The sequence below is a fragment of the Bradyrhizobium cytisi genome (assembly GCF_008123515.1).
Taxonomy (GTDB): domain Bacteria; phylum Pseudomonadota; class Alphaproteobacteria; order Rhizobiales; family Xanthobacteraceae; genus Bradyrhizobium; species Bradyrhizobium cytisi.
Window position 1 is genome coordinate 55761 of the sequence record NZ_VSSR01000045.1, and the last position, 56500, is coordinate 112260.

Annotated in this window: 53 protein-coding genes and 1 pseudogene (2 of these 54 only partly in view); 12 read left to right on the forward strand and 42 right to left on the reverse strand. The window is 64.9% G+C overall.

The genetic code is table 11. The features are described 5' to 3' along the window. The 4 genes in view from tolB to tolQ are tightly spaced (at most 43 nt apart) and all read right to left on the reverse strand, a layout consistent with a single transcriptional unit that may run on beyond the window. Nucleotides 1–395, reverse strand: the beginning of a protein-coding gene (gene tolB, locus FXB38_RS27145) for a Tol-Pal system beta propeller repeat protein TolB (RefSeq protein ID WP_187435174.1). Its footprint begins 973 nt before the window's first position; only the first 395 of its 1368 coding nucleotides appear in the window; the start codon lies at nucleotides 393–395; its stop codon lies beyond the left edge, outside the window. Between the two features lie 23 nt (nucleotides 396–418). Further along, the gene (locus tag FXB38_RS27150) at nucleotides 419–1378 is read right to left on the reverse strand and encodes a protein TolA (protein ID WP_148754005.1); all 960 of its coding nucleotides are present in this window, start codon (nucleotides 1376–1378) and stop codon (nucleotides 419–421) included. A 4-nt stretch (nucleotides 1379–1382) separates the two neighbouring features. After that, nucleotides 1383–1835, reverse strand: a complete 453-nt coding sequence (gene tolR, locus FXB38_RS27155; RefSeq protein ID WP_148754006.1) for a protein TolR — start codon at nucleotides 1833–1835, stop codon at nucleotides 1383–1385. A gap of 43 nt (nucleotides 1836–1878) precedes the next feature. Next, nucleotides 1879–2595 (reverse strand): protein TolQ, encoded by a 717-nt coding sequence (gene tolQ, locus FXB38_RS27160; protein ID WP_027532430.1) that lies wholly within the window; start codon nucleotides 2593–2595, stop codon nucleotides 1879–1881. Between the two features lie 399 nt (nucleotides 2596–2994). Here tolQ and FXB38_RS27165 point away from each other — a divergent pair, with 399 nt between their 5' ends. Then, a complete protein-coding gene (locus FXB38_RS27165; RefSeq protein ID WP_148754007.1) occupies nucleotides 2995–3513 on the forward strand; it encodes a DUF2231 domain-containing protein in 519 nt (172 codons plus the stop codon). A gap of 40 nt (nucleotides 3514–3553) precedes the next feature. Here the strand turns inward: FXB38_RS27165 and FXB38_RS27170 are convergent, their stop codons facing one another. Further along, a complete protein-coding gene (locus FXB38_RS27170) occupies nucleotides 3554–4264 on the reverse strand; it encodes an SDR family NAD(P)-dependent oxidoreductase (protein WP_148754008.1) in 711 nt (236 codons plus the stop codon). Between the two features lie 471 nt (nucleotides 4265–4735). On the opposite strand from FXB38_RS27170, the gene FXB38_RS27175 reads away from it, so the two are divergent. Beyond that, entirely contained in the window at nucleotides 4736–5899 is a 1164-nt protein-coding gene (locus tag FXB38_RS27175; protein WP_148754009.1) for an acyl-CoA desaturase, read from the forward strand. A gap of 395 nt (nucleotides 5900–6294) precedes the next feature. Here the strand turns inward: FXB38_RS27175 and FXB38_RS27180 are convergent, their stop codons facing one another. The 4 genes from FXB38_RS27180 to FXB38_RS27195 form a co-directional block, all read right to left on the reverse strand. After that, a complete protein-coding gene (locus tag FXB38_RS27180; RefSeq protein ID WP_148754010.1) occupies nucleotides 6295–6789 on the reverse strand; it encodes a DUF2852 domain-containing protein in 495 nt (164 codons plus the stop codon). Nucleotides 6790–6908: 119 nt separating this feature from the next. Next, on the reverse strand, nucleotides 6909–7661 hold the full coding sequence (locus tag FXB38_RS27185) for a TetR/AcrR family transcriptional regulator (RefSeq protein WP_148754011.1): 753 nt from the start codon (nucleotides 7659–7661) through the stop codon (nucleotides 6909–6911). A 127-nt stretch (nucleotides 7662–7788) separates the two neighbouring features. Continuing rightward, nucleotides 7789–8154, reverse strand: a complete 366-nt coding sequence (locus FXB38_RS27190; protein ID WP_148754012.1) for a YciI family protein — start codon at nucleotides 8152–8154, stop codon at nucleotides 7789–7791. 59 nt (nucleotides 8155–8213) lie between these two features. Continuing rightward, nucleotides 8214–8618: a YciI family protein gene (locus tag FXB38_RS27195; protein WP_148754013.1), complete on the reverse strand. Its 405-nt coding sequence runs from the start codon at nucleotides 8616–8618 to the stop codon at nucleotides 8214–8216. A 203-nt stretch (nucleotides 8619–8821) separates the two neighbouring features. Between FXB38_RS27195 and FXB38_RS27200 the strand changes: the two genes are divergently transcribed. The 4 genes from FXB38_RS27200 (at nucleotide 8822) to FXB38_RS44900 (ending at nucleotide 11632) form a co-directional block, all read left to right on the forward strand. Then, nucleotides 8822–9610, forward strand: a complete 789-nt coding sequence (locus FXB38_RS27200; RefSeq protein ID WP_148754014.1) for an SDR family NAD(P)-dependent oxidoreductase — start codon at nucleotides 8822–8824, stop codon at nucleotides 9608–9610. 172 nt (nucleotides 9611–9782) lie between these two features. Further along, entirely contained in the window at nucleotides 9783–10220 is a 438-nt protein-coding gene (locus FXB38_RS27205; RefSeq protein WP_148754015.1) for a hypothetical protein, read from the forward strand. A gap of 117 nt (nucleotides 10221–10337) precedes the next feature. Further along, nucleotides 10338–10850 carry a hypothetical protein gene (locus FXB38_RS27210; protein WP_246230175.1) on the forward strand — a complete coding sequence of 171 codons (513 nt, stop codon included), beginning with the start codon at nucleotides 10338–10340 and terminating at the stop codon, nucleotides 10848–10850. Nucleotides 10851–11476: 626 nt separating this feature from the next. Further along, nucleotides 11477–11632, forward strand: coding sequence for a hypothetical protein (locus FXB38_RS44900; RefSeq protein WP_347340241.1), 156 nt, complete (start codon nucleotides 11477–11479; stop codon nucleotides 11630–11632). Between the two features lie 74 nt (nucleotides 11633–11706). On the opposite strand, the gene FXB38_RS27220 is transcribed toward FXB38_RS44900, so the two are convergent. The 4 genes from FXB38_RS27220 to FXB38_RS27235 all read right to left on the reverse strand — a co-directional run bounded on the left by FXB38_RS27220 (nucleotide 11707) and on the right by FXB38_RS27235 (nucleotide 14501). Next, nucleotides 11707–12120, reverse strand: a complete 414-nt coding sequence (locus tag FXB38_RS27220) for a VOC family protein (protein WP_148754017.1) — start codon at nucleotides 12118–12120, stop codon at nucleotides 11707–11709. A 76-nt stretch (nucleotides 12121–12196) separates the two neighbouring features. Then, on the reverse strand, nucleotides 12197–12733 hold the full coding sequence (locus FXB38_RS27225; RefSeq protein WP_148754018.1) for an SRPBCC family protein: 537 nt from the start codon (nucleotides 12731–12733) through the stop codon (nucleotides 12197–12199). Between the two features lie 101 nt (nucleotides 12734–12834). Further along, nucleotides 12835–14136 carry an RNA polymerase sigma factor gene (locus tag FXB38_RS27230; RefSeq protein WP_148754019.1) on the reverse strand — a complete coding sequence of 434 codons (1302 nt, stop codon included), beginning with the start codon at nucleotides 14134–14136 and terminating at the stop codon, nucleotides 12835–12837. Then, nucleotides 14133–14501 (reverse strand): YciI family protein, encoded by a 369-nt coding sequence (locus tag FXB38_RS27235; RefSeq protein WP_014492384.1) that lies wholly within the window; start codon nucleotides 14499–14501, stop codon nucleotides 14133–14135. The genes FXB38_RS27230 and FXB38_RS27235 overlap by 4 nt, the downstream gene beginning before the upstream one ends. Before the next feature lie 144 nt (nucleotides 14502–14645). Between FXB38_RS27235 and FXB38_RS27240 the strand changes: the two genes are divergently transcribed. Together FXB38_RS27240 and FXB38_RS27245 are read left to right on the forward strand one after the other, a co-directional pair. Continuing rightward, complete coding sequence (locus FXB38_RS27240; RefSeq protein ID WP_148754020.1) at nucleotides 14646–15611, forward strand: 2-hydroxyacid dehydrogenase; 966 nt, start codon at nucleotides 14646–14648, stop codon at nucleotides 15609–15611. A 109-nt stretch (nucleotides 15612–15720) separates the two neighbouring features. Then, nucleotides 15721–17688, forward strand: a complete 1968-nt coding sequence (locus FXB38_RS27245; protein ID WP_187435175.1) for a methyl-accepting chemotaxis protein — start codon at nucleotides 15721–15723, stop codon at nucleotides 17686–17688. Between the two features lie 5 nt (nucleotides 17689–17693). Here the strand turns inward: FXB38_RS27245 and FXB38_RS27250 are convergent, their stop codons facing one another. Further along, a complete protein-coding gene (locus FXB38_RS27250) occupies nucleotides 17694–18362 on the reverse strand; it encodes a TetR/AcrR family transcriptional regulator (protein WP_148754021.1) in 669 nt (222 codons plus the stop codon). A 106-nt stretch (nucleotides 18363–18468) separates the two neighbouring features. Here FXB38_RS27250 and FXB38_RS27255 point away from each other — a divergent pair, with 106 nt between their 5' ends. Continuing rightward, on the forward strand, nucleotides 18469–19113 hold the full coding sequence (locus tag FXB38_RS27255; RefSeq protein WP_148754022.1) for a glutathione binding-like protein: 645 nt from the start codon (nucleotides 18469–18471) through the stop codon (nucleotides 19111–19113). A gap of 86 nt (nucleotides 19114–19199) precedes the next feature. Here the strand turns inward: FXB38_RS27255 and FXB38_RS27260 are convergent, their stop codons facing one another. The 13 genes and pseudogenes from FXB38_RS27260 to FXB38_RS27315 form a co-directional block, all read right to left on the reverse strand. After that, complete coding sequence (locus FXB38_RS27260; RefSeq protein WP_148754023.1) at nucleotides 19200–19967, reverse strand: substrate-binding periplasmic protein; 768 nt, start codon at nucleotides 19965–19967, stop codon at nucleotides 19200–19202. 38 nt (nucleotides 19968–20005) lie between these two features. Beyond that, nucleotides 20006–20353: a c-type cytochrome gene (locus FXB38_RS27265; protein ID WP_148754024.1), complete on the reverse strand. Its 348-nt coding sequence runs from the start codon at nucleotides 20351–20353 to the stop codon at nucleotides 20006–20008. Nucleotides 20354–20446: 93 nt separating this feature from the next. Continuing rightward, nucleotides 20447–22162, reverse strand: a complete 1716-nt coding sequence (locus FXB38_RS27270) for a pyrroloquinoline quinone-dependent dehydrogenase (RefSeq protein ID WP_148754025.1) — start codon at nucleotides 22160–22162, stop codon at nucleotides 20447–20449. Nucleotides 22163–22610: 448 nt separating this feature from the next. Then, the gene (locus FXB38_RS27275; RefSeq protein WP_148754026.1) at nucleotides 22611–24269 is read right to left on the reverse strand and encodes a hydantoinase B/oxoprolinase family protein; all 1659 of its coding nucleotides are present in this window, start codon (nucleotides 24267–24269) and stop codon (nucleotides 22611–22613) included. 2 nt (nucleotides 24270–24271) lie between these two features. Next, on the reverse strand, nucleotides 24272–26356 hold the full coding sequence (locus tag FXB38_RS27280) for a hydantoinase/oxoprolinase family protein (protein WP_148754027.1): 2085 nt from the start codon (nucleotides 26354–26356) through the stop codon (nucleotides 24272–24274). 141 nt (nucleotides 26357–26497) lie between these two features. Continuing rightward, complete coding sequence (locus FXB38_RS27285) at nucleotides 26498–27319, reverse strand: NAD-dependent protein deacetylase (protein ID WP_148754028.1); 822 nt, start codon at nucleotides 27317–27319, stop codon at nucleotides 26498–26500. Between the two features lie 37 nt (nucleotides 27320–27356). After that, a complete protein-coding gene (locus tag FXB38_RS44020) occupies nucleotides 27357–27977 on the reverse strand; it encodes a helix-turn-helix transcriptional regulator (protein ID WP_246230177.1) in 621 nt (206 codons plus the stop codon). 38 nt (nucleotides 27978–28015) lie between these two features. Continuing rightward, nucleotides 28016–28663, reverse strand: a complete 648-nt coding sequence (locus FXB38_RS44025) for a hypothetical protein (RefSeq protein WP_246230179.1) — start codon at nucleotides 28661–28663, stop codon at nucleotides 28016–28018. Between the two features lie 33 nt (nucleotides 28664–28696). Further along, nucleotides 28697–29095, reverse strand: a complete 399-nt coding sequence (locus tag FXB38_RS27295) for a hypothetical protein (RefSeq protein ID WP_430640192.1) — start codon at nucleotides 29093–29095, stop codon at nucleotides 28697–28699. 240 nt (nucleotides 29096–29335) lie between these two features. Beyond that, complete coding sequence (locus FXB38_RS44660; RefSeq protein ID WP_283812772.1) at nucleotides 29336–33286, reverse strand: autotransporter family protein; 3951 nt, start codon at nucleotides 33284–33286, stop codon at nucleotides 29336–29338. A 190-nt stretch (nucleotides 33287–33476) separates the two neighbouring features. Continuing rightward, nucleotides 33477–34589: a hypothetical protein gene (locus FXB38_RS27305; RefSeq protein ID WP_187435176.1), complete on the reverse strand. Its 1113-nt coding sequence runs from the start codon at nucleotides 34587–34589 to the stop codon at nucleotides 33477–33479. Nucleotides 34590–34816: 227 nt separating this feature from the next. Further along, complete coding sequence (locus FXB38_RS27310; protein WP_148754030.1) at nucleotides 34817–35668, reverse strand: SDR family oxidoreductase; 852 nt, start codon at nucleotides 35666–35668, stop codon at nucleotides 34817–34819. A 76-nt stretch (nucleotides 35669–35744) separates the two neighbouring features. Beyond that, nucleotides 35745–37057, reverse strand: a pseudogene (locus FXB38_RS27315) (solute carrier family 23 protein). Nucleotides 37058–37180: 123 nt separating this feature from the next. Here FXB38_RS27315 and FXB38_RS27320 point away from each other — a divergent pair. Further along, nucleotides 37181–38509 carry a dicarboxylate/amino acid:cation symporter gene (locus FXB38_RS27320; protein ID WP_148754031.1) on the forward strand — a complete coding sequence of 443 codons (1329 nt, stop codon included), beginning with the start codon at nucleotides 37181–37183 and terminating at the stop codon, nucleotides 38507–38509. A 251-nt stretch (nucleotides 38510–38760) separates the two neighbouring features. Here FXB38_RS27320 and FXB38_RS27325 read toward each other — a convergent pair whose 3' ends face one another. The 4 genes from FXB38_RS27325 to FXB38_RS27340 all read right to left on the reverse strand — a co-directional run bounded on the left by FXB38_RS27325 (nucleotide 38761) and on the right by FXB38_RS27340 (nucleotide 43621). Beyond that, nucleotides 38761–40374, reverse strand: a complete 1614-nt coding sequence (locus FXB38_RS27325) for an ABC-F family ATP-binding cassette domain-containing protein (RefSeq protein WP_148754032.1) — start codon at nucleotides 40372–40374, stop codon at nucleotides 38761–38763. A gap of 131 nt (nucleotides 40375–40505) precedes the next feature. Then, on the reverse strand, nucleotides 40506–41753 hold the full coding sequence (locus tag FXB38_RS27330) for a metal-dependent hydrolase family protein (protein WP_148754033.1): 1248 nt from the start codon (nucleotides 41751–41753) through the stop codon (nucleotides 40506–40508). Between the two features lie 12 nt (nucleotides 41754–41765). Further along, nucleotides 41766–42266, reverse strand: a complete 501-nt coding sequence (locus tag FXB38_RS27335; protein WP_148754034.1) for a GAF domain-containing protein — start codon at nucleotides 42264–42266, stop codon at nucleotides 41766–41768. Then, on the reverse strand, nucleotides 42263–43621 hold the full coding sequence (locus FXB38_RS27340) for an MFS transporter (protein ID WP_148754035.1): 1359 nt from the start codon (nucleotides 43619–43621) through the stop codon (nucleotides 42263–42265). Before FXB38_RS27340 ends, FXB38_RS27335 begins: the two co-directional genes overlap by 4 nt. 128 nt (nucleotides 43622–43749) lie before the next feature. Between FXB38_RS27340 and FXB38_RS27345 the strand changes: the two genes are divergently transcribed. Further along, the gene (locus tag FXB38_RS27345) at nucleotides 43750–44667 is read left to right on the forward strand and encodes a LysR family transcriptional regulator (RefSeq protein WP_148754036.1); all 918 of its coding nucleotides are present in this window, start codon (nucleotides 43750–43752) and stop codon (nucleotides 44665–44667) included. Between the two features lie 5 nt (nucleotides 44668–44672). Here FXB38_RS27345 and FXB38_RS27350 read toward each other — a convergent pair whose 3' ends face one another. Genes FXB38_RS27350 through FXB38_RS27390 form a run of 9 tightly spaced genes read right to left on the reverse strand, consistent with a single transcriptional unit; the run spans nucleotide 44673 to nucleotide 52816 of the window. Continuing rightward, a complete protein-coding gene (locus FXB38_RS27350) occupies nucleotides 44673–45020 on the reverse strand; it encodes a RidA family protein (protein ID WP_148754037.1) in 348 nt (115 codons plus the stop codon). 13 nt (nucleotides 45021–45033) lie between these two features. Then, on the reverse strand, nucleotides 45034–46155 hold the full coding sequence (locus FXB38_RS27355; RefSeq protein ID WP_148754038.1) for an NAD(P)/FAD-dependent oxidoreductase: 1122 nt from the start codon (nucleotides 46153–46155) through the stop codon (nucleotides 45034–45036). Next, entirely contained in the window at nucleotides 46152–47570 is a 1419-nt protein-coding gene (locus tag FXB38_RS27360; RefSeq protein ID WP_148754039.1) for an FAD/NAD(P)-dependent oxidoreductase, read from the reverse strand. Before FXB38_RS27360 ends, FXB38_RS27355 begins: the two co-directional genes overlap by 4 nt. Continuing rightward, nucleotides 47567–47863: a (2Fe-2S)-binding protein gene (locus tag FXB38_RS27365; RefSeq protein WP_018641635.1), complete on the reverse strand. Its 297-nt coding sequence runs from the start codon at nucleotides 47861–47863 to the stop codon at nucleotides 47567–47569. Before FXB38_RS27365 ends, FXB38_RS27360 begins: the two co-directional genes overlap by 4 nt. 27 nt (nucleotides 47864–47890) lie before the next feature. Continuing rightward, nucleotides 47891–49027, reverse strand: a complete 1137-nt coding sequence (locus tag FXB38_RS27370; RefSeq protein ID WP_148754040.1) for an NAD(P)/FAD-dependent oxidoreductase — start codon at nucleotides 49025–49027, stop codon at nucleotides 47891–47893. A gap of 8 nt (nucleotides 49028–49035) precedes the next feature. Next, the gene (locus tag FXB38_RS27375; protein WP_148754041.1) at nucleotides 49036–49842 is read right to left on the reverse strand and encodes an ABC transporter permease; all 807 of its coding nucleotides are present in this window, start codon (nucleotides 49840–49842) and stop codon (nucleotides 49036–49038) included. Then, nucleotides 49839–50714 (reverse strand): ABC transporter permease, encoded by an 876-nt coding sequence (locus tag FXB38_RS27380; RefSeq protein WP_148754042.1) that lies wholly within the window; start codon nucleotides 50712–50714, stop codon nucleotides 49839–49841. Before FXB38_RS27380 ends, FXB38_RS27375 begins: the two co-directional genes overlap by 4 nt. After that, nucleotides 50711–51751, reverse strand: a complete 1041-nt coding sequence (locus FXB38_RS27385) for an ABC transporter ATP-binding protein (RefSeq protein WP_148754043.1) — start codon at nucleotides 51749–51751, stop codon at nucleotides 50711–50713. Before FXB38_RS27385 ends, FXB38_RS27380 begins: the two co-directional genes overlap by 4 nt. A gap of 27 nt (nucleotides 51752–51778) precedes the next feature. Further along, on the reverse strand, nucleotides 51779–52816 hold the full coding sequence (locus FXB38_RS27390) for an ABC transporter substrate-binding protein (RefSeq protein WP_148754044.1): 1038 nt from the start codon (nucleotides 52814–52816) through the stop codon (nucleotides 51779–51781). Between the two features lie 134 nt (nucleotides 52817–52950). Between FXB38_RS27390 and FXB38_RS27395 the strand changes: the two genes are divergently transcribed. Beyond that, nucleotides 52951–53850: a LysR substrate-binding domain-containing protein gene (locus FXB38_RS27395; protein ID WP_148754045.1), complete on the forward strand. Its 900-nt coding sequence runs from the start codon at nucleotides 52951–52953 to the stop codon at nucleotides 53848–53850. Here FXB38_RS27395 and FXB38_RS27400 read toward each other — a convergent pair. Beyond that, nucleotides 53847–55220, reverse strand: a complete 1374-nt coding sequence (locus FXB38_RS27400; RefSeq protein ID WP_148754046.1) for an amidohydrolase family protein — start codon at nucleotides 55218–55220, stop codon at nucleotides 53847–53849. The genes FXB38_RS27395 and FXB38_RS27400 overlap by 4 nt on opposite strands. Beyond that, a protein-coding gene (locus FXB38_RS27405; RefSeq protein ID WP_148754047.1) for an ABC transporter substrate-binding protein crosses the window boundary here: on the reverse strand, nucleotides 55217–56500 show its 3' portion. Its footprint extends 300 nt past the window's final position; 1284 of the gene's 1584 nt are visible here — the last part of the coding sequence; the start codon falls outside the window, past its right edge — the gene reads right to left on this strand; it ends in the stop codon at nucleotides 55217–55219. The genes FXB38_RS27400 and FXB38_RS27405 overlap by 4 nt, the downstream gene beginning before the upstream one ends.

Genomic DNA, 56500 nt, shown 5'->3' on the forward strand with positions numbered 1-56500 from the left:
CGGAATTCGGCCTTGAGCCGGCCGTCCGGCTGCCGCGTCATGCGGCCGGTGACGAGAGCCTGCGCGTTGAGGGTCTTCCAGTTCTGGAATTGCGGCGCGACGTCGATGTTGCTGATGCGCTCGATGAAGGCGGCCTGGTCGATCGGAGCGAACAGGCCCGAGCGCTTCAGATTGTTGGTGATGACCTGCGTGACGCCGTTGCTGACATCGCCGTCGGCTGGCGAGCCCGCCACGAAACCGGTGATCGCGATCGGGATCGGACGAAACTCCGTGGGATCGATGCGGAGCCGCCCCTGCGGAGCTTGGGCGAAGGCACGTCCGCCCCCGAGCATCGCAAGCCCCGATCCGGTCAGGGTCATGAAGCGGCGGCGGTTGATCGGTCGGACGTCATTCATCGGAAAATTCTTTTGTTCGGATATCACAGCGTATCGTTGAGGGTGAAAGTCGTCTCGATCTTCTTCCAGGTTTCGTACTGCTGCTTCGGCAAGAACGAATAGACCTGACACTGCACGATGGCACGCTTCGCGCTTTCGGCAATGGCCTGGGCAATCGACCGCGACGGTCCCCTCACCGCAACGATGATCGGCTCTGACGCCAGCGTTCCGTCGATCTTCATGGGAATGTCGATGTCAGCCGCATACTGATCTGCGTCCTGCCCGTTGTACGTGGAGTTGAAGCAACGTCTGACCGCCGTCATGAACGCGCCCCGCCAGGTCGCGACGTTGTTGTTGGCGGTTCCGGTTGTCGACCCAAGGGAAGCCGACGCGTTCAGCGCTGTCCCCGTGAGCTCGTGCCGCGTCGAATCGCGCTTGTCGAGGTCGCGAGCAATCTGTGCAGGATCGAACGTGCGTTCCTTGGGCTTTGGCTGCTGCTGCGGCTGCACGGCCGCGACCTTGGGTTGCGGCGGCTTGGGCGGCGGCTTTTTTGTCTCCAGTTTCTTCTGGAGCTCGGCGATCGGATCTTCCTTGGCCGGATCAGGCTTCTTTTCTTCCGGCTTCGGCTCTTCCTTTGGTTTGGCCTCGGCAACGGGTTTCGGCGGCTCGGGCTTCTTCTCGACCGGCTTCTCGACGGGTTTTGGCGGCGGCTCCGGCGTCGAATTGGTCTTGATCAGCTCTTTCTTCTCGGTGACCTTGCCGACGGCGTCTTCCTCGGGCTTGGCCTCGGCGATCTTCTCGACCTTGGGCTTCGGCTCTTCCTTCTTGCCGGTCTTCTGCCCATTGGTGATTTGCGCCAGCTGATCGCTAGAGATGATGTCGATCGGAAGCGACTCTTCCGCCGGTGCGAAAGCGCTGCTGCTAAAGGTGATTAACCCCCATCCAAACACGAGGACGTGGAGGGCAATCGACGCAACGAGTGTCTTGTCGACGTTCACCTTCACCGGCTTAGGACCCCTGATCCGCCTCGGTGACGAGCGCCAGCTTCTTGAAGCCCGCGCCCGACAACAAGCCCATCACCCTCGCCACAGTGCCGTAATCCGCCTTCTTGTCGGCACGCAGGTAGATGCGTTCCTCGAGCCCGCCGCGCGCGTCCGTGATCGCCTTCAGCTTCGGGATCAGATCGGTCAGCGCCACCTCGGCGTCGTTGATGAACACCTTGCCCTTGATGTCGACCGACATCTGCAGCGGCTTCTGGTCGTTCTGGTCGAGGCTCTTGGCCTGGGTCTGCGGCAGGTCGAGCGGCACGCCCACGGTCAAGAGCGGCGCCGACACCATGAAGATGATGAGCAGCACCAGCATCACGTCGACCATCGGCGTGACGTTGATCTCGGCCATGACCGGCTTGCGCCGGCCGCGGCGTCCGCCGCCTCCGGACGAACTGGCTACGTTCATGCCCATGGCTTGGTGCCCAATCTCGCCTTCACACTATACATACCGTCCGTCAGCCCCGCTCGTCGATCTGACGCGACAGAATGGCCGAAAATTCATCAGCGAAGCCCTCGAGCCGCTGGGCCTGCCGGTTCACCTCGGAGGTGAACTTATTGTAGAAAATAGTGGCAGGAATGGCGGCGATAAGGCCGACCGCGGTCGCAAACAGCGCCTCCGCGATGCCGGGCGCCACCACAGCCAGAGAGGTATTTTTCGACGCCGCGATCGACTGGAAGCTCGACATGATGCCCCAGACCGTGCCGAACAGGCCGACGAAGGGGCCGGCGGAGCCGACGGTCGCGAGCACGAGGAGCCGGCGTTCCAGCCGTTCCACCTCACGGGCGATCGAGACGTTCATGACCTTGTCGATGCGCATCTGCAGGCCCGCGACCGAGCGGGCGTGGCTTTCGAAAGAGCGCTTCCATTCGCGCATCGCGGCGACGAAACAGGCCGCCATGGAATGGGTCGGCTTGGCCGAGAGCGTGCGATAAAGCTCCTCGATCGACTCGCCGGACCAGAACGCCTGCTCGAACCGGTCCATCGAACGCCGGGTGCGCGCGTAAAGAAAGATCTTGTCGATCGCGATGGCCCAGACCCAGACCGAGCAGGACAGCAGGCCCAGCATGACGCATTTCACGATCCAGTGAGCCTGCCAGAACAGCGCGATCAGCGACACGTCGGCGGAGGCGGCAACCGGAAGGGCGGACTGAGCCACGTCGGCCGGATTCATCAGCAGTATCCTCTCAAGGCGATCGTTACCTATGCCCCGGTGAGCCGAATGGCGGCCGGTTCCCCAACAGCCGCGCTAGCACCGGCGCGGCCGGCAAGCCCGTTCAAAGCCTTGTCTTTCTGGGGTGCAGGGGCTTGTCCAAAGCCGTCGCCTGCATTCCCCGCCAAGATGTCAAAACTAAGGGCCTCGACTAAGCCTTTGGGCGCGACTTACCGGCTTTTACCTGACCCCGACGATGGTTAATGCGGAGTTACCGGGACCGCATTTGGCTGCGAGAAAGGTAGGCAATGCAGCGGTTTGGCAAGCTGCGGGCGCGGCGGTTGCTCACACCACGGCTTGGAGGAACCAGCTCTCGCCCCGGTGGATTATCCGGACGTTCATTTTTGGCGAGGTTTTGCCATGACCATCAACCCCAAGACGACCGCCGCCATCGGCGAGCACCCGCTCCACCCCATGCTCATCCCGTTTCCTGTGGCCTTCCTGGTCGCCGCGCCCATCGCGGACCTGGCCTTCATTGGAACCGGCGACGGCTTCTGGGCCAGGGCCGCAATGTGGCTGATCGGCGCCGGTATCGTCATGGCGCTGGCTGCCGCCGTCGCCGGCTTTACCGACTTCTTGAGCGATTCCCGCATTCGCAACCTCAACGATGCCTGGTACCACATGGCCGGCAATCTCACCGCGGTCGTGCTGGCCCTGATCAATTTCTATCTCCGCTACGCGCAAGGCGCCGAGGCCGCGATCAAGCCGTGGGGCGTGGTGCTCTCGCCGATCGTCGTCGGTATCCTCCTGTTCACGGGATGGAAGGGCTGGGAGATGGTCTACCGGCATCACGTTGCCGTCGTGGACGCCCCGGGCCAGACCAGTTCGGAGCCGGTCACGCCGCACCATGGCGGCGAGAGCCATCGGCGCGCGGCTTGAGCGAGCGGGACGTCAACGGCAGAACCGCAAGCCCGGTCCCTCACCACTTCTCCTTCGAGGTCCGGACGTCGAGCTCGAACGACCAGGCCCGCTCGGGCTGGCGGTAGAGGAATTCGAAGGCATCGACGATGCCCGCGATGCTGATCAGGCTGTCCTCGCGGCCTGCGGCGTCGGGAAAGCGCGAGAAGATCTTGTCGCCGGCGATCGCGCCGTCGACCACGACATGGCCGACATGGATGCCGTCGGGCGCATATTCCTTGGCCATGGCCTGCGCCAGCGTGCGCACGCCTGCCTTGGCCGAGTTGAACGCGCCGTAGCCGGAGCGTCCGCGCAGCGAGGCGCTGGCGCCGGTGAAGAGCAATGTGCCGGTCTTCTTCGGCACCATGCGGCGCACCGCCTCGCGGCCGAACAGAAAGCCGCCGAAACAGACCACGCGCCAGGCATTCTCGAAATAATCGGCGTCCATCTCGATGATCTTTCCCGGCGTGTTGTTGCCGGCGTTGTAGATCGCGAGGTCGAGGTCTTCGCCGGCGGCATCGAACAAGGCGGTGATGTCGCTCTCTTTGGTCGCGTCCGCGACGACAGGCGTGGCCACACCGCCGGCCTTTGCGATGTCGTCCACGACCGCCTGCAACGCCGACGGCGTCCGGCCCGCGACGATCACTCTGAGCCCCTCGGCAGCAAAACGCTTGCAGAGCTGGGCGCCAAGGCCGCGGTCCGGTCCGACGCCGATCACGATTGCTGTCTTCATTGCACGCTCCGACGATTGAACGCTGATGAGGAGGTGACTGGCTCAGGCTGGGGTGAATGGCTCACGCCGCAGAAGCAGGGTCGGGACAGTTCGTCGCACGCTGCGCCTGGTCGCGTATCGTCTGCCAGAGACTGTTGTTGGTCGCCGTCGCAGCCGCCATCATCGCCGCCTCCGGTACTTTACGTACAGATCGAATATAGGCCGTGGGCAAGCCGCGCGCCACGCCACGTCAGCGGAACTGTCGCTATCCGAGCACCATGCCGCAGGTCCCCGTGAGGCTACGTGCTTGCAAGCCAGGCATCCGGGACCATATAATCCTTGAATTGTCGGCCGACGCAGCTTTGGCCGGGGGATGTTGACGCAAAAGCATCTCTTTTCGAGACCCCGCGGTGGTCAGCCATCCGCGGGTTTTTCGTACCCGGCGGCCCTCGCTGCCGACACGAGACCCCTCACCCAAGGTCACGCCTAGACATGTCGCCCAACGCGCCCACCGACGACCAACACGACGACATCATGTACCCCTCCGCCGTGCCGTTCCTGCTGGTCCATCTCGGCTGCATTGCGGCCATCTGGTCGGGCGTCACCTGGCAGGCCCTCGCGATCTGCGGCTCGCTGTATGTCGTGCGGATGTTTGGAATTGGCGCAGGTTACCACCGCTATTTCTCGCACAAGGCCTTTGCGACCGGCCGGGTGTTTCAGTTCATCCTGGCCTGGCTTGCGCAAAGCACCGCGCAGAAGAGCGTGTTGTGGTGGGCGGCCAAGCATCGGCACCATCATCTGCATTCCGATACTGAGCACGATGTGCATTCACCGCGTCAGCGCGGGTTCCTGTACAGCCATCTCGGCTGGATCTTTGACCGGCGGCACGACACGACCGACCTGGTGAAAGTCGGCGATCTCGCGGTCTATCCGGAGCTGATGTGGCTGCATCGGCTTGAGCTTCTGCCGGCCGTTGCGCTTGCGGTGCTCTGCTTCCTGGTTGCGGGCTGGTCGGGTCTGGTCGTCGGTTTCGTGTGGAGCACGGTGCTGGTCTATCACGCGACCTTCTGCATCAATTCCCTCGCGCATGTGCATGGACGCAAGCGCTACGTGACGGGCGACGATTCCCGCAACAACTGGCTGCTGGCGCTGCTTACCTTGGGCGAGGGCTGGCACAACAATCACCACGCCTACCAGAGCAGCGTGCGACAAGGCTTTCGCTGGTGGGAAATTGACGTGACCTATTACGTCCTGAAGGTGCTGTCCTGGTTCGGAATCGTCTGGAACATGAAGACGCCACCCGAGCTGGTGCTACGCAACGAGCAGCCGCTTGGCGCACGTGTCATCAATCGTGCGGCCCGCGAGCTTGCCGGGCGGTTCGATGCGCACGCTCTCGCGCACGCGATCTCGTCCGCGCTACAGCGGGCCGAACTGGCCGCGTTGCAACTGCCGACGCTGCAGGACATCCTCGATCGTGCGCATGACGGCGTCGATGCGCTGACACACCTGCATCTGCCGAGGATTCCGACCCGCGACGAGTTTCTCGCTGAAGCCAAGGCGATGTTCGCGCGGACCCGATCACTCAACGAGATCGTCGACCACGCCTACGAGCACTTCCTGACGTCGGTCCGCGCGCAGCTCGTGACAGTGCGCTGAGAAGCTCGCGGGGCCGCGTGGGAAGGGGTTCTATGGCGCCGCGCGGTCCTGAGCGTGGCTGTGGACGACACCGCAGACCTGGCGGCCGCAGGTCGGAGATGACAGTCGGGATCGACGGCACAGCTGCCATAAACGAAGCTGATATAGCCGAGCACCGCGAAGGCGGTCACGCCGAGCAATAGGCGGGTGGCGAGGTCCATAAGCGCCATCCAGACATCAGCAGCGCGCCTCAATGAGACGGCGCGCGCAAGTCTTAGTGCCGGATGAAGGGATCCAGGTTCTAGCCGGCCGTTAAAACCAAACCGCCCGCCTGCGGGATGCGCAGGCGGGCGGCTCGGGCCATCAGGACTTTGGGGGCATGCGCCTGAAGGCTTTGAGAGGTGTCGGCCCCGGGCTTAGCCTTGCGGCTGGTCGGTCGGCGGCGGCGGGGTCGGACGGGTCTTATGCTGGGCCATGAACTGGTCGAACTCTTCCTTGTCCTTGGCGTGGCGCAGACGATCGAGGAAGTTCTTGAATTCGACCTGCTCCTCCTCGAGCCGCTGCAGCGTCTCGGTGCGGTATTCGTCGAAGGCACGGTTGCCGGAGGACGGCGGGCCGAAGCCGAAGCCGAAACCACGGCGCTCCATGCGGCCGCGCATGCGGTCCATCTTGTACTGCATCCGCTCCATCTTGTTCTGCCAGCGATCCTGGTTGCTCCAGCACGACATTCTTCTGCTCCCGAGTGTGAAAAAGAGAAGGGCGAGTCCGATCGGCCACCAGATGATGAAGCCGAGGATGGTCACGGCAATCCAGCCGGGATGCCATGGCGTATCGAGCATGTGGGGCCGCTCATACTGTTGCTGTTGGTCCGAGGGGCCGCGCCAGCGATTGACATCAGCGGTGTAGGCCATTTCCCTTCTCCATCACGGCATCTGCCGTTGTGAATGTAAATAACATTTACATAGCTAGACCATCCCGCGATTTTGTCAAGCCGGCGGCCCGACAGGTCCGCGGAATTATTTGCGCAACTTTATTTCGGCTTGCCCCAAGGACCAGCTGGAGCACCGCCGGGCGGCACGCCAGAACCGGAGGATGCCTCCGGCGGCACCGGCGGCGGCTCTGCGCTTTTCGCCTGCGGCCGGCGGTCGGTCGGGAAGCCGAGGCCGCGCAGATAGATCAGCAGCTCGGCTTCGAGCAGCTCATCCGGGGACATCGGCAGTTTTCGGCGCGCGGCATCGCCACGCGAGAACAGCGAGGCCACGCCATGCGCCATCGACCAGATGTGCAGCGCCATCATCATCGCCGGCGGACGCGGCGTGTCGGGCGGGGCGAGCGCCGCCAGCCGCTCCGCGGCAGCGCGAATAACGTTAAAAGCGCGCTCGCTTGCGGCCTGCAGCGCTGCATTGGCATCGACCGGCAGGCCGGATTCGAACATTGCGTTGTAGAAAGCCGGCTCCTCGCGGGCGAAGGCGAGATAGGCCCGGCCGACCCGCTCGAACGCGGTGACGGTGTCGGGGCGCCCGTCGTCCCAGGCTGCCGTGAGACGCGATTCGAACTGCTCAAAACCGCGCTGGGCGATCGAGGACAGCAGCTCGTCGCGGTCGCGAAAATGCCGGTAAGGCGCGGCAGCACTGACGCCGGCCATGCGCGCGGCATCGGCGAAGGTGAAGCCGGCCGCGCCCTTCTCGGCGATCAGCCCGAGGGCAGCCTGCAACAGGGCTTCCTTCAGATTGCCGTGGTGATAGCCGCGCTCGGCGCGGCCCTGCTCCTTGCGCCAGCTCATGTGAACGACCTTTACATGAGCCGGCGGTCAAGGTCACTAGCGGCGATGGGGCTTGATCAACCCGTACTTCCACGGTCAGGCCAGGGCCGATGCGGCAGCATCGCGCCCGGACACGACGTTCTCGGACCTACATCTGCGGGAGGGCCAGCACGGGCATGACCTCGACGGCCTCGCCGGGAAAGATCGCGAAGTGCGGATGGTTCTCGAACAGTTTTGCAGCAGCCTCCTGCGAGGCAGCCCGCACCACCGTGAAACCGGTCAGCGCATTGCTGACCTCGGTGATGCCGCTCGCATCGATCTTGCGGGTCTTGCCGAGCGGACCGCCGATCTCGACGATGACGTCCTTGTGCTTCTCGACCCAGCCATGCCAGGCGGCCATGCCCTCGCGCTCCCTGGCCTTCCGTTCGGCCTCGGGAAGCGCGTTCCAGGCCGCCATTTTCGACCCGCTCATGCTGCCGAGGTAGACGGCGAGAAATTTGTGTTCGGCGCTCATCGGTTCTCTCCCATGTTGATGAATGGACGACAGCCGCGCTTCCGGCGCGACCGCCGTGGTTAGGTCTTCAGATCGTCGAAACCGGCGGCGGCCGCCTGCACCTCCGGCGGAAAGTCGGACATTTCCTGCACCTGGCGGATCTCGATGATCTCATTGGCCGAGGCCGGGCACTTCTTCGCCCAGGCGATCGCCTCCTCGCGCGAGCCGACCTCGATCATCCAGTAGCCGCCCAGCACTTCCTTGGCCTCCGTGAAGGGGCCGTCGGTCACGATAGGCACGCCGGTCGCAAACGAGACGCGGGCGCCCGTCGACGGCGGATGCAGGCCGTCCAGCGTGATCAGCACGCCGGCATCCTTCAGCGCCTCGTTGTAGCGCATCATCGCGGCGACGCGTTCGGGATCGAGTTGCACATCCGCCGGCGCGGTCTCGTAGCCGAGCGGGATCATCAGCATCATGAATCGCATGCGGTTCCTCATTGAGGACATAAGCGGGCCGCATGGCCCGCGCTCCCTGGTAAGACGAACGAGCTTTTACCAAGCAGACAGGGCCGTGAAAATTATTCGGAGGTCATTGCGGCGCTGGCCCCATATTCTGATCGCTCATCGTGGATCCCTTGCGCGGGACCGGCTAAACTGTCATGCCGCGGGTCCGAGCAAAGGACCACGTCATGACCTCCTCCCCCGCCAAAGTTGCCCTCATCACCGGCGCCGCGCGCGGGATTGGGCTGGCGACGGTGAAGCGCTTTCTCGCCGAAGGCTGGCGCGTGGTGCTGCTCGATATCGAGGGAGAGCTGCAGGCTGGCGCGACAGCGGCGTTGAACAATCCCGACAATACGCTGGCGATCACCTGCGATGTGTCGGACGCCGCCGCCGTGGGAGCTGCAATGGCCGCTATCATGAGCCGCTTCGGCCGGCTCGATGCGCTCGTCAACAATGCCGGCGTGGCCATGTTTGCGCCGGTGCTGGAGACCAGCGATGCCGACTGGAACAGGATCATGGCGGTCAACCTCACCGGCCCGTTCCTCTGCACCAAGGCGGCCGCCCCGCTGATGCGCGAGCAAGGCGGCGGCGCTATCGTCAACATCACCTCGATCTCAGCCGTGCGCGCCTCGACGCTGCGCTCGGCCTACGGCACCAGCAAGGCCGGGCTTGCGCACCTCACCAAGCAGCTCGCGGTCGAGCTCGCCTCGCTCAACATCCGCGTCAATGCGGTCGCACCAGGGCCGGTCGACACCGCGATGGCGAAGCAGGTGCACACCAGGGAAATCCGCGCCGACTATCACGACGCCATCCCGCTCAACCGCTACGGCCTGGAGGAGGAGCTCGCGGAAGCGATCTTCTTCCTGTGCTCGGAGCGTGCGAGCTACATCACCGGCCAAATTTTGGCCGTCGATGGCGGCTTCGATGCTGCCGGCATCGGCCTGCCGACGCTGCGCGGCGAACGGCGGAACGGGTAAATCTCGCAGGGTGAGTTAGCCCTGCAGATGCGCGATGCGCATCTGCTCGGCGTAACCCACCTCTTCTCACGCGGCGACAAAAGTGGTGGGTTACGCCAGCGGGACTGCGCTTCGCGCAGCCGCAGTGCTAACCCACCCTACCGGACCGCGGAACCGAGTTGGTGGAGACTTCATGCGACGCATTGCATTCGTCAAAGCCTGGATCTTCGCAACCGCCCTGCTCGCTTCTGTCCCGGCCAGGGCCGAGATCCGCATCATCCAGAGTCCCGGCGGAGAGGTCGGGCCGTTCCTCGATCTGTTCGAGAAGGTGCGCGAGAGCGGCGACCGCGTGGTGATCGACGGTCCCTGCCTGTCGGCCTGCACGCTGGTGCTCAGCATCGTGCCGCGCGAACGCATCTGCGTCACCAAGCGCGCCGTGCTCGGTTTCCATGCCGCGCGTTCGGTCGACCGGCGCGGCCTCTTCTATGCTGAGCCGGAAGCATCCGAAGCCGTGCTTGCGGCATATCCGGGCCCCGTTCGCGACTGGATCAGCCGTCGCGGCGGCCTCACCTCGCGGTTGCTGTTACTGAAGGGGCGCGACCTCGCCGCGATCTATCCGCGCTGCCGATGACAATTCGGTTGCAGGCGGCGGTGTGACCGCGATGAATCCTCCGCTGTCCGACGATTAGGCAATTCCCGGCGATTTCGGCCCTCCCGGAGCGAAATCCGCTTAGGTGCTTCGCAACGCGTGCACAATTTACGCGGTTTCCAGCTTTTTCCCAGCGCCTATGATGATGCAGGCCAGACCGAGACCCACCCGGCTCGCGATGGCTGCGGGACCGTCATATCCCAGCAGCGGCGGCGGAATATGGTGGTTCCACTTTTTCGAGATCGGTCATTTTCAAATAGCATCCATATGGAGTCCATCGATTTTCGCTATCGCCTGTCGGATCAGGGACGGATCGTCCTCGGCCCGCTGAGCTCCGAAGAAACCCTCGAATTCGAGGAGCTGTCGCGGCGCGACCGCGAGGGCCTGATCGACCTGACGTCGGAACTGCGGCTGCTCGAGTTGTACGTCAAGTACACCGGCTCGGACGCCAAGGTCTCGCTCGCGCCGTCGGAGCCGGCTGCGCACGTGAGTGAGACGCCGCGACGACGAAGGCCGTTGCCGCGACGACCGTCACGTCAGCGCGACTTTATTGTTCCCATGATGGTCGCGGTGGGCATGAGCTTCATGCTGATCGCGCTGTTCATCAGCTGATGCATGGCGTCATGCGCCGACAACCATACGCAGTGCACAGGGAGCCGTGGCCGTCTACTGAAAAACGACCTGCACCACCGGCGCGAGCTTCACGCTGGCGCAGATCAGCATTCCCCACAGAGCAAAATTGATTTGTAGCGCCGCCGCCATCGGTCGCTCCCTTCCAAGTCACGCCCCACCCTGATTTGTAGGTATTGTGAACAAAGTTAGCGATTCGGGCGCGAAGTTCACAGCCTAATCTTGCGCCAGTTGTTGTGCGATGCAATTCGCTTCATGTCACAAACCCGCTCGCGCTGTTCTCGCAAAGTGAATCGAGCGCACGAATCTCCTTTCGGCCATGCCGGTGTCGTCGTTTTCCCTTAAGTCCCGGGTAAGCGTCGCGATGCAAAGTTTTCCACGCGGATTTGCGTGGCGTAGCGCACGGCAGGTTCGGCATGGCTCGACATATTCTCGTCTTGCTCAGTTTTTGCGCAGCGCTCGCGGGATGCGCAAGCGCGCCGGCGGCGGAGCGTCGTCCGATCGCGTGGGACGGACTCGGTCAGGATCCCAATCGTTCTGCTGTCACAAAACGCCGCCTTGCGAATCACTCAGCACCTGAGAGCGATCCCAATGTTGAGCGGCAACGGGTGCTGGCCAGGCTGCGTCCCTATTCCGACGCATGGTGGGCCGTGCAAGACGAGATCGAGGCCGAGAACGACAGGCAACTCGGCTCGAAGCTCGTGATCTGCCGCAGCTGCGTGACGCAGCCGCCGGGAGAGGACGTGACCGGATCGATCCGCTGACGAGGCGCGCGCTCCCTCTCTCAAGACAATCGAGAGAGGAAGCGGCAGCCTAGGGAATCAGCCGGGCGTTGCGCTCACATTCCTTCGGCGGGGCAGTTCACCATCCAGGGAATGCCGAACTTGTCGACGCACATGCCAAAGCCCTTGGCCCAGAACGTCTTGCTGAAGGGCATGGTGACGGTGCCGCCGTCGGCAAGCGCGTTGAACTTGCGCTCGCCCTCCGCGGGGTCCGCGACCGTGACCGAGATCGAAAAGCCCTGCGGCTTTTGAACATGCTCGGGCGGCGAGTCTGAGGCCATCAACACGCTACCGTCGGGCAGCGACAGCCGCGCATGCATAATTGTCTTCTCGCGGCCGGGCGCGGCGGGCATGTCCGACGGCGCGTCCGACGCCCGCATCATGGCGTCGATCTTGCCGCCCAAGATCTTGGCGTAGAAGTTGAATGCCGCTTCGCAATTGTCCTGATAGAACAGATAGGGATTGAGCATCGTTTCTCTCCTCTTCGCTTGCTTGTCTTCGCTTCCTTGGCAGTTCCTTGGCAGTCCCTTGGGGCGGTGGCTGGTGCTACTTCTCGGTGAGCTTCTTCAGGCTGGCAAGGCCGGCCTCGAAGTCCTTGCCGATCATGGTGTCCATGTTGATGAAGACCTGCATCACCTTGGACATGAAGGGCGCCGGACCGTACATCGCCCACGTGACCAGTGTGGCATCGCCTTGCGGCATAAAGGTGAACTCGGCGGTGTTGTGGCCCTCGAAAGGCCGTTCGAAATCGAGCTTGATGCGGAGTTTCGACGGCGTGCTCGCCTCGAGGATCTCCATATGGCCGGCGCCGACATTGTTGTTGCCGTCCCAGGCATAGGTCGCGCCCTTCCCTGCCGCGGTTCCTCCGAAGGCGCGCTTCATGGCGGGGTCGCGCCCTTCATAGGGCGACCAGCTGGTCCAGAAGTGGAAATTGGAGACCAGCGGATAGATCGCCTCGGCCGGCGCCTTCAGCGCGAGCGAGCGCTCGACACGAAACGTGTCGGGTTTGGTGAGGGCGAAAACGAGGATGCCCGCGATCCCAACCGCGAGCAGGACAGCGACGATGGCAATGGCTTTGCGCATGAAGGACTCCCTGGATATGGGATTAAGACGAAGGGAGACGGCGGGAACCGACAATCGGCGGGACGAAATTTTGGGCCGTCACTTTGACCGTCGCTTGGCCATCACTTGGCCTTCGCGCCCTGCCTGGCGCCGCCATTGGCTCCCTTCGGCTGGCTGTCCCGGATCAGGCGATCAATGTGCATGCGGATGTGGGCGGCCTCGGCCGAGGTGTTGGCCAACGCGATGGCGCGGTCGAAGGCGATGCGGGCTTCGTCGTTGCGCCCGAGCTGCATCAGGAAAGCGCCGCGCACGCCGTAAAAATGAAAGTAGTTGGCAAGTTTTGGCGCCAGCGGCTCGATCAGGTCGAGCGCGGCCTGCGGCCCGCGCACCTTGGAGACCGCGACCGCGCGGTTGAGCGTCACCACCGGCGAGGGCTGCACCACTTCGAGCGCACCGTAGAGCAGGTCGATCTGGGTCCAGTCGGTCTCCTCCGGCGTCGCCGCACGCGCATGCAGCGCGGCGATCGCGGCCTGGATCTGGTAGGGCCCGCTGTGGCGATGGCGCATCGCCTTGTCGATCAGCGCGAGGCCCTCCGCGATCATGGTGCGGTTCCACAGCGAGCGATCCTGGTCGTCCAGGAGAATGAGCGAGCCGTCCTTGGCGAAGCGCGCGGCGCTGCGCGCGTGCTGCAACAGGATCAGGGCAGTCAGGCCCATGATCTCGGGCTCGCCCTGGAACAAGCGCAGCAACAACCGCGCCAGCCGGATCGCTTCCTCGCACAACGGCTTGCGGATCTCGGCAGTGTCGCCGCTTGCCGAATAGCCCTCGTTGAAGATCAGATAGATCATCGCGGCGACACCGGCGAGGCGTTCGGAACGCTCGATCGCGCCGGGCGTTTCGAACGGCGTTCCGGCTTCCGCGACTTTCGCCTTGGCGCGGGTGATGCGCTGCTCCATCGCCGCATCCGAGACCAGGAAGGCGCGCGCGATCTGCTTCACGGTCAGGCCGGAGACGATGCGCAGCGCGAGCGCGATCTGCTGCGTCGCCGGCAATTGCGGATGGCAGCAGATGAACATCAGCCGCAAGATATCGTCGCGGTAGTGCGAGCCGTCGAGCCGTTCGGCGAGCGCCCCTTCGGCGTCGTCGAGATCCGAGATCGCCTGGTCGTCCTCGGGCAGCGGCTGCTGCTTGCGGGTACGGCGCACCTCGTCGATCGCGACGTTGCGGCCGACCATGATCAGCCAGGCTGCCGGATCGCGCGGCGGCCCGTTCTGCGGCCAGGTTTTCAGCGCACGCAGGCAGGCGTTCTGAAACGCCTCCTCGGCCGTATCGAGATCGCGAAAATAGCGCAGCAGCGCACCCACCGCCTGCGGACGCGCCGAGGTCAGCGCGGTCTCGATCCAGCCGGTATCGGCCTCGCTCACGCCGAAATTCCTCCGGGCCGGAATACGCCGACGGGCCGCACCTCATAGGCGCCGCCGGGATTGGCCGCGCCGAGGTCGCGCGCGACGTCGAGCGCCTCGTCGAGGTTCTTGCAGTCGACGATGTAGAAGCCGAGCAATTGCTCCTTGGTCTCTGCATAGGGGCCGTCGAGCACCAGCGGCGGGTCTTCCTTGCGCAAGGTCGCCGCCGCCGTGGTCGGCAGCAGCCGGGCGACGGGCCCGAGCCGGCCCTGCTGCGTGAGCTTATCCTGCACCACGGCGAGCTTCTTCATCACGGCCTCGTCCTGGTCCTTGCTCCAGGAGCCAACGAAGTCCTCGTCGTGATAGCAAAGGATCGCATAAAGCATGGGCAGCACCTTCCCTGAACGCTTGTTTTAAAGACGATCCACTATGCCCCGCCCCGACAGGGCTGCGGAAAAAATTTGCGAGAAAAATCCGGCAGATCGTGCCAAGGAGAGCCTTCAAAAGCGGAACCTTATGAGGCACTTCGAATGACCCTGGGCATACTGGCCGTCCTGATCAACAGCACGCAGCAGAACTGGCTGCCGGAGCGCTGGAAGGCCCGATTCGACGCGGTCTGCGGCGGCCGCCGCGTGGTGCTGCTGCCGGATGCCGGGCTCGATCCCGCCGAGATACACTATGCCGCGGTGTGGAAGCCGGTACCGGGCGACCTCGGCTCTTTCCCCAATCTGCGGGCGATCTTCAATCTCGGCGCCGGTGTCGATGCGCTGATGGCGGACAAGAGCCTGCCCAACGTGCCGCTGGTGCGTGTCGCCGTGCCCGACCTCACCAACCGCATGACCGAATATGTCGTGCTGCACGTGCTGATGCACCACCGCCAGGAGCTCTACCTGCGGGACTCGCAGCGCGCGAAACGCTGGGAGCCGAAATATCAGTGGCCGGCGAGCGCGGTCACGGTCGGCGTCATGGGCCTCGGCACGCTCGGCGCAGACGCGGCCGATGTGCTGCGGCAGCTCGGCTTTCGCGTCGCCGGCTGGAGCCGCAGCCCGCGCTCGATCGAGGGCGTCGAGTGCTTCCACGGCACGGCCGGAATGGATGCGTTCCTGCGCAAGACCGACATCCTGGTGTCGCTATTGCCGCTGACGCCTGACACAAACGGCATCCTCAACCGTGACGTCTTCACAAAGCTCAACCGTGCGAGCCCGCTCGGCGCGCCGGTGCTCATCAATGCCGGCCGCGGCGGCTTGCAGAACGAAGCCGACATCCTCGCCTGCCTCGACGACGGCACGTTGGGTGCGGCCTCGCTCGATGTCTTCGTCCAGGAGCCGCAGCCGAACGACAGCCGGTTCTGGACCCATCCCAAGGTCATGCTAACCCCGCACAACGCCGCCGACACCGACGCGGATGCGATCTCGGCCTATGTCGCCGAGCAGATCGCAAGGTTCGAGGCGGGTGGCGCGCTGGAGAATGTCGTGGATCTGGGGCGGGGGTATTAGGGCTCCTCAGCGTCTCTACCTCACACTACCCCGTTCTCCACCTCGTTCACGCTCTCTTAGCGAGAAGTTGATAGGCATTGTTAATCAACGCTCAACGAACGAGTCGGACATGCGCGCGAGCCTCGGCCTCAGGATGCGGATTACGGTTGCGCTGGCGCTGACGGCGGCGGCGACCGCGCTGATTGCCGTACTCGGGGCCATGTGGATCATCGCGGGCATCATCGACCGCGCCGACCAGCGCGAGCTGCGCAGCCATTATGATGCGCTGCTGTCGCGGATCGCGGAAGAGTCCCATCGCGCCGCCGCCATGAGCGCCGTCGTGGCCGCGATGCCGGCGACGCAGGAGGCGATGGCCAAGCAGGATCGCGAGGCGCTGGTGCGCTTGTTCGGGCCGGTGTTTGCCGCCACCAAGTCGGAATACGGCGTCGAGCAGTTCCAGTTCCATACGCCGCCTGCGACCTCCTTCCTGCGCGTGCACCAGCCGGCGAAGTTCGGCGACGACCTCTCGAGCTTCCGCAAGACGGTTGTCGACGCCAATCAGGAGCACAAGGTCGTGATCGGCCTCGAAGGCGGCGTCGCCGGGCTCGGCATCCGCGGCGTAGTACCGATTGCACAAGCCAGCAAACATCTCGGCTCGGTGGAATTCGGCCTGAGCTTCGGCCAGTCCTTCCTCGACGATTTCAAGCTCAACCGCCATGTCGACATCACCTTCCATCTCGCCGATGGCGCGGGCTTCAAGCTGTTCGGCGGCACGCTGAAGGGCAAGAGCTTCTTCGACGCGGCAGATTATGGCCGCGCCGCCGGCGGCGGCTTCACCGTGAAGCAGGGTAAGCTCGACGCGACGCCGATCGCCGCGCTGCTCGGGCCGATCAAGGACTTCTCCGGAAAACCGCTCGGCGCCGTCGAGCTGGTGATGGACAACGCCGATTACGTGGCCTCCGCCGACCGTGCGTGGATGCTCGCAATCGCCATCGCCGCGCTCGGGCTCGTGCTGGCTGCGATCGTCGGCTATCTCATCGCCCGCGGCATCTCGCGGCCGATCCTCTCCATCACCAGCGTGATGCGCGAGCTCGCCGACGGCCGGCTCGACGTCGCGGTCCCCGAAAGCAAGGCGAACGACGAGGTCGGCGCGATGGTGAAGGCGGTCGCGGTATTCCGTGACAACGCCGTCAATTTCAGCAAGCTCCAGGCCGATCAGCTCGAGGCCAAGGCGCAGTCCGAGGCCGAGAAGCGGCGCGCCTTTGCAGCGCTCGCCAACAATTTCGAGGCCAGCATCCGCGACGTCGTCACCACGGTGTCCTCGGCCGCGGTCGAGATGGAGCACACCGCGCGCTCGATGTCCGATATCGTCGAGCAGTCGCGCAATCGGACCCGTGCGGTGTCGTCGGCCTCGGCGCTCGCCTCGGAGAACGTGCAGACGGTGGCGGCCGCAGCGGAAGAGCTGTCCTCGTCGATGACCGAGATCAGCCGCCGCCTTGCCCATGCGACCGAAGTGGTGGGCAAGGCCGCCAGCGACGGCCGGCAGTCCAACGAACGGGTGCAGAGCCTGGCAGAGGCCGCGCAAAAAATCGGTGACGTCGTCTCCTTCATCAATGGCATCGCCGGGCAGACCAATCTGCTGGCGCTGAATGCGACGATCGAGGCCGCGCGCGCGGGCGAAGCCGGTCGCGGCTTTGCGGTGGTCGCCTCCGAGGTCAAGGCGCTCGCGACCCAGACCGCGAAGGCGACGGAAGAGATCGGCGCGCAGGTGACGGCCGTTCAGGGCGAAACCACCGGCGCCGTCGAGGGCATCCAGTCGATCTGCGCGACGATCCAGCAAGTCGACGAAATCTCCGCCGCGATCGCGGCAGCCGTCGGCCAGCAAGGTACGGCGACGCAGGAGATCGCGCAGAACGTCCAGCAGGCCGCCGCGCGCACCGGCGAGGTCTCGCAGAACATCGCCGGCGTCACCGACGGCATCGCCGCCACGGGCACGGCCGCGGAAGAGGTACTGGTCTCGGCGATCGAGCTGTCAAAGCAGTCGCAGCGCCTGCGCGACGAGGTGGATCGTTTCCTCGCACAGATCCGGGCAGCGTAACGGGGCTAAGGCTTAAGCTTGGCTCCCACCATCACATCAATTGCGCCATTCACAATGGCCTCCAGCTCCTTGCGCGAGACGCGCGCGCGGGAGCGGATAGCAATCGAGTGCACAGTTGCGGATGCAAGCTGCGCCAGCACGACCGGATCGGCACTCTCCGGCAGCTCGCCCTTCTCCCTGGCGCGGCGAAAGCAATTCGCAAAAGCCTTGTCGAGATCGGTCAGCCCCTCCAGCACCATGGCGCGGATCTCGGGATCGCCGACCGCTTCGGAGGCCGCCGTCACCACGGTAAAGCAGCCGCGAGGACCGGTTTCGCCGGAGAGATAGATGTTCAGCGCGCATGCGAAGATGCCCTCCAGGCGCTGACGCACCGGCATCTCCTCGCGAAAGATCTCGGCCATCGAGGCGCGCGCGTCGTCGCGGTAGCGCTGGTAGCTCTTGATGTAGAGCTCGCGCTTGTCGCCGAAGGCGCCATAGAGGCTCGGCCGGTTCATGCCAGTGGCTTCGCTGAGATCGTCGAGCGACGTCGCGGCAAAACCCTGCCTGCGAAACAGGTCGAGCGCCTTGCCGAGCGCGACGTCGGGCTCATAGCCGCGCGGCCGTCCGCGGCGCTTTGGCTCGCCGCGGCGCTCGGGCGCAGTGGCAGCAGCTGGCGGCTTCGATTTTTGTACCATGTCGCAATTAATCCTTGACCGCACCCATAATATGCAAGATGGTACAAAAATCAATCTGGCCAGGTTGAGCGACACTCACAAAGAGAATTGCCCAAGGAGGCCCACGATGGATCTTTATTTCTCCCCGCTCGCCTGCTCCATGGCGACGCGCGTCGCGCTCTATGAAGCCGGCGCCGAGGCGAATTATCTCGAGGTCGATCCGCCGACCAAGAAGGTGCTCAACGACGGCTCCGACTTTCGCACCGTCAATCCGATCGGCCTGGTGCCGACGCTGCGCACCGACGAGGGCGTGGTGCTGACCGAGAACGCCGCGATCCTGCAATATGTCGCTGACCGATTTCCGCAGTCCGGCCTCGGCGCGGCGGCGGGCATCGATCGGACGCGCTTACATCAATGGCTCTGCTTCATCGGCACCGAGCTGCACAAGGGCCTGTTCATCCCCGTGCTCGACCGCAAGGCGCCGCAGGAGGTCAAGGCCTATGTGCTGGAGAAAAACCTGTCGCGGCTCGACTATCTCGATAACTACCTGAAGGGCCGCGACTACCTGCTCGACCATTTCAGCGTTGCCGACGCCTATCTCGTCACGGTCATCAACTGGACCATGGCGACGCCGCCGATCGAGCTCGCCAAATGGCCGAACGTGAGGGCCTATTACGAGCGGCTACGGACGCGGCCCTCGATCGCGAAAGCGATCGCGGAGGAGTTCGAGCTGTACAAGGTCGAGCAGGCGCGGAAGAAGGCGGCGGCGTAGCGACATTCGGACTCCGTCCCGGCCACCCCGGCCGGGGCGGCGACGGAAACATCGCGTCTGCTCTGGACCGCGCCTGGCGCCCGCAGCTACCTCGGCGCTTGCAGTATGACCCCATAGCGGCCGTATATTCGATCGATCGTTCCGTCGTTTCGCAAATGTTCAAGCGCTCCGTCGATGGCTTCGCGCAACGCATCATCCGGACGGACCATGCCGACGGCGACATTCCAGTTGAGATCAGCCACGCTCTCGTCGCGATCCAGGATGCGGAGTGCCTTGTCCGGATGCGTCAGATTGAAATAGCTCGCCGCCGTGGGCGTGACCGCGGCAGCGTCGATCTCATGGTTCGACACGGCGTCGAGGCTGTCGCTCTCGAAGCCGAAGGTCGATGTGGGCACGTGCCGCTGACCGATGATCATGGCTGCGACGGATCCGACCTGCACCCCCACCTTGGTATGCTGGTTGAGGCCCTGGAACGAGGCGAGCGTGCTGGATGACGGCACGGCGAGTGCGACGCCCGTCCGATAATAGGGCTTGGAGATCCTCAAGCGGGTTTCGCCTTGCGCTTCACGGTCGGCGATAACGTCCAGAACAATGTCGCAGCCGGCGCTACGCATTTGGTACTGCGTGATGATCCAGTCGAGCCGCAGCGAGACACCGAGTTCGCGTGCCAGCGCCTGGCCCAACTCGACCTGAAAGCCGGGCGGATCGCCGGCCTTGCGCGCAAAGGGAAGCGAGTTGGGATGCGCGCATAGCCCGATCTCGCCACTCGAGCGGATCGCGTCCAGGGTTCGCGCCTGCGCCGGTCCCGATAGAACGATGGCGGCACACACGATGACCGGGACAATTGCCTTCATTACGCGTCCTCATTTGGATGGATAGGGTTCTCGGCGGCTCAGCCCTCGTGCGGCTTGAGTTGCCGGATGTATGTGATGATCTGGTCGATCTGCGCGTCGCTGAAGGTCTCGCCGAATGCGGGCATCGCACCTGGCTTACCGTTCTTGATGCGGCTGCGAAGATAATCATCGTCGTGGGTCGTATTCATGAGCTGCGGCCCCTTGCCGGCCGCGCGCCCCCCATCGGAATGACACCAGCCACAGGTCGTTGCAAACAACTGCCCGACGTCGAATGTCTCCCCGTCCGGCGCAGGAGTGGCAGACTGCGCATGGACCGGCACGGCACATGCCACCGAGACGGCCAGTGCCGCCGGCAGCAACGTCATTTTCCCCAAATTCGATTTCACGGGGTCCCGCTCCGTTTTCGCAAAGCCGCATCAGGCACTGAAATGCGTCGGGAGCGGGAGTGTCCCCGCTCCCCGACAGGTCTTCCGAGGGACCTATTTCAAGCTGTAGACGATCAGCGCGCCATCGTCGCGCGGCATGCTCTTGTAGACGCCGCCGAAGGTCGGCGCGTAATCGTCCGATGCCATGCCGCCAAAGCCGGCGGTCACCGCGATATACTGCTTGCCGCCGGCGGAGTAGCTGATGATTCCGCCCTGATGGCCGGTGCCGTCAGAGTGATTCCACAGCTCGGTCCCGGAATCGGCATCGTAGGCATGAACTGTGCCCCGCGAATCCGGCACGAACACGAGATTGCCTCCGGTCGACAAGACGCTTCCGAGCGGTGGCTCAGGGAAGCGGACTTCCCACTTCTTGGCGCCGGTGATGGGGTCGCGCGCGTCGAGATGGCCATAGATTTCACCGCCAGGCGGCGGCGCGATCTTGAAGTCGGCGCCGATGTTGAGCTGAGCCTGAGGAGCAACGATCGGAGTCGTCTTCAGAACCTCGAGCGTCATGCACCATTCCTGGCCGAGCTTGTAATAGAGCCCCGTCTTCGGGTTGTACGACCCGGCGTTAAAGCTCACCCCACCGGAAATGTGCGGGCACAACGGCTCGGAAACCTTGCCGGCGGAGAAGTCGCGACGACCGATCAGCTCACCCGTCTTGGGATCAATGTCCTTCACAAAATTGCTGTTCTGGGTGATCCGCCAGACGTTCTTCAAACCGAGATTGCGGTCATAGACGAAGATGTAGCCGCTCTTGTTCGGATGAACCACGTACTTCTGGCCGTCGCGCTCGAGCATCACGAACTCGCCGACCGCGCTGTCGAAGTCCCAGGCGTCGTGCGGCAGTTCCTGATGGTAGAATTTCAGCTTGCCGGTATCGATATCGAGACCGATCACCGAACTCGTATAGAGATTGTCGCCGGGACGCGCACCTTGCGTCTTGTAATCAGCGCCTGACCAATCGTAGAGCGGCGCCGGGTTTGCGGTGCCCCACAGGATGGTGCTGGTCTCCGAATCGTAGGTGCCCGGCATCCAGCCGCCACCACCGCCGGTCCGCCAGGAATCGCTGCCCCAGGTCTTCATGGCCTCGTCGGTGCCTGCGACCGTCAGGAACTCCCACTTCTTCTTGCCGGTGGCGGCATCCACAGCGAAGATCGGGCCACGGCCCGGCCATTCACCACCTTGCGCGCCGATAATCACGCTCCCCTTCGCGTAAAGCGGCGCGCCGGTGAAGCCGACCGTGAGCTTCTGCGAGTCGATCAGCTTGGTGTCCCAGAGGACCTTTCCCGTCTTCGCATCCAGCCCGATGAGACGACCATCCATCGTACCGACGAAGACCTTGCCTTCACCGAGAGCTACGCCGCGGTTGTAAGGAGAGTGGGTCTGTCGGCTGATCAGCGCCTCATCCAGCTCCGGAAAGAACGACCAGATCACCTCGCCCGTCGTGCCGTTCAGCGCAAAGACACGGCTGTAAGAACCCGAGTAATAGAGCACGCCGTCGGCCACGAGCGGCATTGACTGCAGGCCACGCGTCGATCGTCCGGGAATGTGTATCCAGGCTACGCCCAGATTGCCGACATTGTTCGCATTGATCTGCGCGAGCGGGCTGTAGTGATAGGATTTGTATGAACCGTGATAGGTGAGCCAATCGTTCTGACCGCCGGCCTCGATCCGGGCCGTATCCACGGTTTGAGCCAACGCCGCCGACGCCGCAAGCGTCGCGCCGACAAGAACAGGTAAACCCGAGTTAAGCCACTGCTTCCTCATATGCACTTCCTCCCGCTTTCGTGTTTATGGATTGCGTGATGAGCGCCGCTGCGAGGGGCGTCTGCAGTTCAGTACGCGTCGATTGCTCTCCATCGGACATGATCTGCCAACGAATATCCCCGCCTTTCGGCGCATATCGCCAAAGGAGTTCGTTCAACGGAGTGATTGCTATTGCGCTTCTGCTCGCAGGCATAACGTACGCCGGAACGCAGGGAGTGCAAAGACGGAACGCATGCGCGGCGCGAATTCGACGCGCGAGGGCCCATTTGAAACGGCAGCGGCACTGACCGTTTCATCTCAATCCGCCAATCCCGGACTGACGCGGGTTAGCCGTAAAGCACTTTCGGCACCATCATGGCGATGCTCGGCCAGGTCGTCGGCAGCAGCACGAAGTCGATCATCATGCTGAGATAGAGCGGCGCGACACAGGCGATGGAGTCGAGTCACCTCACCCCGCACGCCCATAGATCGCAGCGGCATTGTCTGAAGACACCAATCCGCTTTCGAGGTCGTCGCGCACGCTTTCCGGCATACGCTCCCGGGGATCGCCGATCCCGGCGCCACCCGGCGTCATCACCACCAGGCGATCATCGCGCGGCACGGTCTGAAAGCCCTTGCCACGCATCTTCTGGCCGGACTTCAGGCCGACATAACCAGCCTCGCCGTTCTGGCCGCCATCGCGTCCGCGTGGCGGATGGTCGATGCGATCGAAGGCAGCGAGGATGTCGAAGGGCGCATCGATGCCGGTGCCGACCTCGATGATCTGGCCGAGGCCGCCGCGGGTGCGTCCTGCCCCGCCGGAATCCGGGCGCAGCTCCTTGCGCCAGAAGATCAGCGGCGTCTGCGTCTCCGCGATCTCGACCGGCGTGCCGCGCACGCCGCTGGGATAGGCGGTGGCCGACAGCCCGTCCTTACCGAAGCGCGCGCCGGTGCCGCCATTGCTGGTGACAGCCATCGAGAACCCGTAATTGCCGCCAGCCCCCGAGCGGGTCTGTCCGCGCACATTGAGATTCCACAGGCACGAGGTGCCTTCCGCCGGCACGCGCTCGGGAATGATCTGGCGCAGGCAGCCGAACACCACGTCGGGCAGCATCTGGCCGACGATGTGACGCGACGCCACGGGCGCCGGCTTCGGCGCATTGAGGATCGCGCCAGCAGGCGCCGACACCGTCAGCGGCGAGAGCGAGCCGGCATTGTTCGGGATCTGCGAGGCGACGACGCAACCGAGGCCGAACACGGTATAGGCCGTGGTGTAGGAGAGCGGCACGTTGATGCCGAACTTCGAGGCGGCCGAGGTGCCGTCGAAATCGACGTGAATGCCAGTATCCGAGATCGTCAGCGTCGCCGCCAGCGTGACCGGCGCGTCATAGCCGTCGACCACCATGCTGTTGCGCCACGTCCCCTTCGGCAGCTTCGCGATCTCTGCCAGCACCGCCTCGCGCGAGCGGTCGCAGATGTAGTCGCCGAGCTCGTCGAGCGTCTCGATCTCGAATTCGGTCATCATCTCGACCAGGCGCTCGCAGCCGACATCGTTGCAGCCGGCGAGCGAATAGGTGTCGCCCTCGGTATCGATCGGCAACCGCGTGTTGGTGCGGATCATCGCCATCAGCGTCTCGTTGACGACGCCCTGGTCGATCAGCTTCAGCATGGGGATGTAGAGCCCCTCCATGAACACGTCGGTGGCATCAGGCCCGAAGCCGATGCCGCCGATGTCCATGAGATGGCTGGTGCAGGAGAACAGCGCGACGATTTTGCCGTCCTTGAAGCAGGGCGTGGTGACGACGAAGTCGTTGAGATGGCCGGTGCCCATCCAGGGATCGTTGGTGATGTAGGCGTCGCCTTCCTTCATCGTCTCCAGCGGGAAATGATTGATGAAGTGCTTGACCGATTCCGCCATCGAGTTGACGTGACCGGGCGTGCCCGTCACCGCCTGCGCCAGCATTCGCCCCCTGAGGTCGAACACGCCGGCGGAGAGATCGCCGCATTCGCGCACGATGGGGCTGAAGGCGGTGCGCAGCAGCACCTGCGCCTGCTCCTCAACCACGGCGATCAGCCGGTGCCACATGATCTGAAGGTCGATCAGGCTCGCGCCACTTGCCTTGCTCATGATCAGGCCGCCTTTCGTTCCATGACGATGCTGCCGGCACCGTCGATATGGGCGTCAAAACTGTTCGAGACGAAGGTGGAGGTCTCGTCCTCGGCGATCACGGCAGGACCCGCAATCGTCGCGCCCGGCGCCATGTCCTCGCGGCGATAGAGCGGGATCTCGATCACCTTGCCTGCGCGGCCGTCGAAGAATCTGCGGCTGCCGGAGGCTTTATCCGCGGGCTTGCGTGTCACGGCCGCAACCGTGGGCGGATTGCGCGCTTCGGTGGTCGCGAGCACCGACCAGCTCAGCACCTCGATCGCCGCGCCCGGGATCGGACGCTCGAACATCGCCGAATAGTCCGCCTCGAATTTTTGGCGCAGGCCGGCGAGATCGGCTGATGTCAGCGGCCGGTTCGGCAGCTCGACGGTGATCTCGTGGCCCTGGCCGACATAGCGCATGAAGGCCGCGCGACGTTCGCGCACCAGTTGGCCGGCAGCGCCGGGCTCGACCAGCGCACGTGCTTCGGTCACCATCTCCTGAAGCAGGTCGGAGACCGCGCCCGTGTCGAAGTCATCGAGCCGGACGTGGCGGCTACGCACGAGTTCATAGGCGATGGGAGCCGCAAGGAATCCGACCGCCGAACCGACGCCGGCATTCGAGGGCACGATCACCCGGGAGACACCGATCTTCTCGGCGACGCGCGCGGCATGGAGCGGCGCGGCACCGCCAAAGGCGATCAGCGTGTGCTGGCCAACGATCTCGCCGCGTTCGACCGCGTGCACGCGCGCAGCGCTCGCCATGTTCTCGCAGACGACCTCGTGCACGGCATAGGCCGCAGTTTCCGCCGACAAGCCAAGCGGCTCGCCGACGCTGCGTAGCAGCGCTTGCTTCGAAAGCTCTGAATCTAGCTTGATCGTGCCGCCCGCAAAAGCATCGGGATCGATCATGCCGAGCGCAACGTCGGCATCAGTCACGGCCGGACGCTGGCCGCCGCGGCCGTAGCAGGCCGGTCCCGGTTCAGAAGACGCACTCTCGGGGCCGACGGTGACACGCTTCATGGCGTCAACATGGGCGATCGAGCCGCCACCGGCGCCGATCTCGACCATCTCGATCACGGGGATGCGCACCGGCAGGCCTGAGCCTTTCAGGAAGCGCGCGGCGCGATCGACCTCGAACACGCGCGAGGTCTCGGGTTGATATTTTTCGATCAGGCAGATCTTTGCGGTGGTGCCGCCCATGTCGAAGGACAGCACCTTGCTCTCGCCCAGACGCGCCGCAATCTGCGCCGCGAAAATGGCGCCGCCGGCAGGCCCGGATTCGACAAGACGCACCGGAAAGCGCCGCGCCGTCTCGATCGAGGTGACACCGCCGCCGGAGGTCACGAGATAGATGGCGCCGCGGTACTGCTCTATCTGCAAGGCGTCCGACATGCGCGCGAGATAGCCGTCGATCAGCGGCTGCACATAGGCGTTGGCGACCGCCGTCGAGGTGCGCTCGTATTCGCGGATCTCCGGGCACACCGCGGAGGACACCGTCACGGAGATGCCGGGCATCTCCTCACTGATGATCGCAGCCGTGCGACGTTCGTGCTCGGGATTGGCGTAGGAATGCAGGAACGCGATCGCGACACTCTCGACATTCAGCTCACGCAATTTCGGCGCGAGCGCGCGCACGGCTGCTTCATCCAGCGGGAGGCGAACCGCGCCGTGCGCGTCGATGCGCTCTGGCACGGTGAAGCGCAGGCTGCGCGGCGCCAGCGGCTTCGGCTTGTCGATGCCGAGGTCATACTGGTCGTAGCGGCTCTCGGTGCCGATATCGAGCACGTCGCGAAAACCGTCGGTTGCAATCAGCGCGGTCTTGGCGCCGCGCCGCTCGATGATGGCGTTGGTCGCGAGCGTCGTGCCGTGAATGAACACGTCGATGTCGCTGATGTGCGCGCGCGCATCGGTGAGGATGAGCCGCATGCCATCCAGCACCGCCTGCTCGGGCCGCTGCGGCGTTGTCAGCAACTTGCGCGTTTTGCGCACCTCACCCACGTCCAGCACGATGTCGGTGAACGTGCCACCGATATCAACGGCAAGCCGCATTTCGGCTCCCTCAAACATTCCAAAATTCTCCGTGCTGATCGTCAAGGTCGGGGTGAAAACGCAGCAAATTCCATGCCATCGAGCGTGCCGGCGACGCTGCGCCCGGCTATTCTGCTTGGCACCCATGCAATAGGCAAGACGTGTTCGCTTCGCGCGAGTTCAGAGCAGGAATGCAAGCGCCGCCTCGCAGCGCTCCTCGACCTTGAGCGTCAGCAGATCGTCGGCGCGGGTGCGTCCAAGATTAACCGCGGCGATCGGAATCTGACGATCTGCGGCAGCCTTCACGAAGCGGAAACCGGAATAGACCATCAGCGATGAGCCGACGATCAGCATGGCGTCGGCCTGCGACAGATGATCCTGCGCGGTCGCGACCACGTCGCGCGGGACGTTCTCGCCGAAAAACACCACGTCGGGCTTGAGGATGCCGCCGCAGGCTTCGCAAGGAGGCACCTTGAACGACGAGAAATCCGCATGCTCAAGGTCGGCGTCGCCGTCAGGCGCGTCCGCCGCATCGAGCGTCAGCCATTCCGCATTGGCGCGGCCGAGCGCATCCTGGAATTCGTTGCGCGGCGTCTTAGCCCCGCAGCCCATGCAGCGGACGAGATCGAGCCGGCCATGCAAATCGATCACCTGCCGGTGGCCGGCGGACTGATGCAGCCGGTCGACATTCTGGGTCAGCAGCATGCCGCAGCGCCCGCTCGCCTCGAGCCGCGCGAGCGCATGATGCGCATCGTTCGGCCGCGCCTGGCCGAACCGCCGCCAGCCGATCAGGCTGCGCGCCCAATAGCGCTGGCGCGTCTGCTCTTCCGACATGAAAGCCTGGAAGTTGACCGGCTGGGTCCGCTTCCAGTTGCCGTGGCTGTCTCGGTAATCGGGAATGCCCGAATTTGTGCTGCAGCCGGCGCCGGTCAGCAAGAACAGATTTTCGTGGCGGCCGACGAAATCTTCGAGCGGAGGGTTTGCCAGCGGAGGTTTTGCCATGGCGCAGATGTAGTCTGCGCAGGCCGGTTTTGCCAGATCAGCACCGTTCCGACGGCTCGAATCCCGCGATCAGCTTCACGAGCTCGCTCTGCCGCGCCGTGCCGGTCTTGCGGAAGACATTGTGGAGATGCGTCTTGACGGTGGCCTGCGTCAGCCCGAGGGCCTCGGCGAGGGCCTTCACCCCGCTCACCTTCATGACGCCATCGAGCACACGGATCTCGCTGGCCGTGAGATTGTAGAGCTTTGCCAGCGCTTCGAGCGGCGGCGGGCTTGCAGGCGAGGTCTTGCGGACGAAGACGGCGGCCACCGCCGAATGCAGCGCCCCGGTGCGCCGGCGGTCGCCCGAGGTCAATGGCAGCACATCGACAAACCAGCGGCCCTGCGCGCTGACGATCGGAATCGAGCCGCCGTTGTCAGAGGTGGCATTGCCGTTCTCGGCGGCGAAAAGCGCCTCGCGCAGCGCACGCTGGGCGTCGGGCGCCGTCGCGGCCAAGGCTCCCTTCCGCTCGATGACCAGCCCGCCCTGATCGAGGATGAGCCGAGCCGGCTCATTGGTGAAGACAAGGCGTCCATTGGGACCGACCAGGAAGACCGCGGCCGCCACACTGTCGAGCGTCTGGGTCAGCACCGCCTGAGCCGACTTGCTCTGATCGAACAACCGCCCAATCGACACGGCTCGCTGGAAATGCGGCACGATCAGCGCAAAGCGGCGCCGATTGTCTGGATCGGCGAGGCCGTCCTTTTCATGCAGCCGGACGCTGACGATCGATGAATTGGTGGCCCCTTCTCCAGATTCGACCCGAGCGCATCGATCATGTCCTGTGGCTTCATCCACTCTTCATAGAAGCGCGTCTCCGCCATTTCCTCGAACGGGACGAAATCGGTGGATGCATAGACGAGACCAGCCTCGCAGAAAGTGGCGGCTGGAAAGCACGGATTTAAGGGAAGATATTTCTCGAGATAGAGCCTTGTGTAGTGCGGCTCTTCATTGAAGAGGTGCAGCACCGCGGTTTGCTCGGTGGCTGCGTCGTGCCAGAACAAGGCGCCGGAGGAGCCGCCGACGAACAGGCAGGCCTGCTCCAGGGCACGGGGCCAAAGTGCAGGGTCGAGCGCGGCATCGTAAATCAGGCCGATCAGCTCTGACAGCAGAGCAGCTTCAGACGTCACAACCAGCTCTTCATCATTCCGAACAATTTGCAGGGCATTCGCGCCTTCAGTCGCACTGTACCACAAGGTGCATGACCGCTGCAAAACTCCGCATGCACGAATATTGAGAAGCGCGTTGCGCGATGAAGCGGCATGGCGCCGCCAGTTGGACTCAAGGGGCGGACCGCCCTGCTCCATCGTTGAGCAAAGCCGCGTCAGTTCCGTTCACCATCACTGCGTCGCGGACGGGGCCGGCTGTTTTGCAGGCACGCTCGGTTTCGGCGGCGTGGATTGCTTCTGCGAGACGACGGCCTTGCCCGGCGGAGCCTCAGGCGCCGGCGGCGCCACGGGGGCGGATTGGCCGACCGACAAGGAAACACCGAACACGCGCCATTGCCCTTCGACCGGCGCAAACAACAGCTCGAAGTTCACCTGCGACGGCACCGACGGAAAAAATCCTGCCATGTGCAGGAGACCGTTCGGCTCGATCTGCGGCAGCAGCGACAATTGCGGATCGATGACAGCGACGCCGGAGAGATCGAGCTTGTCGCCGCGCTGCTTGGCAAATATCTCCGCAAGCTTTGCGGCGGTGTTCGTCTGGAATCCGGGTGCGCTGAGATCGCGCAGCACGGTGTAGTTCCCGGTCTTGTTGGCGTGGCCGTCGCCGGGCCGCAGCGGGCGCGCCTGACGTCGGCGGCGGCGCCTGGTCCGGCGGTGGCGCGGCCGGCCTCAATGTTGATCTCGTCCGGGCGGCGGGTTAACGCGCTATAAGATCAGGTTGGATCATCATGGCGTTTTCAGCTGCTTGTTGGAGCATGAAGTTTTCAGGAAGCCGCTTCACACTTTTTCGGATCACGCTCCGGGCCCCCATCACCAAGCGTATCGCACCACGCCCTTGCCGGCGTAGCTGTTGGTCACCTTCGAAAATTCGCCCTCGAAGGTCGCAGCCACCGACCAGCCGTTGCGCCATTTCAGTTCGGCTGACGCAGTGGTCAGTGCGCTGTCGGAAGCCTGTGCCGCACCGTTGACGACGAAGCTCGCGCCGGGCAACGCCTGGAAGGTGGCGGCCACCGAACGGCTGGGATCGTAATCATGCGCCCAGCCAAAGCGGCTGCGCAGGGTCAGAATGCCATCGGCGAGCGCGTAGGATTTGTCGGTGCGGATGCCGAGTTCGCTCCTGACATCGGTGACGCTCCTGGCGCCATAGCCCAGTGCGAACGCGCCGCTGCCGGCCAGCACGCTTTCGGCATAGGCCGGCAGGTCGAAGGTGGTGAACTGGCCCGCGGCATACGGTGTGATCCCGATCCCGCCGGCCAACGGCGTCACGAAGCGATAGCCGCTTTCGACCCGACCTGAGTAGGCGTTGGCATCGAACTCGGCGCGCAGATGGCCGAAATCGCCAGCGGTGACGATGCGATCGGTGGTGATGTCCTGCCAGCCATAGGCCAAAGCGGCCGTGATATAGGCCGCGCCTTCGGTGTGGCGGACATAGGCACCGGCCTGGAATAAATCCGAGCGGCCGCTGCCCGATCCGTTGACGCTGAAATTGGTGCCGCCACCGGCCAGCGCAAAACCCGCGACGGTGTTGGGTGAGAACAGATAGTCGGCGCCTACAGCAGTGCCGTAAACGCTGCTGGTGGTGTTGTTGGAGCCGAGTGCCAAATTGCCATCGGTGGTTTGCGATCCACCATAGCCCGCGGTCCACACGCTCCAGCGCTGTTCGAAGGAGGGCGCGAGCGGTGCCTTGGTGAACATCGCAAACGCATCGGTGTTCTTTTTGCGCGCAGCATAGGCGCTGGCGGCTTCCTCAGCATAGCCGGTGGCGCCCGCCGAGCCGGTGCCGCCGCCGCGGTTCATGAAGGGATCGGTCATCAGGCCCATGAACTGGTTCATCGCATTGAAGGTGGTCTGCTGCGATCCGGTCGCCACCTCACCGGAGGCTTGGGTCAGGCCCGTCGGTGTCAGCGCGCCAAACGCCATGGGAATGCTGCCGGCGGTGGTGAACGAATTGGTCAACGCGTTGGCGATGTTTTGTTGATTGCGGTTGAGTCCGCTGCCGGACGTCGGCACGAAATTCAGCACCAGGTCGAGATAGGCATGCGTCGGATCGTAGCGCAGCGAACCCTGGAAGCCGGACGGCAGATTGCTGATGACCTGCGAACCGAAGGTGCCGCTGACGCTGCCGGCGCTCAAAATGGTGTAGGTCTTTGATATATTTACAAACGGCCCCGCGGCGAACGCGGCGTTGACGGAGGCGCCGCCGAGTGTCGCCGCGCCAGTGACGTTGGCGAACGACGCCGTCGCCGAATTGAGCGCGACCAGATAGATCGCGCCGGACTGGAACGCTAGATTACCCATGACCATCATCGACGAACCGGGCGTGCCGTTGCCCGGTGCGAAGCTGCCGCCGCTTGCGATCACCGTATTGCCGACGGTGCCGGTGCCGTCGAGTGCGCCGCCCGTGTTGACGGTAAGGCTCGTAGCGGATGCCAGATTGCCCTCGACCGACAAGGTGCCTGCGTTGACGTTCACGGGACCGGCGAAGGTGCTGGTGCCGGTCAGCGTCCAGGTGGAATCACCAACCTTGGCGAAGGAGGCAAAGCCCTGATATTGCGGCGCGCCGAGTTGCGAAATGTCAAAACTCGCGGCGGTGCCGCCACCGAGTTGGAAGGTGCCGTTGCCGGTCTGGTCGACGACGTTGCCGGTGAAACTGAATCCTGCTCGGAGTTCGAGGATGTTGGCGCCGCCGGTGAAGGTGACCGCGTTGGCGCGGGTCACGCCATCGCCGGAGAGGCCGCCGGAGATCGAACCGCTGTTGATGACGGTAATGTCGGTGCCGTAAACGCCAGCACCGCCGAGGCCAACGGCGCCAAGACTGCTGCCCATACCGCCGAGGCCACCAGCTCCGCCCGTGATATTGCCGGTGTTGGCGAGCACGCCGCCGCCTGCGAACATCACGCCGCTGCCGCCGCCGCCGCCAGCGCCGCCGATGTCGCTCTGGCCGGCGCTTCCGTTGCTGCGGCCGCCACCGCCACCCGTGCTCTGGCCGCCGTTGCCGCCTGCGCCGCCGATAATGCTCCCGATGTTGGAGAGTGTGCCGGCCCCCGCGAACATCACAGCGGTCCCACCGTTGCCGCCGGTGCCGCCATTGCTGCCGTTGCCGCCATTGCCGCCATTATCGCTGAAGCCGCCGCCTGCGCCGCCACCGCCGCCAGCGCTCTGGCCGCCGCTGCCGCCGGCGCCCGCGGTAATGGTTCCTGTGTTGGAGAGTGTGCCGGCCCCGGCGAACATGACGGCGATGCCACCGTTGCCGGCGTTGCCGCCGGCGCTGCCGTCGCCACCGTTGCCGCCGTTGCCGGCACCCACGCCGCCGGTGCCGCCAATGCTGTCGCCGCCGGTGCCGCCAACGCCACCGAGAATGGTCCCGGTGTTAGACAGCGCGCCAGTGGCCGCGAACATGACGGCAATGCCGCCATCGCCGCCGTTGCTGCCGCCGCGGACGATACCGCCGTGTCCCCCCGCGCCGTCGATGCCACCACCGCCGCCGATGTCGAAGCCACCGATGCCGCCGAAGCCGCCGTGGCCGCCCACGGCCAGGCCGGCGCCGCCTCCGGCGCCAGCGGTAATTGTGCCGGTGTTGAAGAGCGTGCCGGCCGCCGCGAACATCACAGCGATGCCGCCAGTCCCCCCGGCGCCGCCAGCGTCGCCGAAGCCGCCGAAGCCGCCGTCACCGCCATAGCCACCCTTGCCGGGTGGGCCGCCAGGACCGCCTTGGCCACCGACGCCACCGTCGCCACCGGTACCGCCGAAGGTGCTACCGCCGCTGCCACCATTGCCGCCGATGATGCTGCCTGCGTTGGTCAACGTGGCGGTAGCCATGAACGTGACACCAAGACCGCCCGCGGCGCCTGCGCCGCCAACGCCGGTGGGATCACCACTGAAGCCAGTGCCGCCATTGCCGCCGGGGTTACCGGCGGGGCCCAGATTGCCGTTCCTACCAGGGCCAGCCATCGCCTCGAAGCTGATGCCGCCACTACCGCCCGCACCGCCAGCGACGGTCCTGCCCGCGATGATAGTCACGTTGGCGTCGACCGTGTTTAGTCCAGCGCTGAAGCCGGCGCCGCCGCTACCGCCCGCACCGCCTACTCCCCGGGTGGAGCCACCGCCGCCGCCACCGCCGCCGATGGCATTCGCGTCGATGGTGATTGCAGGCGCGGCACTGCCGGCTCCGGGTGCGAGCGCGAGCCCGATGCCCCCGGAACCGCCTTGCGCCCCGATGCTTTGTCGATCATTTCCGCCATCGCCCCCATCACCGCCCGCGCCGCCGGTAACGGTTGACGAGAGCGTGCCGAGATTGCCGCCGCCAGTGACGACCGCGCCCCAGCCGCCAGCCCCGCCGCCGCCGGCACCGTCTGCGGAGTTGGAGATATCCCCGTTGCCTCCGCGGCCGCCGGCGCCACCGCTGACATTGCCGATTGGAACTCCTGCCTGGACAGAGCCGTGGGCGCCGCCACCGCCGCCGCCGCCGCCGCCGTTGATGCCGCCACCAAGGTAGGAGGCACCATTTGCGCCGGCCGCCCCTGGCGCAGCTCCTCCGGCTCCTCCCAATACAGGTGGGCCACCCAGGAAAGTGCTGGCCGTCGACGTGCCGCCCTTGCCTCCGGTGGTTCCGGCGCCGCCGCCACCGCCACCTTGGGCGTTATCGCCTCCAGCGCCGCCGGTGCTCGTTGCGCTATCGATGCCGCCTGCGCCACCACTGAAGGGGGGACTAGCGCCGCCGCCACCACCATCTGCGCGTGCCGGCGCAACCGCGATCGCCATGATAAGAATAACGGCGGTGCCGCCTAATAGTCCGGCCCGAGACATCCGGCGCGGACGGGTGCGGTGGCGGAGGTCGTCATCCTCTAGGTTCCGAAACCCCGCGCCTGATCCACCGCTTTGAGACCCATATTGCCGGTTAGCGGTGCGACAACGCCGCGACGACGGTTCGCCGGATTTCGTCTCGATTCCATTATTCGCACGCACCGCAATTCCCACTGTTGCACGGAGACGCGAATCCCCGTTCGAATACTTCGCTCTGCGCTGCGAGGCTCGCCGCGGATGCGACGCCGGCCATGCGATAGGTGTTGCTCGCCGTCCCGATCGCAACCTGATTGGCGGCGGTGGCCGCTGCGCCGGCACCGACCGCGGTGGAGTTGGTAAAACCAGCCGAGGCTCCTGCACCGATCGCGGTCGCATTGAGCGCGGACGCGGTCGCGCCGTTGCCGAAGGCAGACCTGCCGGCGGCGGCACTTGCCTTCGCGCCGTCGCCGACGGCTGTGTTGCCGAACGCTGCGGCCGAATCTGCGCCGACTGCGATCGATCCGGTCGAGACGGCGCCCGTGCCGATCGCAATCGCATTGGCGCCCGTGCCAGCGGTTGCGCCATCGCCGATCGCGACAGCGCTCGCCCCGGTGGCGTGGGAGTTGTTGCCGGCCGCGAAGGAATTGCCGCCGCTTGCCGTCACCGCGTTGCTCAGGGCGAGGGCGTTTGTTGTGCTGGCGCTGGCTCCGCTCCCGATCGCGGTGGCAGATGCCCCCGTCGCAACGCTAGTCAGGCCGATCGCGATCGATTTGTCGCCGTTGGAATGTGCGCCTACGCCGGCGGCTCCGTCGCCGCCACCTCCGATCGCGACGCTATAATTCCCGGACGCGGAGGCACCCGTTTCAACGCCACCAATGAACTCGCCGCCGCCCATCGCGGTGCTGCCGACGCCCGCCGCGGCGCTGTAGCCGCCGGTCGACGTGCTGTAGTCAGCGGCTGCTAGGCTTTCGATACCGGTCGCCGTGCTGTAGACTCCAGACGCCGTGCTGCCGAACCCGCTTGCCGTCACGCCCGTTCCGTCCGCCTTGCTGGCCCCACCGACTGCCGTGCTGGCGGTACCCGCTGCCTGACTTTGGCCGATCGCCACGCTGCCGTTACCGGTCGCTTGGCCGCCACAAGCGACGGCGCCGGCGCCAGGCGCAGAACCGAGCGCAGTGCCTGTTACCGCCGCGCCGCAGACCCCTTGCGCGGCGGCGGGCGCCAGATCAAGCGTCAAGACGAACATGGCGAGCACCACGGCTGCAGCCAAGGCTTTGATCAAACAAAACATCGATCAAACAAAACATCGCGTTAGGGATCGCACGAAGCATTTGCGCTCTCAGGTCCAGAGGTCCGGGTCTATCCCGATCGTTGGCCGGCTACGGCCGCCGCGAACGTGGGTCAAGACGACGGGCCGGACATCAACCGTTCGGTTGAATTCGCCTGTGCATGCAACGCCGACGGCCCGGTTTTTTCCGACTGTTGCTGGATTGCATCGCGATGTTTGGGCTAGCTCGCCCAGTTCTCCCGGAACTCGGGGAACAGCGTCAAGCCACCGCAGGCATAGATGGTCTGGCCGGTGATGTAGCTCGCATCGTCCGATGCGAGGAAGGCAAATACGGCGGCGATCTCTTCTGGGGCCCCGACGCGCCCGAGCGGGATGTGGCTCGCGACGTTGGCCCGCTTTTCAGCCTCGCCGGTCCAGGCTGCATTGATCGGCGTGTCGATCGCGCCGGGACCGACCGCATTGACGCGGATGCCGCGACCGGCAAATTCAAGCGCCAGCGTGCGCGTCAGATTGGCCATGCCGCCCTTGCTGATCGAATAAGCGAGATAGCCCGGCTTCGGGACGATCTGGTGGACGCTGGAGCAGTTGATGATGCTGCCGCCAGCGCCGCGCGCGACGAAATGCGCCAGCGCCTTCTGCGCGCAGAGCACGGCGCCATTGAGATTGACATCGATGATGCGGCGATAGGTTTCGATGTCGAGCGCCTCGCTTGGCGATTCGCGCTGGAAGCCGGCATTGTTGACGAGACAGTCGAGGCGCTTCCAGCGCGCCAGGATCGTCTCGAACATCGCAGCCACCTCCTTGTCGTTGCTGACGTCGGCCTTGACGATGACATGGTCGAGCTTGCCGTGACCGCGATCGCCCGATCCCGTCCTTGCGAGCGCAAGCGTCTCCTCCGCCTTCTCGGGGTGATCGACATAATTGATGGCAACGGTCGCCCCTTCCTGGGCGAGCCTGATAGCAACGGCGCGGCCGATGCCCTGGGAGGCACCGGTCACCAGGGCATATCGGCCAACGAGGCGTGAGGGAAAAATGGTTGAGAGATCGGTCGTCGAGAGATCGGTCTGTGGCATGAGCTTTCTTTCTCCGGGATGCCTCATCATGGACGGAACCGGTGTTTTGTTCCATCCACTAGCGCATCCCTGCGATTCATTCCGCGCGGCGTGCGATCGGAGAGGTCAGGATCTGGTAGAGAATGATCGCGCCGAAGGTGGCGGTGCCGATTCCGCCGATGGTGAACGCGCCGAATTTCAGCGTGAGGTCGCCGGCACCTGCGGTCAGCGCGACGGCGACGGTGATCAGGTTCGCAGGGTTTGCGAAATCGACCTTGTTCTCGACCCAGATCCGGCCCGCCATCGCCGCGATCAAACCGAACAGCACGATCGAAAGGCCGCCGATAACAGGACCGGGGATCGACAGGATCAGCGCACCGAATTTCGGCGAGAAGCCGAGCAGCAGCGACACGGTCGCGGCGAAGGCAAACAGCAGACTCGAATAGACCTTCGTCGCCGCCATGACGCCGATGTTCTCGGCATGGGTGGTTACGCCAGTGCCGCCGCCGCAAGCGGCGACGATCGTCGCGAGGCTGTCGGCAAACAAAGCGCGGCCGAGATAGCCATCGAGGCTGCGGCCGGTCATGGCGCCGACGGCCTTGATGTGACCGAGGTTCTCGGCGACGAGAATGACCGCAACCGGCGCGATCAGAAAGATCGCATCGGCATGGAAGGTCGGCGTCGTAAAGTTCGGCAGGCCGAACCACGGCGCGGCCGCGTGAAGTCGATCGGCTTACCGAAGCCGAGGCCGTTCGCGAACAGCAGATACAACAGATATCCGCCGATTGCGCCGAGGATGATCGGCAGACGGCGCCACAGGCCGGGAGCCGCAACGGCGACCACGCCGATGATCAGAACGGTCGCGAGCCCGATCCAGGTCTCGAACGCGTTGGCGCTCACCGCCTTGACGGCCACGGGCGCGAGGTTGAGGCCGATCGCGGCGACCACGGCGCCGGTGACGGCCGGCGGCATCAGGCGCTCGACCCAACCGATGCCCGACCACATCACGATCAGCGCGATCACGCCGTACAACACACCAGCGCCGACGATGCCGCCGAGCGCAACCGACAGGTTCGGGTTCGGCCCGTGCCCGGCATAGCCGGTGGCGGCGATGACGACGGCGATGAACGCGAAGCTCGAGCCGAGATAGCTCGGCACGCGGCCCGCGACGATGACGAAGAAGATCAGCGTGCCGACGCCGGAGAACAGGACCGCAACGTTGGGATCGAACCCCATCAGCAGCGGCGCGATGATCGTCGACCCCGACATTGCAACGCAATGCTGGAGACCGGAAACAAAGGTCTGTCCCCATGACAGCCGCTCCTCCGGCATGATCACGCCCGAGGTCTTCAGCTTCCAACGCGGAAAATAGCTATGCGCCTGCTCGTCCGAGCCGGTTGCGTTCGACATGTTCCCCCGTTGCGGTGCAGCGATTGATGTTCGTGCGATCCGACAAAAATGTGATTGTTGCTTATGCGGCGAACATCACATGATGTAAATCATGCAAGATCAAGGCGTTCCGGGCCGAATAATATGACACAAGTCGCGATCCAGCCAGCCGTTCATCGTCGGCATCAACCCTGGTACAAGATCCTTTACATCCAGGTCCTGATCGCGATCGCGCTCGGCGTGCTGATCGGCTATTTCTACCCGGACCTCGGCAAGGCGCTGAAGCCGCTCGGCGACGGCTTCATTGCGCTGATCAAGATGATGATCGCGCCGGTGATCTTCTGCACCGTGGTGCACGGCATCTCCTCGATGGGCGACCTCAAGCGCGTCGGCCGGGTCGGACTGAAATCGCTGATCTATTTCGAGACCGTCTCAACCGTCGCGCTCGCCATCGGCCTCCTGGTCGGCGAGATTCTCCAGCCCGGGCACGGCTTCAACATCGATCCCGCCACGATCGACCCGAAGTCGGTCGCGACCTACGTCACCAAAGCCAAGGAGGAGGGCATCGTCGCCCATCTGATGGCGATCATCCCCGACAGCTATGTCGGCGCAATCGCGCGCGGCGACCTGTTGCAGGTGCTGCTGGTCTCGATCCTCTCCGGCTTCGCCATCGCCTTCCTCGGCAAGACCGGCGAGCCGATCGCGGAGGCGATCGACAAGGCCGCAAAGATGTTCTTCGGCATCATCCGCATCATCGTGCGCGTGGCGCCGATCGGCGCATTCGGCGCGATGGCGTTCACCGTCGGGGCCTACGGCCTCGGCTCGCTGCTCAACCTCGCCGCCCTGATCGGCACGTTCTATCTCACCAGCATCCTGTTCGTGCTGATCGTGCTGGGCTCGATCGCGCGGCTCTCTGGCTTCTCGATCCTGCGCTTCATCGCCTACATCAAGGACGAATTGCTGATCGTACTCGGCACCTCGTCGTCGGAGACGGTGCTGCCGCAGATGATCCAGAAGATGGAACATCTCGGCGCCTCGCGCTCGGTGGTCGGCCTCGTGATTCCGACCGGCTACAGCTTCAACCTCGACGGCACCAACATCTACATGACGCTGGCGACGCTGTTCCTCGCGCAGGCGACCAACACCCATCTGACGATCTGGCAGGAGCTCGGCATCTTGGGCATCGCCATGATCACCTCAAAGGGCGCATCGGGCGTGACCGGCGCCGGCTTCATCACGCTCGCCGCGACGCTCTCGATCGTGCCCGACATTCCGATCCAGTCGATCGCGATCCTGGTCGGCATCGACAAGTTCATGAGTGAGTGCCGCGCGCTGACCAACCTCATCGGCAACGGCGTCGCCTGCGTCGTCATCAGCATCTCGGAAGGAGAGCTCGACCGCGACGCGCTGCACGAGGCGATGGCGCATCCGCTGGAGATGGGCGAAGCGCTGGAGCCTGGCGGCAGCGCTTAGACGCCGCGAGGAACAGGCAGTCGCAGCCTGGTTCCGATGCGGTAGTTTCCCGGAGTGGTCAATTGGTACAGCAAGCGTCACAACAACGGCATTGGGATCACCGATTGATACTCATTCATTCCACCCGACGCGCTGGGGGCAGAGCGTCGGGTTTTTGAGAATATATCCGAACGATCGGGCGGGATCAGATGATCCGCCATTGGCGCGCAACTGCCCTTTTCCCGCGAAGGATAATCAGCCGCGGGTCGGCATCATTGCTCTACCGCGCCGAACAATTGCCGCGAGGTGGCAAGATCGACCCGGCGCGTGACGCCGATGGCCTGCAGGAACGCCTCGTCATGGCTGACGACGAGCAGCGCGCCGTCATAGGCCCTCAAGCCGGCTTCGACGGCTTCGATTGACTCGAGGTCCAGATGATTGGTCGGCTCGTCCAGGATCAGCAGTGACGGCGGCCTCGATCCGCCCAGCACGCAGGCGAGCCCCGCGCGAAACAGCTGGCCGCCGCTCAGGCTGCCGACGATCTGCAGGGCGGCATCGGCGCGAAACATGAAGCGCGCCAGCGCGGCATGGCACTCATTCGCGCCGGCCCTTGGATTGAGGCGCCCGAAATTGTCGAGGATCGAGATCGCGGGATCGAGCAGGCTGACCTTCTGGTCGAACAGCGCAAAGTCAGGCCTGACCCGCACGGTGCCCGAGACGGGGCGCATCTCGCCAGCAATGAGCTTCAACAGCGTCGTCTTGCCGGAGCCGTTCGGCCCGACAATCGCGACACGCTCCGGCCCAACAATGGTGAGCGATAGATTACGCAAGACCGGTCGCTCCGGCTGATAGCCAGCACTGACGCGATCGAGCCAGACCACCTCCCTCCCCGCCGGCAGCTGCGTCGAGGGCAGCTTTACGGACAGCGGCTGAAGGACCTCGATGCGCCGGCGCGCGGTGCCGACTGCATCGAGCGCTTCCGCGCGCCGCCGCTCAGTGATCTGCGCAGTCTTGCCGCCGCTGTCCTCGCTGCGATCCCGACGTGCACCGGCGAGAATACGCGGCATGTCGGCCTTGGCGCGCTTCCTCTTGCCACCGCTGTCCTTGCGCGCTTTCCGCTCGGACGCCTCCTGCGCCTTGCCGTCGATCTCGGACAGGTGCTTCTCGGCATGCGCGAGGTCGTGCCGGACGGCGGCGAGCTCGACGGACTTCTGCGCGCGATAGCTGCTCCAATTGCCACCATATCTCGTGGCGCCAAGCGAGGTCAGCTCGACGATAGCGTCCATCGTCTCGAGCAGGGCGCGGTCATGGCTGACGACGATCGCGCCGCCGCGCCAGGCGGCCAGGAGATCAATCACGGCACGGCGCCCGTCCCGATCGAGATTGTTGGTGGGCTCGTCCAGTAGCAGGAAGTCCGGCTCGGCAAAGAGCAGCGCGGCAAGACGAACGCGCGTAACCTGCCCGCCCGACAAGCGGTCCAATTCCGTGTCGGGGTCGATATCGAAGCCAACGCGGGCCAAGGCCGATGCAAGCCGCGTCTCGATAGTCCAGTCGACATCGGCGACCTCCTCGGCCGAGGCTTCGCCACGCTCGGCCCGACGCAGCAGGTCCAGCGCATCGCGCACGCCGAAGAGGTCGACGACCACAGCACCCGCGCGGAGCTGGGCGTCCTGGCGCAGCAGCCCAACGGTGCCGTTGGCGATCACACGCCCCGACTGCGGAACGTGCTCGCCCGTGATCGCGGCGAGCAGAGTCGTCTTGCCGACGCCATTGCGGCCGACGAGCCCGGCTCGCTCAGTGCCGAAGGTCAGATCGATGTTGGAGAGAAGCGAGCGGCCGTCAGGCGTGGCCAGCGACAGGCGCGACAGGATGATTGAAGCAGGCATGGAATTCCCCGTGAGCAAAGCGGATCGGCGTTGCGGTCGGGGTAAAATCCATGGCTGCGAATATCCTTGTTGGGTGCCCGCTGATAATCCCGCCGGGCGCCAAGATCAAGCCTTGTCCTCGGCGAGACCCGCTAGGCGGCCAGCCTGTCGAACTGGACCTTGCCCGCCTTCATCACCAGCGGAATGCGCTCGCCCTGACCGAGCAGGCACGTCACGTCGCGCAACGGGTTGCCGTCGACCACCAGCAGATCCGCGAGAGCTTCGGGCACGATCCGGCCGAGCTTGCCTTCCATGCCGAGCACCTCGGCTCCGACCAATGTCGCGCTGGCGATGACCTCGCGTGCGCCCTGAATTTCGGCGCGGATGCGAAATTCGTCGCTCTGGAGGCGCTGCGACGGCCCAAGCAGATCGCTGCCATAGCCCATCTTCACCCCGGCCTTGCGATAGATCTCGAGCGAGCGCAGGCCGGCGTCGCGGACGTCGGCGATCTTGGCGACACTCTCCGGCGGCAGACCGTACTGCGCGCCCTCATTGGCAAGGGCTTCATAGGTCACCAGCGTCGGCACCACATAGGCGTCCTTCTCGGCCATCAGGCGCGCGGTCGGCTCGTCGACGAGATTGCCGTGCTCGATGGTGCGCACGCCGCAGCGGACCGCGCGCGCGATTGCCGCGGCGGTATAGGCATGGGCGAGCACATAAGTCTGCCGGCCCCGCGCCTCCTCGACGATGGCGCGGATCTCGTCCTCGGAGTAGCCGAAGGCGCCGACCGGATCGGTCGGAGAAGCAACGCCGCCGGACGCCATGATCTTGATCTGGTCGGCACCCATCTGGAGCTCTTCGCGCACCGCCTTGCGCACGCCGTCGACACCGTCGGCAACACGCGCCAGCGCGCCGACGCGCACGCAGCAGGGACAGACCGCGTCGCTGGCGAGGTAGTCCGAACGCGCCCGCATGTCGCCGTGGCCGCCTGTCTGGCTCAGCGCTCGGCCGGACACGAACAGCCGCGGACCGTCGGTCAGGCCGGTCTCGATCGCCTGCTTCATCGCGTGGCCGGCGCCGCCGGCATCACGGACGGTCGTAAAGCCTCGCCGCAGCATGCCGCGCAACAGAAGCGTCGAGCGCAGCGTCACCAGCACGTTGGGAATGTGGACCTGCTGCGCCAGGTTGAGCTCGATCGCGATGGTGTGCACGTGAAGATCGATCAGGCCGGGCATCAGCGTCTTGCCCTTCAGATCGATGGTTCGATCGGCGGCGACCTTGATCGGCCGATCCGAGACCTCCCTGACCAGATCGTTCTCGACCAGCACGTCATGGCCGCTCAGCAACTCCGGCTGGAGGGGGTCGAGCAGGGCGGCGTTCTTGAAGAGGATGCTGGGCATGGTGGTTTCCTGTCAGGGCGCCTGCGCAAGCAGTGCCGGCAATGTGAGCTGGGCAAACGGGAGACAGGCGGCGACGTCGTCCTCGTCATACCAGCCCGCCTCGTGCAGCAGATTGAGCGAGCCGAGCGTGCGTCCGCGCCAGCGCACGGGCATGTTGAGCACGCTGGCGCAGCCAAGCGAGGTGATCAGCTCGTGGTCGGAAAATACGTTGCGCAAATCGTCCTGCGTACGGCCGATATAGGCCTCGCCGCGGTCGAGCACGGCCTCGGTCCATGGACCCGGCGCCAGGCGCTTGCGTCCGCCCGCGGGATAGGGTCCGGGAAGATTGGAATAGACCCGCGCCGCTTCGCCGCTGGCGTCGTCGTATGCCAGGATCGTGAACAGCTTGTGCCCGATCGCCGACTTCACGGCCCGGTCGAGCGCTGCGAACAACGCATTCGGCTGGTCCACGCTGCTCTGCGCTGCCGCGACGGCGCAGAGCCAGGGATCAGCCTTTGGCTTGATCCGCGTCATGCAACCTCGCCCGCCGCGATCTCTTCCAGCGACCGGCCGCGCGTCGGTACGCCCATCAGCACGACGGTGACCGCCCCCAGCAGCAGCACGGTGGTGGTAACGCCGAACACGCCGGCAAAGCCGAAATTGGGATAGAGGTAGCCGACCAGGATCGGCGAGACGATCGCACCGATGCGGCCGATCGCGGAAGCGAGCCCCGCGCCGGTGGTTCTGACCGCCGTCGGGAACACCTCGGCCGTGTAGGCATAGACGCCGGCATAGGTGCCGTTCATGAAGAACGACAGCAAGATTCCCGCGGCCATGATCTGCTGGTCGCTCTGCGCGAAGGCGAGGCCGAGTGCGCTGGCGCCGCCGAGCACCATGTACGTCGCGATCGTTGCCTGCCGCCCGATGCGCTCGTTGAAATACGCGGCGCTGAAATAGCCGGGAATCTGCGCGCAATAGATCGCGATCGAATAGGCGAAGCTCTTGGTGATGCTCATGCCGTTCTGGACCAAAAGACCTGGGATCCAGACGAAGAAGGAATAATAGCTGAAGGTGATCGCGAGCCACATGATCCAGGTCATGATGGTGATGCGCGCCTGGCGGGCCGCCAGAAGCGCTGCGAAATTGGCCAGCAGCGTTCCACCCGTACCGGTCGGTGTTGTGGCTTCGACGACCGGCGGCGGCAGGACAAGGCCTTCGCGCGCAAAGCGTGCCTCGATCCTGTCGAGGACGATTTCGGCTTCCTTCTCCCGTCCCCGGCTTTCGAGCCAGCGCGGCGATTCCGGCAAGGCCTTCCGCCACCACAGCAGCATGACGACCGGCACCGCCGTGATCACCAGTACGATGCGCCAGCCGTTATCATAGGCGGGCACGATGAAGTAACCGAGCAAGGCCGCGGCGACGAACCCAAAGGAGAAGAAGCCGGCCAGCGCGCCGGTAAAGCTGCCGCGGTAACGCCGCGCCACGAATTCGGCGAGATAGGGTGCAATGATCGCACTCTCCGCGCCGGTGCCCATGCCGGCGACAACGCGGGCTGCGAAGAAGGACGGCCAGCTATCCACCATCGCGCTGGCGATGGACGCCGCACAGTAAAGCGCCAGCGCCGACATCATCACCGCGCGGCGACCGATCAAATCGCCGAGCGTGCCGGCGAGCAATGCCCCGAACAGAAAGCCGATATAGGTGCTGCTGCCGAGCACACCGATCTGGACGCTCGACAAATTCCAGGCCGTGCGCAGCACCGGCAGGATGAAGGCGAGCACCGCCGCATCCATCGCGTCGAACGTGTAGCCGAGCCCGCCCATCAGCAGGAGATGCGCGTGGAAGCGCGCGAACGGAAGGCGCTCGATGCGCGCCGATATCATCGACATGAAAGTCCCCCTCGATCTGACGGCCCCGGCGCGCCGCGTGTCGTTCGGGAGGGAACCATAGACAAGGTGACATTATCGTCATAATTTATAATCATGATCTAACATATCACCATGGTGAATATCCGCCCGTGTCGTTCCGCGCGCTCGACCTCAACCTCCTGAAAGTGTTCGAGGCCCTGATGACCGAGGGCAGCGTCACGCGCGCCGCCAACGCGCTGACGATGACGCAGCCGGCCGTCAGCAACGCGCTCGCGCGTCTGCGCGACGCGCTCGGCGATCCTCTGTTCGTGCGGTCAGGCACCGGGATCAGTCCTACCCAGCGCGCCGTGGCGCTGTGGGAGCCGATCGGCGAGGCGCTCGAAAGCATGCGCGGCGCGCTCGACGAGCGGGTGTTCGATCCCGGCCGCGCGCAGATCGAGTTCAGCCTGTCGATGTCGGATTACGTGGCCTCGCTGGTCATGCCGAAGCTCGTGAACCATCTTGGCGAGATCGCGCCGAAGGCACGCGTCCATACCGTTCCCAACACCGTCATCGAGATCGCCGACCAGCTCGAGGACAACCGGGTGGACTGCGTGTTGAGCGTCTATGTCAACGAGGCGCAGCAGCCGGCCGCCATTCGCTCACGCTCACTTTGGACCGTCGACTATGCCTGCTTCATGCGGCGCGATCATCCGCTCGCCGCCGGAAAACGGCTGAGCACGCGCGCCTTCCTCAACGCGGGGCACGTCGATGTGAGCCTCGCCGGAAAGACGCTGCCGTCCTACGACCTCTTTCTCGCCTCGCGCGGGCTGTCGCGCAATCTGGTCGCGACCGTCAATCATTACAGCGCCGCCTACGAGATCGTGCGGCAGTCAGATCTCGTTGCGGTGCTGCCGCGCGATCTCCGCTCGCAGTCGCGCCACGCGCCGTTCCTGCATGCGATGCCGCTTCCGCTCCAGGCGCCGCCGCGCATCGTCAGTCTGTTCTGGCACCAGCGTAACGATACTGTCCCCGCGCAGCGCTGGCTGCGCGAGACTCTGGTCGGGATGTTTGCCCAATCTGACTGACCGGATCAGCCCTTGAGGGCGGTGACCACCACCTCGATCAGCGCGCCACCGCCGAGATCGGCGACACCGACGGTGGCGCGGGCCGGCAGATTGTCGCCGAAGAACCCGGTCCAGGCCGCATCCATCTCCTTTTTCCTGGAGAGATCCGTGACGAAGATCGAGGCGCTGACGATTCGGGTCTGGTCGGTGCCGGCCTCCTTCAGATAGCCGGCGATCTTGCCGAGGATGTTGCGGGTCTGGTCGCCCATCGAGACCGAGGTGTCGTCGGCAATGGTGCCGCCGACGAAGACGAAGCCGTTGGCTTCGACGGCGCGGTGCATGATGGGCGTGCGGATGCTGCGAGTGATGCTCATGATGGTCCTCTTCTTAGAGCGCGGAAGGATGGAAGCGGTCGATGCCGAGATCGCCGATTCGGGTCTGGGTGCCACCATTGACGATCAGCTCCGCCATCACGGCGCCGGCGCCGGGGCCGAGCTGGAAACCGTGCAGCGAGAAGCCGAATTGGTGATAGAGGCCCTTATGGCGGCTGCTCGGCCCGAGCACGGGAATGTCGTCCTTCATCTTCGCCTCGATGCCGGCCCAGGCGCGGACGATCGTGGCGCTGCGCATCACCGGGAACAGCTCGAACACGGTGCGCGCGCTGGTCGCGAGGCTCTTCCAGTCCAGCACCGTCTCGTTGCGGTCCTGATAGGGCGTGGCCAGATGGCCGCCACCGATCAGCACGGTGCCGTTGGAGAATTGCTTGAAGGAGAGCTTTCGCCCGCGCAGGATCACGACGGGGTCGATGAAATGCGGCACGCGCGAGGTGATCATCAGCATCGGCGCCACGGTCTCGACCGGCACCGGCTCGCCAAGCGCAGCCGCGATCTTGCCGGCCCAGGCGCCGGCGGCGTTGACGAGCACCGGCGCGGCAAAGGCTTCGGTGCCGATATCGACATGCCAGAGACCGTCGCTGTAGCGGATATTGCTGGCTGCTACGCCCTCGCGCGCGATCGCGCCGAGCCGCTCGGCCTTGCGCCGGAACGCCGTCGTCGTCTGCGCCGGATTGGCCGCGCCGTCACGGCGCGAAACCACGCCGCCGGGGCAGGTTTCGGCGACCGCCGGCACCAACCGCCGCAGCTCGGTCGCGTCGATCAGTTCCTCATGGGTAAAGCCGAGCGCGTTGAGCTCGGCGACGCGCGCGCGACAGACCGCGAGCTCCTCCTCGTTCTCGGCGACAAGCACCTGGCCGTGACTCTCAAAGCTGCAATCGTCGTCGAGAAGATCCTTGATCTGCTCCCAGATCCCCATCGAGCGGATCGAGAGCGGGATCTCGGGGATATGCCGCGCGAGCTGGCGGACGCCGCCCGCATTGACGCCGGAGGCGTGGCGGCCGGCATAGTCCTTCTCGATCAGCACCGGCTTCAGGCCAGCAAGGCATAGATGTAGCGCGGTCGAGCATCCGTGGATGCCGCCGCCGACGACGATCGCATCCACGTTTTGGGTCATCCGCGCACCACCGCCTTGACGTCGTCCTCGCTCTTCGGAACGGCGGCGAGTTCGGCCAGCGTGATTGGCTTCACTGGTGCGCGCAGCCGGTAATAGCCGATCTCCTGCGGGCTCTTGCTACGTGCCTGCGCCATCAGCTCGGTGACGGTGAGGCCGCAGAGCCGGCCCTGGCACGGGCCCATGCCGGTGCGGCGATAGGCCTTGAGCTGGTTCGGCCCGGTCGCGCCGATCGCAACGGAATCGAGAACGTCCTTTGCGGTGACCTCTTCGCATCGGCAGACGATGGTGTCACCCGAGGGAATGCGGAACTGCAGCGACGGGCGGAACAGCGTGTCGAGGAAGACGCGGCCGCGCTCGGCCCTGGCGAGATCGGCGCGGAGCATGGCCATCGCGGGAAGCTTCGCAGCAGCGGCGGGTGTCAGTGCTTCCACCGCCGCGCGCGCCGCGATGCGACCGCGCACCACGGCAGCATTCGCGCCGCCGATGCCGGCGCCGTCACCGGCGATCGCGATGCCGGCGACCGACGAATTGCCGCTGGCGTCGAGCACTGGCGACCAGCACAGCTGCAGATCATCCCAGCGATGCTTAACGTCTGCGGACATCGCAAGGTTGACGTTGGGCACGACGCCCTGATGCAACAGCAGGAGATCCACAGGGATGGTCTCGCGCTTGCCACCGGCGACATAGTTGACGCTCGCGAGCTGGCCGTCACCGGCGCCGGCAAGCTCAGTGACGCCGGAGACGACCTGCACTTTCGCTTTCACCTCGCGCATCATCGACAAGCCCTTGGTGAAATAGGACGAGGTCAGAAAGGCGAAGGCGTGCGGCAGCGCGGCGAAATAATTGCGGCGCCCGGTCGTGTCGAGGATGCGGTCGATGCGGCCGCCGAGGCGCAAGATCTGCGCCGCGAGCAGCCAGAGCAGCGGCCCCTGCCCCGCGATCACGGTGCGGCCATCCGGGACCAGCGCCGACGATTTCAGCATGGTCTGCGCGGCGCCTGCCGTCATCACGCCCGGCAATGTCCAGCCGGGAATCGGAAACGGCCGCTCCAGCGCGCCGGTCGCGAGGATGACGCGCCTCGCCTTGACGAAGGCCGAGGCGCCGCCGATGGAGACGGCGACGTCGAGATTGCGGTCGAGGCTCCAGACCGTGGCACGGTGAATGACCTCGGCGCTGCTCGCGCGGAGCGACTGCACGAGATCGGCACCGACCCAATAGTCGGCACCAAGCTGGCTGCGCTCGGTCACCGGCGTCGAGGAGATGGCACGAAACACCTGGCCGCCGGGACCGATGTTCTCGTCGAGCAGCAGCGTCGACAGGCCCGCTTCGGCGGATGTCGCGGCGGCCGCGAGGCCCGCTGGCCCGGCGCCGATCACCACGACGTCATAATCTTCGCGCTTGGGAGCCACAGTCATCTTCCGATCTCCCGCTTGCCCTTCTGGATTTCGATCTGCATGCCCTCGGCGACGGGCACGAGGCAGCCCTGGCGATTTCCGACGCCGTCGATGGTGACGAGGCAGTCGAAGCACACGCCCATCATGCAATAGGGCAGACGCGGCGCGCCGCTCACCGCCGTGGAACGTCGCGCGTCCTGGCCGGATGCCAGCAGCGCGGCGGAGACGGTGTCGCCCTGGCGTGCAGCGACGGCAACGCCGTCGACGAAGATCTGCACTTGTGGGCGCTTGTCCTGTTCGGATCGTCTAAACATGGGATGCCTCTTGGCTCCTTGATATCTCTAATAGCCGCTGGTGTTCGCAGCGCCCGCGCCGCCGAAGCGGCTCGCCGAGAACGCGCCGACCAGCTCCGGCTCAAGCGCGCCTTGCGCCACCATCCGCGCGATCTCGAAGGCGTGGTTGGAGGCGAGCGTCACGCCGGAATGACAGCAGGCGACGAAAGCGCCGGGATGCGTCTCCGACTGGTCGTAGATCGGAAAGCCGTCCTGCGGCATGACGCGAATGCCGGCCCAGCTTCGGACCACGTTGAGCCGCGCCAGATGCGGAAACATCCGCTGCGCGCGATCGGTCATCACCGCGCTGATCGAATGCTTCAGCGCGCGATCATCGAGCTCGTCCTCCTTGCTGTCGCCGATCATCACCGTGCCCTCGTCGGTCTGGCGGATCGTGGTCAGCGGATGCGGCAGGAACGGCATGGTGCGTTCGGTCACCACGATCTGGCCGCGGGTCGGGCCCATCGGCGCATAGAGGCCGACCATCGGCGCCAGCGTCTGATTGGCATTGCCGGCTGCGAGCACGATCTTGGCGGCGCGAAGCTCGCCCTTCGGCGTGGTCAGGCGGAATTCGCCGGCATTCTTGCTGATCGCCGAGACCGGCTGCTCCGGGAAATAATCGATACCGAATTCCCTGAAGCCGGTGTGGAAGGCGCGAAAGGTGCGCAGCGAATTGACGTGGCCATCGAGCGGACAATAGCTGCCGCCCGAAACCTCCGGCCCTATCAGCGGCAGCGACTTCTTCACCTCGGAGGCAGACAGCATCTCCATGTTGTAGTCGGCAGCACCCGCCTGGTTGTGCATACGCTTGACCAGCTCGGCGCGCTGGCCGAATTCGTCCTCGCCGAGGGTGAGATGAAAGCCGCCGTTCTGCTGAAGCGCGACGTCGAGTCCGGTCTGTTGCTTCAGTTCCGACGCCAGCCGGCTCCATGCTTGGGACGCCTGCACGGTCCAGACCGTATAGGCGGGCATGCCGAGCCCCTTGCTCTGCACCCAGACCAGCGCAAAATTCGCGCGTGAGGCGCGCTTGGTGATGTCGCCTTCGTCCAGCACGGCCACGCTCTTGCCAAGCCGGCCCAGGCCCCAGGCAATTGCGGAGCCGAGCAATCCGCCGCCGACGACGGCGACGTCGTATTCTCCTGACATGAGTTCTCCTATCGTCCCGGATCGCCCTTGCCGGCGAGCACGCGGTCGAGCCCGTAGAAGCGGTCGAGCAGAATGAGGGCGGTCATGGTGATCGCGATCACGCAGGCCGAGACCGACGTCACCAGCGGATCGATGTTGTCCTGGATATAAAGAAACATGCGCACCGGCAATGTCTCGGTGCCGGGCGCCGCGAGGAAGACGGTCATGGTCAGATCGTCGAAGGACTGGATGAAGGCGAGCGCCCACCCGCTGATGACGCCGGGCAGGATCAGCGGCAGCGTGACACGACGAAACAACGTCCAACCGCCGGCGCCGAGCGAGACCGCCGCCATCTCGACCGAAAGGTCCATGCCGGTTGCCGCCGCCAGCGTCAGCCGCAGTGCGAACGGAAATACAATGATGACATGGGCGATGATCAGCGCCGCAAAGCTGCCGCCGAGCCCGGCCGAGGTGAAGAAGCGCAGGAAGGCGATGCCGAGCACGACATGCGGGATCATCAGCGGCGACAGGAACAGCGCCGCCAGCGCGTCGCGACCGCGGAAGCGATAACGCGCAATTGCGAGCGCCGCCGGCACCGCGAACAGCAGCGCTACGAAGGAAGACAGCGCCCCTAACCCAAGGCTGACCCAGAAGGCGTGGATGAATTCGGGATAGTTGGCGATCGCCCTGAACCAGCGCAGCGAAAAGCCGTTGGTCGGCAGCGACAGAAAACCTTCGGGGGTGAAGGCGACGAGGCACACCACCAGGATCGGCGCCACCATCACGACAACGAAGATGGTGTGAAAGATCAGCGCCAACGGGCCGTTCCGTCTCATCGGAACACCTCGGCGTAGCGGCGTTCGATCAGCGCGTTGCTGCCGACCACGATCAGCACCAGCGCCACCAGCAGCAGCGTGGCGACGGCTGCGCCGAGCGGCCAGTTCAGCGTGTTGAGGAATTCGTCATAGGCGAGCGTCGCCGCGACCTTGAGGCGGCGGCCGCCGATGATCGCGGGTGTCGCGAAGGCGCTGGCCGAGAGCGAGAACACGATGATCGCCCCCGACAGCACGCCCGGCATGATCTGCGGCATGATGATGCGGCGGATGATAGTCACGGGACCAGCACCGAGCGACATCGCGGCGTTCTCGATCTGCGGATCGAGCCGTTGCAGTGCGGCCCAGACCGACAGCACCATGAACGGCATCATCACATGCGCGAGCGCGACGACCATGCCGGTCTCGGTGAACATGAAGGGAATGGGGAAGCGAATCACCCCGGCCGACATCAAGAGCTTGTTGACGAGGCCGTTGTTGCCGCCGAACAGCAGCGCCCAACCGAGCGTGCGCGCCACCACGGAGATCAGCAGCGGCCCGAGGATGACCAGCAGGAAAAAACTCTTCCAGCGACCGCTCATGCGGTTGAGGATGTAGGCTTCGGGCGCACCGAGCAGAGCGGTGAGCAGCGTGGTCAGGATCGCGATCCGAAACGTCCGCCAGAACATTTCTGCGTAATAGGAATCAGTCGCGATCTCCTGCCAGTTCTTCAGGATGAAGACCGGCTCGATGCCCTTGTACTGGCCCCAATCGTGGAACGACAGCATCACGGTCATCGCGAGCGGGACCAGCAGCACACCGACGAACAGCATCAGGGCAGGCGCCGTCAGCGCCCAAGGTGCACGCGCGTTGCGCTCCTCGGCGAGCCCGCTCATGTGACGGTCCTTGCACGCACGCTCATATCCTCGGGGCGCCAGGTGAGACGAACGGCGTCGCCTTCGGCTGGCTGCCTCTCACCATCATTCTGGCGGATCACGATCGCCGGGCCGCATTCGCTGTCGCACTGGAACAGCCAGTGATTGCCCTGGAAGATACGCGTGACGATCTTTGCGCCGAGGCCCTCATCGCCAAAGCCGATACGTTCAGGACGAATGCTGACGGTGACAGGGCCACTGAGCCCGGCCGGCGCCGGCGCGCTCCAGGAGCCCGCCACCAACCGCGCCGGAATTGCAGTCCGATCAATCGTCCCGGCAAAATCGTTGGTCTTGCCCAAAAACTGCGAGACGAAGGCCGAGACCGGCTTCTCATAAGTCTCCTGCGGTGTGCCGATCTGCTCGATCTTGCCCTGGCTCATGACCACGATACGGTCGGACAGCGACATCGCCTCGTTCTGATCGTGGGTGACGAGGATCGTGGTGGTGCCGATGGTGCGCTGGATCTGGCGCAGCTCGATCTGCATCTCCTCGCGCAATTTTGCGTCGAGGTTCGACAGCGGCTCGTCGAGCAGCAGCACGCTCGGCTTGATTACCAGCGCACGCGCCAGCGCGACGCGCTGCTGCTGGCCGCCGGACATGCGGCGCGGATGGCGCTCCTCGTAACCGGCAAGGCCCACCATTGCGAGCGCGGCACGCACGCGCTCGGCCAGCTCGTTACGCGGGACGTTGCGCATCTCGAGGCCAAAGGCAACGTTCTCCGCCGCCGTCATGTGCGGAAACAGCGCGTAGCTCTGGAACACGATGCCGAGCCCGCGCTTGGCCGGATGGATCGCGGTCAGGTCCTTGTCCTCCAGGCGGATCGCGCCGCGTGTGGGATCGAGGAAGCCCGCGATCATCTGCAACGTCGTGGTCTTGCCGCAGCCGGAGGGGCCAAGGAAAGAGATGAACTCCCCCTTGCCGACCGCGAGACTGAAGTCGTCGACCACAGTCTGCGCGCCGAACTGTTTTGCCACGCCATCGAGCTCGAGATAGGCCATGAGCTGTCTCCGCTGCGGACGATCAGATCAGCGCTCGACCTCACGGTTCCAGCGCTTGGTCCACTCCTCGCGCTTGTCGTTGATGATTGTCCAGTCCGGATTGTAGAGCTTAGCCGCGCGCTCGCCGATCGGCGCCATTTTGCCGAGCTCCGGCGGCACCACCAGCGATTTCAGCACCGGGCCGTAGCCGTAGTCCTTGAGCATCACGAGCTGAATCTTGGGATCAAGCAGCATCTTGACGAAGTTTGAGGCCAGCGGCGAGGCGTTCGGCTTGGCGATCGGACACGCCGTCGTCAGCAGCGTCGCTGCACCTTCCTTGGGATAAACAAAGTCGACGGGGAAGCCGGTGTTGGCAAAGCTCTGGACGCGGCCGGTGCCCCACACCGCGATCACGGCCTGGCCGGACTGGAACAGCTCGGTCATCTTTCCCGGCGACGGCTCATAGGCGAGCACGTTCGGATTGATCTGCTCCTTGAAGATCTTGAAGCCGGAATCGACGTTGGACTCGCCGCCGCCGTTCATCTTCGACAGCATCACCAGCGCTTCGAGGCCATAGGTGTTGTTGATGGGCGGAATGACCAGCTGCTTGGCGTATTTCGTGTCCTTCAGATCATTCCACGAGGTCGGCGGCGCCCAACCTTTCTCCGCAAACACCTTGGTGTTGTACATCAAGCCAGTGGCGACGATGCCGATCGCAACGGCGCGATCGTCCTTGAAGCGCGCAGTGTCGTAGAGATCGGCCGTCGGCAAGCCATCGAGCTTGCCACAGAAGCCGAGCTGGATCGCCTGGTACATCGGGCCGTCGTCGACGATGGCGACGTCGATCTGCTGATTGCCCTTCTGCGCCTGCAGCTTGGCCAGCGTGTCGGTGGAATTGCCGGCGACGTATTCGACCTTGACGCCGTTCTCCTTCTCGAAGGTCGGGATCACCTCATCACGAATGGTCTTCTCGAACGAGCCGCCATAGCCGGCGACATAGAGCGTTTTCTGCTGGGCCAAGGCGGCCGACGGAAGGACGGCGAGCGCCGCGATGCTGACCGCTGTCAGGAGGCGAAAAGTCTTCATGTGGTCCGATCTCCAATCTGCCGAAAAAACGGGCTGTCTCCAGCTTTGATGAAAAAGATCGCAAAGCCGAGCTTCCATCGTCCAATGAATAATGGCACCCTCTGCATGCCTAAATATTATGAATGGGAACTGGGATGGCGCGGATCAATTCGCGACAGGTGGAGGCCTTCCGCGCGACGATGCTGACCGGCAGCGTCACCGAGGCGGCGGCACTGATGACAGTGACGCAGCCGGCGGTGAGCCGGTTGCTGCGCGACCTCCAGGCGCTGCTGAAAATGGAGCTGTTCGAGCGGCGCGGCACTGGCCTCGTGCCGACAGCGGCAGCGATGGCGCTCTATACCGAAGTGGAGCGCTCCTTCGTCGGCCTCGAACGTATCACCGCCGCAGCCGAGGAAATCCGCGGCCGCCGCACCGGCTCGCTGCGGATCGCAGCACTGCCGGCGCTGTCGAACGGCTACCTGCCGCGGCTGACCGGTCACTTTCTGAAGGAGCGGCCGAATCTCAACCTCGCCTTTTTCGGCGTGATCTCGCCGATCGTGGTCGACTGGGTGCTGAACAATCAGTGCGACGTCGGCTTTGCCGAGGTACCGATCGCACATTCCGGCCTGCCGACCTTGAGGTTGCCGGCGCCCGCGCGCGTCGCGGTGCTGCCGACGGGTCATCGCCTCGCGGAAAAGGAAGTCCTGGAACCGCGCGATTTCGAGGGCGAGACCTTCATCTCGCTGTCGGCGGGATCGTCGAGCCGGCACCTCGTCGACCAGATCTTCCATCGTCACGATGTTCGCCGCGTGCTGCGGGTCGAGACCGCGCTGTCCGAAATCATGTGCGGCATGGTGTCATCAGGGCTCGGCGTCGCGATCTGCGATCCCTTCACCGCGCAGGAATTTTCCACCCGCGGCGTCGTCGTGCGCCGCTTCCTGCCGCGCATCGACTTCGAGTTCTCCGCGGTGTTTCCCGCGCAGCGTAGCCCCTCGCCGGTGGCGCTCGATCTGGTCGAGACCATGCGCAAGTCGCTCGCCGGGTTTGATAGCTAGCCGTTGAACGCGGCCTGCGCCTCCGGCAGGTCCCAGATCTTGCCGATCGCAGCCGTGCCTGCCGCCGTGATCGCCGCCTCGTCGGCGCCGAGATAGCGTCCCGCATCGACCAGCACGCGGCCATCGACCATGACTTGATCGATATTGGCGCGGTTGGCGAGTGCGATCAGCGCGCGGCGCGGATCAAACAGCGGCTGAAGATGCGGATGGGTCAGATCGGCCACGGTGAGGTCGGCGGTGGCGCCCGGCTCGATCCGGCCGAGGTCCGGCCGCCTGATGACGTCAGCCGCGACCGCCGTGTTGGCCTCGATCAACTCGGGCGAATTGGCGACATCGGCACGCTGCGACGTGATCTTGGAGATCAGCGATGCCGCATTGAGTTCGCCGAGCAGGTCCATGTTGTAGCCGTCGGTGCCGACCACGGTGCGCACGCCATGTTCGGCGAAGCGGCTGAAGGCGGCGGTGACGCCGGCGCGCGCGAACACGCGCGGGCAGTTCAGCACGGTCATGCCGCGCGCGGCCATCAGCTTGAGGTCATCGTCCGAGCTGAACATGCAATGCGCCGCCATCAGATCGGGCGCCAGCAGGCCGAGCCAGTCCAGATATTGCGCCGGCGTACGGCCGCCATAGCGCTTGCCGATGGTCTCGACCTCGGCGCGGCTCTGCGCCATGTGAGTCGTGATGGGCACGCCGAGCTCGCGCGCCCGCGTGGCGCAGGCCTTCAAGAGATCAGGACCGCAGGTGTCGGTGGCATGCGGGCTCATCGCAAGATTGATGCGGCCGTCGCCGCGATTGTTCCAGCGCTGATAGAGCGCATCCCACGTCGCCATGTCGGCGGTGCCGTCGTCGCCGGAATATTGGACCACACCATCGGGGCCGGCCTTGGCGTCCGACGTCGAGAACAGATACGGCGCGCCGTAGAAGCGGATGCCCATTTCCTCCGCGGCGTCGAACATCTCGGGGATCGAGTTGCGGAACGGCTCCATCACCGTGGTGGCGCCGCCCTTGAGGAGCTGGAGAATGCCGAGCCGCGCCACCGCAAGCCGCTCTTCCGCCGACAAGATATCGGCGCCGCGCTTGGTCAGCGGCAGCAGCACCGTGTAGACGATGCTCTGGTTGTTGCGGCGGCCGTTACCATCCTCGCTGTGGCTGCGCGCCACAGCCTCGGAGAAGCAGTGATTGTGCAGGTTGAGCAGGCCCGGCAGGACGAAGCGGCCGGGACGATCGTAGACCTCGTCGGCGCTCGGCCTGTCGCGCGTGACTGCGGCGATCTTCTTGCCCTCGACCAGGACCCAATGGTCGCGCAGCACATCCTGCGTGCCGTCCTTGCGTGACAGCACATAGCTGCCGAAGATTGCTGAGGTGCTCATGCGGGACGTACGTTCCAGAAGACGGCGGTGCCGTCGAGAATGCCGGTGATGTCCTTGCGATAGGCGGTCGGCTGCTTGTACAGGCCGATCGGAATATAGGGGATTTCCTCGAAGGCGACTGCCTGGATCTCGCGGCAGATGCGCTGTTGCTCCGCGAGCTCGGACGCCGCCAGCCATTGGCTGCGCAAGGGCCCCATCTTCTCGCTCGCGTACCAGCCGGCGACCTTGCCTTCGCCGCGAATGTTGGTGTTGCCGGCCGGGTTGAGCCAGTCGATGCCCTGCCAATTGCCGACCGCGGCGCTCCAACCGCCCTGCGGAATCGGGTCTTTCTTGAGCTGGCGCTGCAACACCACAGCGAAATCGAGCCCGGCATATTCGACGTTCATGCCGGCCTTGCGCAGGCTATCGACTGCGATCTCGCCGAGCGGCTTCTGCGCCAGCGAATTGGTGGGGACGAGCACCACGATCTTCTCGCCATTGTAGCCGGCGGCTTTCAGATCGGCCTTGACCTTGTCGTAGTCGCGCGGACCGCGGAACACGCCGAGGCCGACATCGCTCGCCATCGGCGTGCCGGGCGCGAAGAAGCCGATCGGCGAGACCTGGAAGGCCGGATCGGTGCCAGCGACCGCGGTCATGAAAGCGGACTGGTCGATTGCGCCCAAAAGCGCGCGGCGGATGGCGGGATTGTCGAACGGCGGCTGCAGGTGGTTGAGCCGAAGCATGCAGGCATAACCGCGTGGATCGAGGATACGCGTCTCGATGTCGCCGGCGGCCTTGATGATCGGCAACAGATCGTGCGGCGTGGTCTCCTGCCAGTCCTGCTCGCCGGTCTGGAGCGCGGCAACGCCGGTGCCGGCATCGGGCGTGGTGGTCCAGACGACGCGGTCGTAGTGCACGATCTTCGGCCCCGCGGTCCAGTCCGGCTTGCCGTCGGTGCGGGGCTGGTAGCGGTCGAATTTGGCATAGGCGTTGCGGGCGCCCTGCACGCGCTCATCGGCGAGATAGCGGAACGGACCGCTGCCGATGACTTCGGTCAGTGGCTTGAACGGGTCCTGGCTCGCCAGCCGCTCCGGCATCATGAAGCAGGGATTGATCGCGGCCTTGCCGAGCGCCTGCGGCAACAGCGGGAACGGGCGCTTGAGACGGAAGCGGATGGTACGGTCGTCGGCGGCTGACAACTCGTCGGTCGCCTCCATCAGCTCGCCGCCAAAGCCGTCGCGCGCGGCCCAGCGGCGGATGCTGGCGACGCAATCGCGCGCCAGCACATGCTCCCCGTCGTG

Bases quoted from the DNA above. Each gene is read 5' to 3' on its own strand.
- tolQ (WP_027532430.1), bottom strand. From the start codon at position 2,595: ATGAATCCGGCCGACGTGGCTCAGTCCGCCCTTCCGGTTGCCGCCTCC.
- FXB38_RS27165 (WP_148754007.1), top strand. From the start codon at position 2,995: ATGACCATCAACCCCAAGACGACCGCCGCCATCGGCGAGCACCCGCTC.
- FXB38_RS27340 (WP_148754035.1), bottom strand. From the start codon at position 43,621: ATGTCGATGATATCGGCGCGCATCGAGCGCCTTCCGTTCGCGCGCTTC.
- FXB38_RS27260 (WP_148754023.1), bottom strand. From the start codon at position 19,967: ATGAAGGCAATTGTCCCGGTCATCGTGTGTGCCGCCATCGTTCTATCG.
- FXB38_RS27360 (WP_148754039.1), bottom strand. From the start codon at position 47,570: ATGACTGTGGCTCCCAAGCGCGAAGATTATGACGTCGTGGTGATCGGC.
- FXB38_RS27180 (WP_148754010.1), bottom strand. From the start codon at position 6,789: ATGGCCTACACCGCTGATGTCAATCGCTGGCGCGGCCCCTCGGACCAA.
- FXB38_RS27330 (WP_148754033.1), bottom strand. From the start codon at position 41,753: ATGCCCAGCATCCTCTTCAAGAACGCCGCCCTGCTCGACCCCCTCCAG.
- FXB38_RS27335 (WP_148754034.1), bottom strand. From the start codon at position 42,266: ATGACGCGGATCAAGCCAAAGGCTGATCCCTGGCTCTGCGCCGTCGCG.
- FXB38_RS27285 (WP_148754028.1), bottom strand. From the start codon at position 27,319: ATGGCAAAACCTCCGCTGGCAAACCCTCCGCTCGAAGATTTCGTCGGC.
- FXB38_RS27355 (WP_148754038.1), bottom strand. From the start codon at position 46,155: ATGACCCAAAACGTGGATGCGATCGTCGTCGGCGGCGGCATCCACGGA.
- FXB38_RS27350 (WP_148754037.1), bottom strand. From the start codon at position 45,020: ATGAGCATCACTCGCAGCATCCGCACGCCCATCATGCACCGCGCCGTC.
- FXB38_RS27395 (WP_148754045.1), top strand. From the start codon at position 52,951: ATGGCGCGGATCAATTCGCGACAGGTGGAGGCCTTCCGCGCGACGATG.
- FXB38_RS27195 (WP_148754013.1), bottom strand. From the start codon at position 8,618: ATGCGATTCATGATGCTGATGATCCCGCTCGGCTACGAGACCGCGCCG.
- FXB38_RS27185 (WP_148754011.1), bottom strand. From the start codon at position 7,661: ATGAGCTGGCGCAAGGAGCAGGGCCGCGCCGAGCGCGGCTATCACCAC.
- FXB38_RS27190 (WP_148754012.1), bottom strand. From the start codon at position 8,154: ATGAGCGCCGAACACAAATTTCTCGCCGTCTACCTCGGCAGCATGAGC.
- FXB38_RS27245 (WP_187435175.1), top strand. From the start codon at position 15,721: ATGCGCGCGAGCCTCGGCCTCAGGATGCGGATTACGGTTGCGCTGGCG.
- FXB38_RS27280 (WP_148754027.1), bottom strand. From the start codon at position 26,356: ATGTTTGAGGGAGCCGAAATGCGGCTTGCCGTTGATATCGGTGGCACG.
- FXB38_RS27370 (WP_148754040.1), bottom strand. From the start codon at position 49,027: ATGTCAGGAGAATACGACGTCGCCGTCGTCGGCGGCGGATTGCTCGGC.
- FXB38_RS27390 (WP_148754044.1), bottom strand. From the start codon at position 52,816: ATGAAGACTTTTCGCCTCCTGACAGCGGTCAGCATCGCGGCGCTCGCC.
- FXB38_RS27400 (WP_148754046.1), bottom strand. From the start codon at position 55,220: ATGAGCACCTCAGCAATCTTCGGCAGCTATGTGCTGTCACGCAAGGAC.
- tolR (WP_148754006.1), bottom strand. From the start codon at position 1,835: ATGGGCATGAACGTAGCCAGTTCGTCCGGAGGCGGCGGACGCCGCGGC.
- FXB38_RS27220 (WP_148754017.1), bottom strand. From the start codon at position 12,120: ATGCTCAATCCCTATCTGTTCTATCAGGACAATTGCGAAGCGGCATTC.
- FXB38_RS27320 (WP_148754031.1), top strand. From the start codon at position 37,181: ATGACACAAGTCGCGATCCAGCCAGCCGTTCATCGTCGGCATCAACCC.
- FXB38_RS27365 (WP_018641635.1), bottom strand. From the start codon at position 47,863: ATGTTTAGACGATCCGAACAGGACAAGCGCCCACAAGTGCAGATCTTC.
- FXB38_RS27270 (WP_148754025.1), bottom strand. From the start codon at position 22,162: ATGAGGAAGCAGTGGCTTAACTCGGGTTTACCTGTTCTTGTCGGCGCG.
- FXB38_RS27385 (WP_148754043.1), bottom strand. From the start codon at position 51,751: ATGGCCTATCTCGAGCTCGATGGCGTGGCAAAACAGTTCGGCGCGCAG.
- FXB38_RS44025 (WP_246230179.1), bottom strand. From the start codon at position 28,663: ATGGAGCAGGGCGGTCCGCCCCTTGAGTCCAACTGGCGGCGCCATGCC.
- FXB38_RS27255 (WP_148754022.1), top strand. From the start codon at position 18,469: ATGGATCTTTATTTCTCCCCGCTCGCCTGCTCCATGGCGACGCGCGTC.
- FXB38_RS27200 (WP_148754014.1), top strand. From the start codon at position 8,822: ATGACCTCCTCCCCCGCCAAAGTTGCCCTCATCACCGGCGCCGCGCGC.
- FXB38_RS27205 (WP_148754015.1), top strand. From the start codon at position 9,783: ATGCGACGCATTGCATTCGTCAAAGCCTGGATCTTCGCAACCGCCCTG.
- FXB38_RS27175 (WP_148754009.1), top strand. From the start codon at position 4,736: ATGTCGCCCAACGCGCCCACCGACGACCAACACGACGACATCATGTAC.
- FXB38_RS27275 (WP_148754026.1), bottom strand. From the start codon at position 24,269: ATGAGCAAGGCAAGTGGCGCGAGCCTGATCGACCTTCAGATCATGTGG.
- FXB38_RS27380 (WP_148754042.1), bottom strand. From the start codon at position 50,714: ATGAGCGGGCTCGCCGAGGAGCGCAACGCGCGTGCACCTTGGGCGCTG.
- FXB38_RS44660 (WP_283812772.1), bottom strand. From the start codon at position 33,286: ATGGCGATCGCGGTTGCGCCGGCACGCGCAGATGGTGGTGGCGGCGGC.
- FXB38_RS27225 (WP_148754018.1), bottom strand. From the start codon at position 12,733: ATGCGCAAAGCCATTGCCATCGTCGCTGTCCTGCTCGCGGTTGGGATC.
- FXB38_RS27240 (WP_148754020.1), top strand. From the start codon at position 14,646: ATGACCCTGGGCATACTGGCCGTCCTGATCAACAGCACGCAGCAGAAC.
- FXB38_RS27250 (WP_148754021.1), bottom strand. From the start codon at position 18,362: ATGGTACAAAAATCGAAGCCGCCAGCTGCTGCCACTGCGCCCGAGCGC.
- FXB38_RS27375 (WP_148754041.1), bottom strand. From the start codon at position 49,842: ATGAGACGGAACGGCCCGTTGGCGCTGATCTTTCACACCATCTTCGTT.
- FXB38_RS27235 (WP_014492384.1), bottom strand. From the start codon at position 14,501: ATGCTTTATGCGATCCTTTGCTATCACGACGAGGACTTCGTTGGCTCC.
- FXB38_RS27325 (WP_148754032.1), bottom strand. From the start codon at position 40,374: ATGCCTGCTTCAATCATCCTGTCGCGCCTGTCGCTGGCCACGCCTGAC.
- FXB38_RS27170 (WP_148754008.1), bottom strand. From the start codon at position 4,264: ATGAAGACAGCAATCGTGATCGGCGTCGGACCGGACCGCGGCCTTGGC.
- FXB38_RS27310 (WP_148754030.1), bottom strand. From the start codon at position 35,668: ATGCCACAGACCGATCTCTCGACGACCGATCTCTCAACCATTTTTCCC.